The following is a 55092-nucleotide window of genomic DNA, read 5'->3' on the forward strand; positions in this document are numbered from 1 at the left end:
CCGCGCATCCTCATCTTCGACGAGGCCACATCATCCCTGGACTCCAAGACCGAGCAGGCAATCCAGCACACCCTCAGGGAGGTAGCGCAAAACCACACCACCCTGGTCATAGCCCATCGCCTCTCCACCGTGGTTGATGCCGACCGCATTTTGGTGATGGAGCAGGGCCGCATCATCGAGCAGGGCAGCCACCGCGAACTGCTCGCCCAACAAGGCCAATACAGCCGTATGTGGGCGCTGCAGCAGGAGGAGCGGGATAAGGCATTTTTGTCTGAAGGGCCAGATGAAAGCCTGAGATCCTCAGGCGGGGAGGATCAAAGCCGATGATTTTGCCAAATAAACTGGGCATCACTGATCAGGTTGAATTGGCCAAGACGGAAGAGAAGATCAGCAAGCAAAAGGCCAAGCAACTATTTGACTCGGGTGAGATAGATAACGCAGAGGTTGGCAGCTTTGCTGGGCTGGCCTTTGTCCATGCTCGCCTGTTTGGTGACCTCTATGACTTTGCCGGGAAAATGCGTGAGGTGAATATCGCCAAGGGCGATTTCCGCTTTGCTCCGCTGATGTATCTGGAGGCCTCGCTGAGGCATATTGATGCCATGCCGCAAAGCAGTTTTGACGAAATCATCGAGAAATATGTCGAGATGAATGTTGCCCACCCCTTTCGCGAGGGTAATGGCCGTGCCACGCGCATCTGGCTGGATTTGATGCTCAAAAAGGCAATCAAAAAGGTGGTTGATTGGAATCAGGTCGATAAGGCTGAGTATCTTTCTGCCATGCAGCGCAGTGTGGTGAAAGATATTGAGCTTAAGTCCTTGCTCAAACAGGCGCTCACTGATCGAATTAATGACCGCGTCTTGTTCATGAAAGGGATTGATGTGAGTTATTTTTACGAGGGCTATTACGAATTCAGAACAGAGGATCTTTGAGTGCGGGGATTGGGTTAAGCCAATCAGATAGCTCGGTCCGTGGCAACCTGGTGGGAGGGCAGCTTGCTGCGCGACTTGGCCGCTAGGGCTTTAATCTGCCTGCCTTTCCCGTTATGCTCCCATGAGTGATTTTTGCCTTGAATGTAGAGTTATCCCCATGCACCCCGCTTTCTCAGTCATTTTCCTGACAACCCTCATCGGTGTCGGTCAGGGCCTGTTTCTTGCCTTGTTCACAGCCCAGCTCTATGCCCTGGCCGGTCTTCTGGAGGCGCAACCGAGCTGGGATTTCTATGCCTTGGGCTCGCTGGTGTCGCTGGGTTTTCTCGCCTTGGGTCTGCTGGCCTCCTTCTTCCATCTCGGCCGTCCCGAACGGGCCTGGCGGGCTGCCAGCCAGTGGCGTACCTCCTGGCTATCGCGCGAGGTCATAGCCCTGCCCATCGCCATTGGGCTGATTGCCCTGTATGGCCTGCTGCATTTTCTGGAATGGACCGCGCCATTGTTCACTCTGGGCGAAGGCCTTGCGGTGGACGCCAGCCTGATCATCGGTGTGCTGGCGACCCTGGCGGTGTTTGCCCTGTTTGTCTGCACCGGCATGATCTACGCCGCCCTGCGTTTTCTGCAGGAATGGCACAGCCCGCTGACGGTGATCAACTTCACCTTGTTCGGCATTGCCTCGGGCTTTCTTGCCGCCGCCGTGCTGGCCGCCTGGCAGGGCAGTGATCTGGCAGGCTTTTTCGCCGGCTGGGCCTTGGTGGCCACCACCCTGGCGCTGATCGGCCGGGGTGCCTCTTTGTTGCGCAATCGGCGCATCAAGCACAAGTCCAATGTACAAAGCGCCATCGGGGTGCGCCACACCGTCATCAAGCAAAAGGCCATGGGTTTTCTTGGTGGCTCTTTCAATACCCGCGAGTTCTTTCACGGTAGTTCACGGGCCAAGGTGACCCTGATCCGCAATCTGTTTCTGATCCTTAGCTTCCCACTTCCCAGTCTGTTTGCCGCCATTCTCCTGTTCGGCTGGGGCGGCGTGGAGTTGGCCCTGCTTGCCTTCATAAGCCAATATCTGGGCCTGATGGCCGAGCGTTGGTATTTTTTTGCCGATACCAGCCATCCGCAGAATATCTACTATCAATCCATGGCCTGATGGCCCTGGGAGCTAAGTGCCTGGGAGCTCCGAGCGCTGGCTCGGAGGCGTTCTGCATGGGCCGGTGTCTAGCCAGTTGTAGACCAGCCATGTCCTGAGCCTGTCGAAGGCCACGCCCGCTTGTCCGATCTCGATCAGCAAGCGGCTGGAATCACGGGCAAGCTTCCTCCCAGCGGACAGCCCAAGGGTAGGAGCGGCCTTGGCCGCGAAGGGCGCTTAACCCTAAAAAGAGCATTTGGCCACAGAGCCACAGAGCGCACAGAGAAAAATCAATGTGTTGGAAAGCGAACATTCAAAACCTTCTAAGTGAGCCCAGTCTGATAGGTAACTCATTGAAACAACTCTGTGATCTCGGCTCTGGCTCCAGGCTTCGCTCTACCTCCTCCGTCCCTGGAGTCGTCGGCTCTGGCTCCAGGCTTCGCTCTACCTCCTCCGTCGGGCCTACAGGGAGGTAGGTCATGCCAAACCGATGACTGGATCATCGGTGGCCCTGGAGTCGTCTGTGGCTCTGTGGCCAAATGCTCTTTTTAGGTTCATCCGAACATTAGGCTTGGCCGCATCAGGATAAAAACCCCATGTACCCTCGTTTGAGTCTGCTGCATCTGGATGAATTGGGCGAGAAACGGTTGGCCCGGTTGCGCGATCTGCTGGACCCGGCCGAGCGTGAGCAGGCGGCACGTTTTGTGTTTGAGGCCAATCGGCTGGAGTACATCGCCGCCCACGGCCTGCTGCGCAGCCTGCTGGCGGAGGAGACCCGGCGGGATGGGGCCAGGCTGCGCTTTATTCGAGCGGGGCAGGGGGCCAAGCCCCGGTTGGATGGAGCGGAAGGGCAGGGGTTGGATTTCAACATCAGCCATACCAGCGGGCTGGTGGTCTGCGCCCTGCTGCGCGATGGTCAGCTGGGGGTGGATGCCGAATACTTGGGGCGCAATCTGGACCTGTCGCTTGCCCGCCGCTTCTTTGCCGCCGATGAGGCCGATTGGCTGGAGGAACAGGCGGAACCGGCGCAGGCCTTTGTGCAGCTGTGGACCCTGAAAGAGGCCCTGGTCAAGGCTGTGGGGCAGGGCATTGCCATGGGGCTTGGGAGTTTTTCCGTGCGCCCCGATCCGCCGCGCCTGTTGCGCGTTGATACACCTTTGCTGGGCAAGCCGGAGCGGTGGCGGCTGTGGCAGACCCGTCCCGGTGACAGCTACAGCCTGGCCCTGGCCTGGTGTGGTGCAGATGCCACAACTGAACCCCAGATCATCAGCCCCTGGGCCCTGTTGCCCTGATCGTGCATGACGGATAGAGCAAAACAGACCGATCAGAAAATCCAGCTGATCATCAGCCAAATAATGAAGAAAAAGAGGAAGAATCCGCCCAGTATGAACTGTATTTCACCCAGCAGGCCATCGCCCGAGGCCAGGGCAAACACCAGCATCAGCCCCAGGGTAATGAAAAAGGAGATGATGGCGGCATCCTTCAGCCCCAGCCCCGGAGCAAGGTGCAGGACAATCAGGTCAGATAGCGGCGGCAGCATGAGCAGTGCGGCAGCGACCAAGACGGCCACCAGTGCGATGAGGATGATGGCGATTCTCCGAGATTCGTTCTTGTCCTGATTGTCGAGCTGTCCGGTCATTGCCTCAGTCGTCGTTTTGCCCTAGTTTGATCAATTCCCGTACCCGGTTCGGCTCAGGCATGCCGGTAGCGACGATCTCTGGGCTGTCGCCAGCAGTAAAGATCTCCAGGGTACCCACCCCGAATATGCGGTTAAAGAAGGATTGCTTGACCCTGATGGTGCGCACACTGTTGATGCTGATCTCTGCGCGCTCCTTGCTCAGCAGGCCCTTCTCAAACAGAATTTCGCTATCATTCATCGAAAGCCGGGATGACTTGGTTTGCAGATACCACCAGAGCAGAATCAGCAGGCCCAAGCCAAATGCCGGGATCAACACCAGGCAGAGAATGAACCCCAAAGGGTTGTTCTTGAACATTGCGGGGTGTTCATCGTAGAGCGCTCCCTGCTGCTCGATAGTGTCTTTACTCATTGCATGGATCCTGTATGAAGGTTCTCGGAAAGGAGGGATTGTAACTTGGTGCTTAAGAAAAAACAGGAAAACAATTGGGGCCTGGCCCTAAGTACTCTGTGGAGCCAAGGCTTATAACTCGGTGATCAGGCTAGTATTTACCAAGGGATTTGTTTTTCTGAATCAAGAACCACTGGCGATAGGCTGTCCTCGGTTTCAGCCTCCTGTTCGGCAAGAATCTCCCACATACCGTTTTGGTGGAGCCAGATGGGATCGGCATCCTGCGTAATCCACTCATCCTCTGGGATACCATCGATGGTAGCCGGGCGTTTCACCCTGACCTGGTTGCCATTCATGAATACCGTCATATAGTTGCGCCGACGCTCCTGCTTGGCCTTCTTGTGCGCTTTCTTTTGCTGGGGAGTGAGTTGATTTTTGTTTTTTTCATCCTGGGGCACTCATGCCTGAAGGATGCCATTAATGCCGCAACATTTCTTGAATTTACTGCCACTACCACAGGGGCAGGGGTCGTTTCTGCCGACCTTCTGCCGGGGTTGTGTTTGACAAACTGACACGGCCGCCTTGACGGCCTTGTAATCATTTTTCATTTTTTCAATCCAGAAATCATTAAGCAACCGCTGGAATAACACCAGAATAGCATCGGGGTTGAGCAGGTTCGGGCTGGTAAGATCAATGCTTGCACCGTCCATGGGCGGAAATACACCATCATCACTGGTGCCCATCCATTGTCTGTAATAATCCGCCGACTCCCAACCAAAGTTGATGATGGCAACCGGCTTGCCGTTGTGCTGCACCTGAATCATGGTCTTGCGGCAGTCGCAATCGGGTTCATCACAGTACATATCGATAAAGCTGTATTCGCCGTCGGGTAACTCCTGGCTGTCCACAAGCGTCACCGTGCGAACGCGATGCGCCTGGCCAATGAATTCACCTGCAGGTATAAAAGTCATTAACTACTCCTTACTCGTTTTGCATTGGAAAAGAAAAAACCGATTATCCTGAAAAGAGCAGTTGAACCGCAGATTTCTCAGATTCTAAACGAATGCGAATATGGCTTTGATCATCAAATGGACGATTGAACGCGAAATTATCAAGATAGATTCTCATGATACTTTACTTTCTTGATCGTGAGTTATTTTTATTGTTATTCATCTGTCTCGCTTTTCATTTGCTAACGTCGCAAATCAGCCGACCGAAAAGCGCGTAGCGGTTTTTGGGTCGGCTGGATTTGCCTTGTTAGGCGACTTAGCGTCTGATTCCACCACCATACCGACCGAGACCTTGATCCAGTTCACGCCTTGGATCTACACTGAGTTCATCTCGCATTTGAGCACGAACATCTGTTTCGTAGCGTATCTGGTCACTTGGCCTACTAAGGTCATATTGATATTGGGTGCCTCCAGAACCTTGGTATCGATAGTTGGGGTTGCCTGAGCTATCATATGGGTCATTACTGTAATCCCATGCAATTGCGGGCAACGACACCGTTGTTGCGATAAGCCCTACAGCCATCATGATATTTCTTTTCATAATATTCTCCATTTGTAGTAACGTCGTTCTTGCCTACATTGCTAGGCGCCCGACGTTGTTATACGCCTACCAGTTGAATAGACTGAGATCTGCCAATATTGTGCTAGACAGGCGTCAGTCTAACGCAATATTGCTAGATGGTGCTCGAAGGTTAATAAACCTCCCTTCAACCTACCTGAGCCCAATCCGGCCCCCTAACCCATAACACCCCAAATCTTACTCCCCATCCCGCATCAATTCTATCAAGTCATCGGTTGAGGGCAGGGCGGTGCTTTCTTCGCTGGAGGTACGTCTTCGGCCTTGAAGTCGCGCTGGCAGCCGAGAGTTTCCTTGCCGATGCGGCCGATCAGCTGCTTGCGACCCTGGCCCGGCGGCAGGTGCGGGCCATCCGGGTCCAGGGGGCGAGTATCTTACTACAGCGTGGTCTTGGGCTGAGTCTCCCAGGCCAGCGCCATGACCAGGGCCAGGTGGCCGGCCTCAGGGCTGAGTTTGGACAGGATGTCTTCTGCTGAGGGAGCTTCATCTTCGGGGGGGCTCCATCGGCTCACAGGTAGTCATCGTCATTTTGTTTTTGCAACAGGATCTTGAGTGGATAGCGATCCTTGCTGTTTGGCGTCTTGCAGAAATAGAAACTGGCACGGACAGCGCGGCTGAAGCCGGCGAGGGAGAACCGCTCTATCTTGGTGTCCTTGTCCCGCCGCAGGCGCAGCCATTTGCCCTCCAGCATCTCCGCCACCAGGGCCTGTGCCTGGGGTTGATCCAGGTCGAAATAACCGCTGGTAAACTTGACCCCCTGCCGGGTGCGGCCGTTCTGTTCATCCTTGAAGCGTAGTCGGCGCTTGCTGTCCTGGTCCACCCGGGCCTGGATGCTGTGCCCCTTGAGGCCGGTGGCGTAGGGGCCATAGAGGCTGTAGGCCAATTGCACCCGGCAAGGCCCCTGTTTTTGCGGAGAGGCGGTCAATTGCAGGCGGGATTTGCCATAATGGCCGCTGGCCGAGAGGCTGAAGGCGGAATAGCTGCCGTTCATGGAGCGGGTCTCAAAGTGCCAGTCCCCCACCCGCTCCTGATCGGCCAGGGCGGCAGAGGGTAAAAGGCTCAGCAGCAGCAGGGATAAAGTCCAGCGCATGGGTGTCTCCTCCGGGGTGGGGGTTACACTTTAGACAATTGCGCAGGGTGAGAAAAGCCGCGCCTTCTGTCGGGTCCTTCTGCGCTGTTCAGCGCGGGTTCATCTTGCCTGGCTATGCTGTGCTGGTGGTCGATAATCAATGCAGGATCGAGGAGTTCCATGATGCCCAGACCCTTGTTGCAACCCCTTTTGCCGATACTGCTGCTCGGCCTTGTCGCAAGCGCCAGCGGCATGGGCCTGGATCAGGCCGTGGCCAAGGTGCGTGAGCAGACCGGTGGCCGGGTGCTCTCGGCGCAAACCCTGAACCGTGTGCATCAAATCCGTGTGCTGACCCCCTCCGGTCAGGTGCGCCTGATCCGCATTCCGGCCGATGGCAAGGCCTCTAACCCGAAGCAAGGCCGCTGATGCGGGTGCTCCTGATCGAAGATGAACGCGCCCTGAGCCAGCAGCTACAGGCTCAGCTGCAGGCACGGGGGCATGTGGTGGACTGCGCCTATGATGGCGAGGAAGGCCTCTACATGGGGCGGGATTACCCGCTGGATATCGCCGTGATCGACCTGGGCCTGCCGGGGATAAATGGCATCTCCCTGATCCGGCAGCTGCGCGCCGCCGGCAAGACCTTTCCCATCCTTATCCTTACCGCAAGGGACAGCTGGCGCGACAAGGTTGAAGGCCTGGAAGCCGGGGCCGATGACTACCTGGTCAAGCCTTTCAATCTACAGGAGCTGCTGGCCCGTCTGGCGGCCCTGCTGCGCCGCTCCAGCGGCTGGACCTCGCCGCTGATCCGTTGCGGCCCGCTGTGCCTGAACCATACCGAGCAGAGCGTCAGTCTGCACGACCGGCCGGTGGAGCTGACCGCCTACGAATACCGTCTGCTGGCCTATCTGATGCTTAATGCCGGTAAGGTGGTGTCCAAGCTGGAGCTGACCGAACACATTTACGAGCAGGACTTTGACCGCGACAGTAACGTGCTGGAGGTGCTGATTGGCCGGCTGCGGCGCAAGCTGGACGCCGACGGAAGCCTCAAGCCCATCGAAACCCTGCGCGGCCGTGGCTATCGCCTGACCCTGAAGCGGGAGAGCGAATGAGGCGGGCAGGTACGCTGGGGTATTGTAAGGATATGGATCCGAATCGGCAGATATTATGTCTTCCCTGCATCGTCGTCTGAGCCTGGCCACCCTGGCCCTGCTGCTGCTGTTTCTCGGCCTCACCGGTTGGCTGTTGAGCAGCGCCCAGCAGCGCAGCCTGGAGGTGGAGATCCGCAACCGCCTGCTCGGCCATGTCTATGCCCTGTTGGGCGAGGCGCGGGAGGACGGCCAGGGCGGCCTGGGCCTGCCCGATCAACCGGCCGATCCCCGCCTGAGCCAGACCGATTCCGGTCTGCAAGCTGAACTGGCTGATGACAACGGGCAGATCCTCTGGCGCTCCGGCTCCCTGCTGGGCCTGGAAACCCCACCCATGCCCCGTCTGGCGGCGGGGGAGCAGCGCTTCGGCCGTGATGCCGATGGCTATCGGCTGCTGTTTGGCCTGGAGTGGGAGACACAGCAGGGGGCGCTGCGCCCCTATGTGCTGCGCATCGGCCTGCAGGCGCAGCAGGTGGATCAGCAATTACGCCAGTTTCGCGTCTGGCTCTGGCTCGGGCTGTTGCTGCTCGGGCTCGTTCTGCTGGTATTGCAGGGCCTGCTGTTGCGCTGGGGGCTGGCCCCGTTGCGGCGCATCGCCAGGGCGGTCAGTGAGATCGAGGCGGGCCGGGCCGGACGCATAGGCGGCGACTATCCGGCGGAACTTCAACCCCTGGCAGACAATCTCAACTCACTGATGGCCCACAATCGGGCCCAGCAGGAACGCTATCGCACCAGCCTGGATGACCTGGCGCACAGCATAAAAACCCCCCTGGCGCTGCTTCAGAGCGGCCTGGACAGCGCCCAGCCCGAGACCTTGCGGCAGGCGGCGCAACAGGCCCTGCCGCATATCGATGCCCTGGTGCGGGGCCGGTTGCGGCAGGCGGCGGCCAGCGGCTTTGCCGGCCTGGGCCAGCGGGTGGCCCTGCGGCCCCTGGCCCAACGCCTGCTCGCCACCCTGGCCAAGGTCTATGCCGAGCGCGGGCTTGAGTTGGAAAACCGCATCGCCGCCGAGTTGAGGGTGCCGGTGAGCGAGAACGACCTGCTGGAGATGCTCGGCAACCTGCTGGACAACGCCTGCAAGCATGCCCGCAGCCGGTTGTTTATCGCCGCCGAGGCGCTGCCCCAGGGCTGGCGGCTGTGGATCGAGGACGATGGGCCGGGCATAGCCGTCGATCAAAGCGAGCAGGCGCTCAGCCGTGGCGGTCGATTGGATGAACAGTATCCGGGCCAAGGCATAGGCCTGGCGGCGGTGAACAATCTGGCCGGTCTGTATCAGGGGCGGCTGGAGATCGGCCGCAGCCAGGCCTTGGGCGGGGCCAGCGTCGGTGTGATTCTGGGGGATAACGCGGTCAGGAAAAAAACTTGACTGTTTTTCTCGGGATCTGCTAGCCTTATTCCCGAGTCAATTACTAAGTTTTTAGCTTTTCGAGCAAAGAGGTTACCATCATGAGACTATCCACCAAGGGGCGTTACGCCATCACAAGCATGCTGGATCTGGCCCTGAAAGGTGCCGATGAGCCGGTTACCCTGTCGGAAATCGCCCACAACCAGGGCATCTCCCTTTCCTATCTGGAGCAGCTGTTCTCCAGCCTGCGCAGCAAGGGTCTGGTCAAGGGCGTGCGCGGTCCGGGCGGTGGCTATTATCTGGGGCGGGATCTGAATGACATCAGCATCGCCGACATCATCTGCGCCGTGGACGAATGGGTGGACATGACCCAAAAGCGACGCAAGGGCAGTACCCCGCTGCACGCCTTTCATTCCCCCTCCCAGGGTCTGTGGGAGCGTTTGAGCACGGATATCTATGACTTCCTCGACCAGATCACCCTGGCCGACCTGACCCGTGATCAGAACCACTTCCTGCTGGATACCCGCAAGGCGGCATGATCCTGATCATCCTGTGAAGGGGTAGCCTGGATGCAGCGAAGCGGAATCCGGGGTGCCCCTGCCTAGCGCCAACCCCGGATTCCGTTGCGCTTCATCCGGGCTACAGGCTCCTAGAAGCAGCCAAGAGATATTTCATGCTCCAGGCTGTCACTGGCCGTTGCATGAGCCTTAGTTGAGCAACTCCTGTACCGCGCGGATCTCCTTCTGCGACTGCTCCAATACCACCAGCGACAGCTTGGGGCTGAGCTTGCCCAGGGCCAGCTTGTGGAAGGCGGGCACCAGGTCCAGGCGGGGTAGGGTGGGGTCCCGCGAGCCGACCTGGGCGTGCAGCTTGGCAACCATCACCAGATCCACATAGTTGGGCCGGTCGGCGTCATCGCGCATCCAGTCGCGGCAATGCCTGACCACTTGCAGCAGGTCATCGCCGAAATTCCATTGCTCCATGATGATGGCACCCACCTCGGCAGAGACATGATCCACCGCCTGCCACAGGTATTCTTCGTTATCCATCAACTCGGGATGGCGCTTGCTGTCGTTGATCACGGCAATGGCACCAATATTGTGTACCAGGCCGGCCAGCATGGCCCGTCCTGGGTCCAGTCTGGGGGTCATCTTGGCCAGCACGCTGCTGATGGCCGCCACCCGGGTGGTGTCGCGCCACATGCGGTCCATGGCCCGCTGTAATACCCGTGAGGGGTTGTGGAACAGATTCTTCAGCAGGAAGCTGATCACCAGGTTGCGGGTGGTGCTCAGGCCCAGGCGCGTGACCGCCATTTCACAGTTGCTGATCTTGCCCAGGCCGCTGTACAGCGGGCTGTTGGCCACCTGGATCATGCGTGCGGTCAGGGCCGGGTCGAGCTGGATGATGCGGGCGATATTGGCCGAATCGGCCTCGGGCTTATCGATGGCGCGGCCGATGCGTACCCCTAAATCCGGCGGGCTGGGCAGCTCCAGCATGCCACTGCGTGCCTCTTCGATGAGTTCGGCGAACAGGGATGGCTCGACCATGCCGGACTTGGCCTGTTCACCATAAAACCGGCCATCGGCGGAGACCTTCTCCGCCCCGCGGATCAGGTCCAGAGGGAAATGCGCCAGCAGGCTGCGTTGCCTGGCCGTCACCAGGCCGCTGTTGGGGCCCAGGGGCAGGGGAAAGGTGGCCTGGCCGGTGGTGGCCTTGATCTTGTTCAGCGAACCGTTTTGCTCGAACTCCAACTCGCCCTGAATCAGATACACGGCGCTCTTCTCCACGCTGGGGCCAGAGCTGGGGATGGTGCTGCCGGCCGGGTGGGAACTCAGGCTGGCCTGTTGGGCCAGGTAGGCGATGACCCGCCGCGGCAGCAGGCGAATGGGCAGGAAGTGGCGGATTTGCTCGGGGCCGATCTCGCCCTGGGTGCCCGCCGCCGGGCCGACCTCTGGATTGGTGCTTGGTGTCGGGTCTGGCGTTGCTGTCCTGGCTGCCGCCGGATTGGATTTAGCAGACTCTGCAGCGGGTGCGGTTTTGCTGGCCGAGGTGCTGCCCTGGCTGGTCTTTGCCGCCCTGGATTTGTTGAAAAGCCCGAAAAATCCCATGCTTTTTGGTTCCCCATGAAAGAGTGCGTACAGCGATCTTGGCCGGAAGTGCAGGTCAAGTTTCTCAAAATCCCCAGCCAAACCCGGTTAGACTAGGAGCCTGAGTCGCCTGATCCTGGATCGGCCCGGCCAGCTTAGCGAAAATCCATGCAATTCAAGTTGGTATTGAGTTCCGAGCGGCCAGTTTACAACAGGGCCGGGCAGGAACATAGAATAACGGCTTGTGCCGCAACAACCGAGTATCCTGAATAGTGCCAAAAAAAAGACCCGAACGATGCGCCCTGACCCTCGACCCCTACCACAGTCGTGAGGCGCGCAACTACGAAAACCCCATCCCCAGCCGTGAATTTATCATGCAGACCCTGGAGGATGTGGGCAAACCCCTGCAATTCGATGAAATTGCCGAGGCCCTGGACCTCAGCCTGGAGGACCAGCTGGAGGGCCTGCGCCGCCGCCTGGGTGCCATGCAGCGCGACGGCCAGCTATTGTGCAACCGCCGTGGCGGTTATTGCCGGGTCAACCGCAAGGACCTGATCGCCGGCCGGGTGCTGGCCCACCGCGATGGCTTTGGCTTTTTGCAGCCGGAGGAGGGCGGTAATGATCTCTTCATCTCTGCCCGCGAGATGCGCTCCCTGTTCCACTACGATCGTATCCTGGCGCGGGTGGCAGGGGTGGATCGCAGTGGCCGACGCGAGGCGGCGGTGGTGGAGATCCTGGAGCGCAACACCCACAAACTGGTGGGACGCATCCATATCGAGGCCGGCGTCGGCGTGGTAACGCCGGACAACAAGCGCCTGCATCAAGACGTACTGGTGCCGCCGGAGCAGTTCAACGGGGCCGCCAACGGCCAGATGGTGGCCGTGGCCATAGTCGAGCAGCCGACCAAATACAGCAAGGCCATAGGCCGGGTCACCGAGGTACTGGGCGACCACATGGCACCGGGCATGGAGATCGATGTGGCGATGCGTTCTTACGGCATCCCCGACGAGTGGCCGGATGAGGTGCTGGAGGAGATCAAGGCCTTCTCCGAACAGGTGCCGGAGGCGGCCAAGCAGGGCAGGGAGGACCTGCGCGGGCTCAATCTGGTGACTATCGATGGCGAGGACGCCCGCGATTTCGACGACGCCGTCTATTGCGAAAAGACCGAAAAGGGCTGGCGCATGCTGGTCTGCATCGCCGATGTCTCCGCCTATGTGCAGCCCAACAGCGCCCTGGACCAGGAGGCAACCAAGCGCGGCAACTCGGTGTACTTCCCCGACCGCGTCATCCCCATGCTGCCGGAGGTACTGTCCAACGGCCTGTGCTCCCTCAATCCCCAGGTGGATCGGCTGTGCATGGCCTGCGAGATGCAGTTCAATGCCGAGGGCAAGATCATCCGCTCGCGCTTCTTCGAGGCGGTGATGCACTCCCAGGCCCGGCTGACCTACACCCAGGTGGCGGCCATGCTGGAGGAGAACGACGCCAAGCTGCGCCAGCAATATGCCCAGGTACTGCCCCATCTGCATGACCTCTACGACCTGTTCCGGGTGCTGGAATGGGCGCGGCGGGTACGCGGTGCCATCGATTTCGACACCCTGGAGACCCGCTTCCTGTTCAATGCCGAGCAAAAGGTCGAGCAGGTGGTGCCGGTACAGCGCAATGTCGCCCACCGTATCATCGAGGAGTGCATGCTCGCCGCCAACGTGGCCGCAGCACGCCTGTTCCAGCGCAAGAAGCTGCCCATGCTGTATCGGGTACATGACCTGCCCAAGGAGGAGAAGGTCGAAGGCCTGCGTGAATTCCTCGGCGAACTGGGCCTGAGCCTGCCGGGCAAGAAAAAGCCTCGCGCCGCCGATTACGCCGCCCTGCTGGAGCAGGTCAAGGGTCGGCCGGACTTCCATTTGATCCAGACCGTGATGCTGCGCTCGCTGAATCAGGCGGTGTACAGCGCGGACAACAAGGGCCACTTCGGCCTCTCCTATCCCGCCTATACCCATTTTACCTCGCCGATCCGGCGCTACCCGGACCTGCTGGTGCATCGCGGCATCAAGCACCTGCTGGACGGCGGCAGCACCGAGGACTTCCGTTATCCCCTGAGTGCCCTGCAGCATCTGGGCGAGCAGTGTTCCATGACCGAGCGCCGCGCCGATGACGCCACCCGTGATGTGGTCGATTGGCTCAAGTGCGAGTACATGCTGGATAAGGTAGGCAACAGCTACAGCGGCATTATCACCGGGGTCAACTCCTTTGGCCTGTTCATCGATCTGGACGAGATCCACGTCACCGGTCTGTTGCACGTCACCGCCCTGGATCGTGACTACTACCACTTCGACCCCATCGGTCATCGTCTAACCGGCGAGCGCAGCGGCGAGGTGTTCCGCCTGGGTGATCCCATCGACATTCAGGTGGCGGCGGTGAATCTGGACGATCGCAAGATCGACTTCGTCCTGCCCGGTGGCGAGGCCAAGCGCAAGTCCCAACCTCAATCCAAATCAAGAAAATCCAAAGGCGAACAACCCGCCAGCCCGGCAGCGGAGGACAAACCCAAGGGCAGAAAGCGCAGCAGGAAGCGTAAATGAGTCCAAGCCCGAGCCGCATCGGCGGCCTGCACAGCGTCAAGGCGGCCCTCAAGCACCAGGGCAAGGTGCTGAGCCTCTGGCTGGATGCCGGTCGGCGTGACCGGCGCGTTCAGGAGATCATGGAGCTGGCCCGCCAGGCCGGTGTCCGCCCCCAGCTCCTGAGCAAGGACGAGCTGGATCGGCTGCTGCCGGACAGCAATCACCAGGGCGTGATCGCCGAGGTGCAGGGCGCGGCGGCGCGCAACGAGCAGGGTCTGGAGGAAATTCTGGCGGGCCTGGCTGAGCCGCCCTTTCTGCTGGTGCTGGATGGGGTGACCGACCCGCACAATCTGGGTGCCTGCCTAAGGTCTGCCGATGCCGCTGGGGTGCATGCGGTGATCGCGCCTAAGGATAAATCCGTCGGCCTCACCCCGGTGGCGGTCAAGGTTGCCAGCGGCGCGGCGGAGAGTCTGGCTTTCATCCAGGTCACCAACCTGGCGCGCACCCTCGATTGGCTGGCCGATGAACACCGGGTCTGGATCGTCGGCCTGGCCGGTGAGGCCGAGCAATCGCTGTATCAGGTCGATCTCAAGGGCCCGCTGGCCCTGGTGCTGGGCAGCGAAGGCGAGGGCATGCGCCGCCTGACCCGCGAACACTGCGCCTTGCTGGCCAAACTACCCATGCGCGGTCAGGTGGAAAGCCTCAACGTCTCAGTGGCCAGCGGCGTGGCCTTGTTCGAGGCCGTGCGGCAGCGGACGGGTGGCTGATTGAGCGGTGCGCCCGTTAAAGCACGGCCACGCCTTCCGTCTCCAACATGGCCACCAGCCGGATCAGGGGCAAGCCGATGAGGCTGTTGGGGTCGTCGCCGATCAGGCGTGAGAACAGGGCAATGCCCAGCCCTTCGGACTTGAAGCTGCCGGCGCAATTGTAGGGCTGCTCGCGGAGCAGGTAGGCCTCGATCTGCCCCTGGCTCAGTGGCCGGAACTGCACCCGAAAGGGCTCGCAAGCCCGCTGGCAGCGGCCACTGGCGCTGTTCAACAGGCACAGCCCGGTGACAAATTCTACCTCACGCCCGGCGGCCTGGCGCAACTGCTCGCGGGCACGCTCGTGGTTGCCGGGCTTGCCCAGGACCTGTCCATCCAGGCAGGCCACCTGATCCGAGCCGATGATCAGGCAATCGGGGAATGCCTCGGCCACCGCTTGTGCCTTGCCTTCGGCCAGGCGCAATACCAGCTGCTGCGGCGTCTCCCCTGGCAGGGAGGATTCATCGATATCCGGCGCGGCGGTGGCAAAGGGCAGCCCCAGCCGACCCAGCAATTGCTGGCGAAAGGGCGAGGTGGAGGCAAGGACCAGGGTTGGGCGCATGACGGGTTTCCTCTGCTGGGGTGGAGACGGGGTGCCATTCTAGCCCGAATGGACGGTAAGACATCGCGCCTTGCGGGCCAGGACGGAGAAACCTGGGGGAGACAGGGAAGCCTGGGTTTTGACAGGGCAGGCCAGGCGTTTTATTATTGTCCGCTTATGTCGTCTCCACTGCCTGATTTGATCAACCCCTGGCGCCTGATTCAGCTGCACAAGGGCTTTGCCGGCAAGGCGGGCGCGGAGGCCTTGCCCCGCCTGAGCGCTGCCGTGCAGGCGATCCTCGGCGAGGTGGAATACCATCTGCTGTTTGGCCGCAATGAACAAAGGCAGGCACGCATCAACGGCGAGGTGCGGGCGCAAGTTCAGATGGAATGCCGCCGCTGCCTGAGTCCGGTGCAGCTGGCCTTGCATTCGACCCTTGAGCTGGCACCGGTGGCCACTGAGGCAGAGGCCGAGCGCCTGCCGGAGGGGCTGGATCTGGTGGTGTTGCAGGATACGCCCATGCGCCCCCTGGATCTGATCGAGGACGAGCTGCTGCTATCCCTGCCGGCCTATCCCTGTCACCCGGAAGAAAGCTGCATTGAGCAGTTGGTTCCAGAAGAACAGCTGGCCAGCCTGAGGCCGCCTGAGGCCGAAGAGGTCGAGCCTCCAAGCCCCTTTGCCGTACTGGCAGGCCTGAAGAAATCATTCTAACTACTGCAAATCAATACATCATTCAACTTAGCTAACGGAGACCCCCATGGCTGTTCAACAGAATCGCAAGACCCCATCCAAGCGCGGTATGCGTCGTTCCCACGATGCCCTCAAGGGCCCGACCCTGTCCACCGACTCCACCTCAGGTGAGCTGCACCTGCGCCATCACGTCACCGCCGACCACTTCTACCGGGGCAAAAAGGTACTGCAAGGCAAAGAAGCGGAATAGGCCGCTACGGCCACGCCCCCTTTCTGATGACCCGCCCGGTCACCATTTCCCTCGATGCCATGGGTGGCGATCACGGCCCGAACGTGATCGTCCCGGCGGCACTGGACTTTATCCGTCGCGACAGCCATACCCGGCTGATCCTGGTGGGCCGTGAAGAGGCCATCCGGGAACAGCTGGGCGGACGCCCGCTGCCCGAACGGATCGGCATCCATCACGCCTCCGAGGTGGTGGAGATGACCGATCTGCCGTCGCGGGCCATGCGCAACAAGAAGGACTCATCCATGCGCCTGGCCATCAATCTGGTCAAGGAGGGCGCTGCCGATGCCTGCGTCAGCGCCGGCAACACCGGTGCACTGATGGCCACTGCGCGCTTTGTGCTGAAGACCATCCGCGGCGTGGATCGCCCGGCCATCATGACCGCCCTGCCATCCATGACCGGCGAGACCTGGATGCTGGATCTGGGGGCCAATGTGGATTGCAGCGCCGATCACCTGTTGCAGTTTGCCTACATGGGCAGTGAGCTGGTGCTGGCGATCAAGTCGGTGGACCGGCCCAAGGTGGGGCTGCTCAACATCGGCGAGGAAGAGATCAAGGGCAACGAACAGGTGAAAAAGGCCCACGAGCTGCTGAGCAAGTCGGCCCTGAACTACATCGGCTATGTCGAGGGCGATGATGTCTATAAGGGTGGGGTGGACGTGGTGGTCTGTGATGGATTTATCGGCAACGTCGCCCTGAAAAGCAGCGAGGGCGTGGCGAAGATGATCAGTCAGTTCATGAAAGACGAATTCAAGCGCAACCCCCTGACCCAACTGGCCGGCCTGATTGCCCTGCCGGTGCTGCGCTCCCTGCGCCGCCGGGTGGACCCAGGCAACTACAACGGAGCCAGCCTGCTCGGCCTCAAGGGCATAGTGATCAAGAGCCACGGCGGGGCCGATGCCCATTCCTTCAGCAATGCCATCCGCATCGCCCGGCAGGAGGTGGACGCCGATGTGCCCAACCGCATCGCCGCTCGGCTTGAGGCGCACCTGAACCCAGGTCTGGCGGCATGAACCTGGCCCGTATCACCGGCACCGGCAGCTGTCTGCCCCAGCGGGCCGTGACCAACCAGGATCTCGAAGACCTGGTGGATACCTCGGACGACTGGATCTGGGAGCGTACCGGCATCCGCAAGCGGCATATCGTCTCCGCTGGCGAGACCACCGCCAGTCTGGCCGAGCAGGCCGCCTGCCAGGCCATGCAGATGGCCGGCAAACGGCCGCAGGATATCGATCTGATCATCCTGGCCACCACTACCCCGGACCAGGTCTTTCCCAGCACCGCCTGCTTGCTGCAACAGCGCCTGGGTATTCACGGTTGTGCCGCGTTTGACATCCAGGCGGTCTGCACCGGCTTCATCTATGCCCTGAGCACGGCGGAGAAATTCATCCGTACCGGCAGCGCCCGCTGCGCCCTGGTGGTGGGGGCGGAGACCCTGTCCAAAATCGTCGATTGGACCGATCGCACCACCTGCGTCCTGTTTGGTGATGGTGCCGGTGCCCTGGTGCTGGAGGCCAGCGAGGAGAGCGGCATTCTCTCTACCCATCTGCATGCCGATGGGGCCTATGAGAACCTGCTGCGGGTGCCCGGCGGCATCAGCAACCGCGAGGCCTCGGGCTACATCGAGATGCGCGGCAATGAGGTGTTCCGCATGGCGGTGACCACCCTGGGGCGCATCGTCGATGAGACCCTGGAGGCGAACCAGCTGCACAAGTCAGACATCGACTGGCTGATCCCCCATCAAGCCAATATTCGCATCATCCAGGCCACGGCGAAGAAGCTGGGCATGGGCATGGAGCGGGTGGTGGTGACCGTGGATCAGCACGGCAATACCTCTGCCGCCTCCATCCCCCTGGCGCTGGACGTGGCGGTGCGCGACGGCCGCATCCAACGCGGCGAGACCCTGCTGATGGAGGCCTTCGGCGGCGGCTTCACCTGGGGCTCGGTGCTGGCGAAGTTTTAAAGGACAGAAGGGACGCAGAGGACGCAAAGAAGCGCAAAGGACGCAGAGAAGAAAGAGGAAGAAGTAGCCCGGATGGAGTGTAACGGAATCCGGGGTTGTCGCTGGCAAAGCTCTAAGAATGGACGCAGAGGACGCAAAGAAGCGCAAAGGACGCAGAGAAGAATGAGGAAGAAGTAGCCCGGATGGAGTGCAACGGAATCCGGGGTTATCGTTGGCAAAGCTCTAAGAATGGACGCAGAGGACGCAAAGGAGCGCAAAGGACGCGGAGAAGAATGAGGAAGAAGTAGCCCGGATGGAGTGCAACGGAATCCGGGGTTGTCGCTGGCAAAGCTCTAAGAATGGACGCAGAGGGCGCAAAGAAGCGCAAAGGACGCAGAGAAGAATGAGGAAGAAGTAGCCCGGATGGAGTGTAACGGAATCCGGGGTTATCGCTGGCAAAGCTCTAAGAATGGACGCAGAGGACGCAAAGGAGCGCAAAGGACGCAGAGAAGAATGAGGAAGAAGTAGCCCGGATGGAGTGCAACGGAAACCGGGGTTATCGCTGGCAAAGCTCTAAGAATGGACGCAGAGGGCGCAAAGAAGCGCAAAGGACGCAGAGAAGAATGAGGAAGAAGTAGCCCGGATGGAGTGTAACGGAATCCGGGGTTGTCGCTGGCAAAGCGCTAAGAATGGACGCAGAGGGCGCAAAGGAGCGCAAAGGACGCAAAGAAGAATGAGGAAGAAGTAGCCCGGATGGAGTGTAACGGAATCCGGGGTTGTCGCTGGCAAAGCTCTAAGAATGGACGCAGAGGACGCAAAGAAGCGCAAAGGACGCAGAGAAGAATGAGGAAGAAGTAGCCCGGATGGAGTGCAACGGAATCCGGGGTTATCGTTGGCAAAGCTCTAAGAATGGACGCAGAGGACGCAAAGGAGCGCAAAGGACGCAAAGAAGAATAAATGGGACTCGACACCTACAGCTAAGAAAATGGGCGCAGAGTTTTAAAGAGAGTTGTAACTCAGCAAACACAAACTCCGTGCGCTCCGCGCTTCTTCGCGCCCTCTGCGTCCTGTTTATAAATACTAAACTTCACGGCTAATCTGCGGTTCATCGAATGAAAGATTTTGGCGTCATTTTCCCCGGCCAGGGCTCGCAATCCCTGGGCATGCTGGCTGAGCTGGGTCAGGCCCATCCCATTGTTTTGGATGTCTTTGCCGAGGCCTCCGAGGCCCTGGGCTTTGATCTCTGGGCGCTGTGCCAGCAAGGCCCGGAGAGCGAACTGAATCAGACACAAAACACCCAGCCGGCCATGCTCGCGGCGGGCATTGCCGTGTGGCGCCTGTGGCAGCAGCACAACGGCCCCGCGCCCAAGCTGCTGGCCGGTCACAGTCTGGGCGAGTACAGCGCCCTGGTGGCGGCGGGCAGTCTGAGCTTTGCCGACGGCATTCGTCTGGTGGCCGAGCGCGGTCGCTTGATGCAGCAGGCGGTGCCCGAGGGGGTTGGTGCCATGGCGGCGATTCTGGGTCTGGAGGATGATCAGGTACGGGCCGCCTGTGCCGCTGCGGCGCAGGATCAGGTATGCGAGGCGGTCAATTTCAATGCCCCCGGTCAGGTGGTGGCCGCAGGCAACAAGGAGGCGATCGAGCGCCTGCTGCCCCTGGCCAAGCAGGCGGGGGCCAAGCGTGCCCTGCCATTGGCGGTGAGCGTGCCCTCCCACTGCGCCCTGATGCGTCCCGCCGCCGAGGCCCTGCAAGCGGTACTGGCGGAGGTGGAGATCAAGCCGCCGAGCATCCCGGTGATCCACAACGTCAGTGTGGCTAGCGAGGCCGATCCCGCCGCCATTCGCCAACTGCTGGCCGAGCAGCTGTACCGGCCGGTGCGCTGGGTAGAGACGGCGCGGCTGATGCAGGCCCAGGGCCTCAATCCCCTGCTGGAGATGGGCCCTGGTAAGGTGCTGACCGGTCTGGTAAAGCGCATCGACAAACAACTCACTGGCCTGGCGGTGCTGGATGACGCCAGCCTGGCCGCAGCCCTGGAGGAGGTCTCTCATGCTGGATAAACAACTCGCCCTGGTCACCGGTGCCAGTCGCGGCATAGGTCAGGCCATAGCCCTGGGTCTGGGCAGGCAGGGTGCCATTGTCATCGGCACCGCCACCTCGGAGCAGGGTGCGGCGGCTATCAGTGAGGCCTTCAAGGTCGCCGGCATCGAGGGCCGCGGCATGGTGCTGGACGTGGCCGATCAGGCCTCGATCGACGGGCTGATGGAGGCGCTGGCGAAAGATTACGGCACCCCGTCCATCCTGGTGAACAACGCCGGCATCACCAAGGACAACCTGCTGATGCGGATGAAGGACGAGGAGTGGCAGGCGGTCATCAATACCAATCTCGGCTCCATCTTCCGCCTCTCCCGCGCCGTGCTGCGCGGCATGATGAAGGCCAAGCGCGGGCGTATCATCAATATTGGCTCGGTGGTGGGCTCCAGCGGCAATGCCGGCCAGACCAATTACGCCGCGGCCAAGGCCGGCCTGCTCGGCTTCACCAAATCCCTGGCCCGCGAGGTGGGTTCACGCGGCATTACGGTGAATGCCGTAGCCCCCGGATTCATCGATACCGACATGACCCGCGCCCTGTCCGACGAGCAGCGCAATGGCCTGCTTGGCAACATCCCGCTGGGGCGCTTGGGGGCAGCTGAGGATATAGCCCATGCGGTGGTTTTTCTCGCCTCGGATGCGGCGGCCTATATCACCGGCGAGACATTGCATGTAAACGGCGGTATGCAAATGTCTTGATCGATTCTTGGAAAGTTATTCAATCAATTGAATTGTAAGTATTAAGAGTGTATTTGTAGCCCTGTAATTGTGGCTTTCCCTGGCTCGGGATAATGTCTACAATAGCCCTGCCGTACGCCACCTGGCGCTACGCTACCCGATTAGAATGCGGAGGATAAAATAAGCATGAGTACCGTTGAAGAGCGTGTTCGCAAGATTGTTGTTGAGCAACTGGGGGTCAAAGAAGAAGAGGTCACCACAGAGGCGTCCTTCGTTGATGATCTGGGGGCCGATTCCCTGGATACCGTTGAACTGGTCATGGCCCTGGAGGAGGAATTCGATACCGAAATCCCCGATGAGGAGGCCGAAAAAATCACCACCGTCCAGCAGGCGGTTGATTACATCAACGCCCACTCCTGAGGGTTCGCCCAGCTCCCGATATCACGGGGGCGTCCGGCCGTTTTTGTTTGAGGGGATTTTGCATCATGAGTGGTAGAAGAAGAGTTGTCGTCACCGGTATGGGGATAGTCTCCCCTGTAGGTCAGGATATCCAATCCGCCTGGGACAACATTCTGGCCGGCAAGAGCGGCATTCAGGCCATCACTCATTTCGATGTGGAGCCCTATTCCACCCGCTTCGGCGGGCCCATCTATGGCTTTGATCTGGAAAGATACCTGACCAAGAAGGAGGCCCGCAAGATGGACCCCTTCATCCACTACGGTCTGGCCGCCGGGGCCCAGGCCTGGGAGGATTCAGGCCTGGTGGTCACGGAGCAAAACGCCAAACGCATCGGCGTGGCGGTGGGTTCGGGTATCGGCGGTATCGGTGGCATAGAATCTGGCTACGGGGCCTACCTCAGGGGCGGTCCGCGCAAGATCTCACCCTTCTTTGTACCGGCCAATATCGTCAACATGGTGGCCGGTCACCTGTCCATCATCTACGGCCTCAGGGGGCCGAACATCTCCATCGTCTCGGCCTGCAGCACAGGTACCCACAACATCGGTGAGGCCATGCGCATGATCGAGCGGGGTGATGTGGACGTAATGATGGCCGGCGGTGCCGAGATGGCCACCACCCCCACCGGTCTGGGCGGCTTTGCCGCCGCGCGGGCGCTGTCCACCCGCAACGATGACCCCCAGGGGGCCAGCCGCCCCTGGGACAAGGAACGCGATGGCTTCGTCCTCAGCGACGGTGCCGGGGTCATGGTGCTGGAGGAACTGGAACACGCCAAGGCTCGGGGGGCGCGCATCTACGCTGAATTGGCCGGCTTTGGCATGAATTCCGATGCCTATCACATGACCTCACCCTCGGAAAACGGTCAGGGGGCCTGTGACTGCATGTTGCTGGCCATGGCCGATGCCGGCATCAACCCCGAGCAGGTGGCCTACATCAATGCCCATGGCACCTCCACCCCGGCCGGGGATCTGGCCGAGACCCAGGGAGTCAAGGGTGCCTTTGGTGCCTATGCCAAGCAGGTAGCGGTCAGCTCCACCAAATCCATGACCGGGCACATGCTCGGCGCGGCCGGCGCGGCCGAGGCCATCTTCACCGTGCTGGCGATCCGCGATCAGGTAGCCCCACCGACGATCAACTACCAAACCCCAGACCCGGCCTGTGACCTCGACTACGTGCCCAACATCGCTCGGCAGATGCCGATTGAACACGCCATCTCCAACTCCTTTGGCTTTGGCGGCACCAATGGCTCATTGCTGATCTCGCGGTTTGGTTGAGTCTGTTAGGACGCAGAGATCGCCAAGAATCGCTTCTTGGCGTTCTCGCTTTTTGGCGTTCTCTGCGTCCCTTTCATTTGCGGACCCTGATTCCTAAATGCAACCCAGCCGCAGCCTAGTCAATGGTGTGGCGACCGATCGGATCGATATTCGTGATCGGGGCCTGGCCTATGGAGATGGCCTGTTTGAAACCCTGCCCCTGCTGGACGGTCGGCCCTGCCTCTGGGCTGGGCATCTGGCCCGTTTGCAATTGGGCTGCCAGCGTTTGGGCATCCCCTTTGCTGATTTTGACCTGCTCGCCGCTGAACTGGGCCAGCTGGCCGGGGGGGAGAGCGGCATCGGCAAGATCGTGATCACCCGAGGCAGCTCCGCTCGGGGCTATGGGGTGTCGGCCGGGCTCAGGCCCAATCGCCTGATTCAGTTCAGCCCGGGCTGGTCGCCACCGGCGTCCATCGATGCGATTCCACGGATTCAGGTGCATCTGTGTCAGACGCGGCTCTCCATCAACCCCCAGCTGGCCGGTATCAAGCACCTGAACCGATTGGAGCAGGTGCTGGCGCGGCAGGAATGGACCGATTCGGAGATTGCCGAAGGTCTGCTCTGTGACAGCCAGGGCCATCTGATCGAGGGTATCTCCAGCAACCTCTTCATCCAGCAGGGCGAGCGCCTGATCACCCCCCTGCTGGATGGTTGCGGCGTTACCGGCATCATGCGCTCCTGTGTCATGCAGGCGGCGGCGGAATTGGCCATCCCACTGGATGAGGCAGGCTTTGGTGTGGATCGCCTGCTGCAAGCCGATGCCGCCTTTGTCACCAACTCACTGACCGGGATCCGCCTGATCTCCGCCCTGCCTGGCCGGGTACTCAAACCTCATCGGGTTTCGAGAAAACTGATAAAACACACCTTGAATAAAATGCTTGAAAGCTGAATCTCATGCGATTTCTGGTTTATTTCTTTGCCCTCACCCTGCTTACCCTGATGCTCGCCACCGGCACCTTGCTGTATCAGGCCGACCGTTTTCTGCAAACCCCACTGCAACTGCCCGAGCAGGGCGAGATCATCCTGGTGCCCGCAGGTGCCTCCCTCAGGGCCATGAGCAGGGCGCTGGAGCGCCAGGGCCTACTCAGCAACGAGCTGTTTCTCTATGCCTACGCCCGCATCAGCGGCCGCGCCCGGCACATCCAGGCTGGAGAATTTCACATCCCCCAGGGTACCCGGCCACAGGGGCTGCTGGATATCCTGGAGAAGGGCAGCCCGGTGCAATACCAACTGGCCCTGATCGAGGGCTGGAATTTCCAGCAGGTGCTGGCGGCGGTGCGCGCCGACCCGGTGCTGGAGCAGACCCTGCAGGGGTTAGATGCAGAACAGATCATGGCCCGCCTGGGCCACCCCGGCGAGCACCCCGAGGGACGCTTCTTTCCGGATACTTACAGCTTTTCCCGAGGCACCAGCGACCTGGAATTTCTGCGCCGCAGCTACCAGCGCATGGAGCAGGAACTGGAGCGGCTCTGGCCCCAGCGCAACCCCGATGTCCCGTTGAAAGACCCCTATCAGGCCCTGATTCTGGCCTCGATCATCGAAAAGGAAACCGGCGCTGCTGAAGAACGGCCGGAGATCGCCGGGGTATTCAGCCGTCGCCTGGACAAGGGCATGCGCCTGCAGACCGACCCCACGGTGATCTACGGCATGGGCGAGGCCTACCAGGGCAACATCCGCCGCCAGGACCTGAAGACGGACACCCCCTACAACACCTACACCCGCAACGGCCTGCCGCCCACGCCCATTTGCATGCCCGGCCAGGCGGCGCTGGAGGCGGCGCTCAACCCCAAGCCCGGCGATAGCCTGTACTTCGTCGCCCGCGGCGATGGTAGCGGCACCCATGTGTTCTCCAGCAACCTCAAGGACCACAACAAGGCAGTACGCAAGCACCAGTTGGGAAAGTAGTGGAGCAACCCCCGGAGCACGGCTCACAGCCCCGCCCACAGGCATTCCCAAAAGCGTAAAATACTATCTATAAAAACTAATTATTTATACTAAGCAGAAAGGAAAAATTGCTTGACGCCATGTTATTTGCTGCTAGAATGTCCGCCTGCTGATTCAGGGTGCCACTAAAGCCATAATGGCTTACTGTGAAACTCGCAAAGCGCACGATTGCCCCTCTCCCACCGGGAGCGTCAGCAAAAAAACCAAAAGCGCCCGTAGCTCAGTTGGATAGAGTACCTGGCTACGAACCAGGTGGTCGGAGGTTCGAATCCTTCCGGGCGCGCCAATTAAAACGAGTACTTATACAAACCGCCGAGAGGCGGTTTTGTCGTTTCAGGGATTTAGGCCTGTTTTGGGGTGGCTTTGCCCGTCAATCTGGACGACTGCGCTTTCCAACCGGTATCATCCGTGCGGCCCATCCTCCATCCAGGTAACTTATTCGCGGCAAATCTGGCCAATTTCTCAGCAAGCTGGAAACGGCGGTGCGGGTTCTCGACCCAGCGATTCAGGCCCTCAAACAACCGCGCCAGCGCATTCTCATCGCCGATGCCGTTGGCCTGGGCAAAACCCTGGCGGCGGTCATTCTGGTATCCGAGCTGATCCGTCGCAGTCGCGGCAAGCGCATCCTGGTGCTGGCGGTATGACCCTCAGCCAGGAGCCCAAGGCACGCGGTGATCAGCGCGTGCTGCAGGTACTCACGGAAAAGGACCAGCAGGCCGGGCGTAATAACGGTGACCCCTCCGAGTTCATGGGGGTGTACAGCATCGACGAGGAAGAGGCCAAGGCCAATGACAGCCTTTGCGTGCTTTCGCTGCTCCCAGATTCAACTCATAAGTGCATAGCTTGATCCAGTGGAAGAAGCGGTCAGCTGCAAGTAGGCCGACCGTTTTTTCAGGCTGGATGACGAACGCCCTCCGGCTGGGTAAGATGGCCGCTCAATAACGATAACGGGGGAGAAGCCAATGGCGGAGAATCGCTGGAACGAGGCCCAGGCTGCGGCCTGTGCCGATGAACTGGACCTGCGTGTGTACAGCTCGCGTCTGCTTGGGGCCGACCCGGCGCTGGTGCTGCACGGCGGTGGTAATACCTCGGTGAAGCTGCGCGAGCGCAACAAGGTAGGCGAGGAGGAGGACATCCTCTACGTCAAGGGCAGCGGCTGGGACCTGGCGCGGATCGAGCGGCCCGGCTTCACCCCCATTCGCATGAATCATCTGCTCAAGCTGGCGCGGCTGGAGCAGCTGTCTGACCTGGACATGGTCAACGAGCTGAAAACCCAGCAGACCTTGGCCTCGGCCCCGACCGGCTCGGTGGAGGCCATACTCCACGCCCTGCTGCCGTTCAAATACGTCGATCACACCCATGCCGATGCCCTGGTCACCGTCAGCAATAGTCCAGGTGGCGAGGCGCGCATGCGCGAGATCTACGGCAACTCGGTGGTGATCATCCCCTATGTGATGCCCGGTTTCGACCTGGCGCGGCTGGTGGCGGAGCGCTTTGCGCGCGAGGCGACCGGCTCCACCATCGGCATGGTGCTGATGGGCCATGGCATCTTCGCCTTTGCCGATGACGCCCGCAGCAGCTATGAGCGCATGATCGGCCTGGTCAATCAGGCCGAGGCCTACCTCAAGACCCATGACGCCTGGCTGCTGCCAAGCAGCAGCACCGAGCCGCCGCTGAAAAAAGAGGACTGCCGCTGGGAGCTGGCCGAGCTGCGCCGACGCCTCTCCCAGGTGGCGGGCTTTCCCCTATTGATGCGGGTCTGTCAGGCCGCGCAGACGGTGGCCTTTGTCAATCACCCGCAGCTGGCGCGGATCAGCCAGCAGGGCCCGGCCACGCCGGATCACGTCATCCGCACCAAGCGCCTGCCCCTGCTCGGTCAGGACGTCAGCGCCTATGTCTCCGCCTACTGTGATTACTTTGAGCGCCATGCGCCCAAGGCGCGAACCCAGGTGGAGATGCTCGACCCGGCCCCCAGGGTGATTCTGGACGCCCCCTGCGGCATGCTCAGTCTGGGCAAGACCGCCGCCGAATGCGACAGCGTGGCGGACATCTACCGGCATACCATGCAGATCATCCAGCGCGCCGAGGCCCTGGGCGGCTGGCAGGCCCTGCCGGAGAAAGACATCTTTGATGTGGAATACTGGGAGCTGGAGCAGGCCAAGCTGAAGCGGCCTGGCAAGCGGCCGCTGTTTCAGGGCGAGGTGGCCCTGGTTACCGGCGCGGCCTCCGGTATCGGCAAGGCCTGCGTCGATTCCCTGCTGGCCCGTGGCGCGGCGGTGGTCGGGCTGGATATCAACGAACAGATCAAGGGGCTCTACGCCGGGCCGGACTTTCTTGGCCTGCAATGCGACATTACCGATCTGAACTGCGTGCGCACCAGCCTGGAGCAGGCCACGCGCCGCTATGGCGGCCTGGATATGCTGATTCTCAACGCCGGCATGTTCCACGGCGGGCAGCGCATCAGCGAGCTGACCGATGAGCTGTGGCGTCGGGTAATGACGGTGAATCTGGATGCCAACCTGGCCCTGCTGCGCGAGTGCCACAGCCTGCTGCGCCTGGCGGCGACTCAGGGCCGGGTGGTGGTGATCGGCTCCAAGAACGTGCCGGCGCCTGGCCCTGGGGCGGCGGCCTACTCGGCCTCCAAGGCGGCCCTGACCCAGCTGATGCGGGTAGCTGCGCTGGAGTGGTCGGGGGAAAATATCCGTATCAACGAGCTGCACCCGGATGCGGTATTCGACACCGGCCTATGGACCGAGGAGGTGCTGCAATCCCGCGCTGAGCATTACGGCATGAGCGTGCAGGAGTACAAGACCAAGAACCTGTTGCGCACCGAGGTACACGCCAGCGATGTGGCGGAACTCGCCGCCGAGATGTGCGGCCCGCTGTTCGCCAAGACCACCGCCGCCCAGGTGCCGGTGGACGGCGGCAACGATCGGGTGGTGTAGGGGATCGCGCCGCTGACGTCTGACCGTTGACCGCTGGCCCTAAAGCTGAACATCCTTCAGCGGGGCCGGCTTGCCGAACAGGTAGCCCTGAGCGTAGTCGCAGCCCTGTTGCGCCAGCAGGGCCAGGTGCTGTTCGGTCTCCACCCCTTCACCCACCACCTTGAGGCCCAGCGCCTGGGCCATGGCGATGGTGGCATTGACCAGTTCCCGGTCGGCCTCGTCCTCGATCATATCGAACACGAACTCGCGGTCGATCTTCAGGGTATGGAAGGGGTAGCGGCGCAGGTAGCTCAGTGATGAGTAGCCGGTGCCGAAATCGTCCATGGCGATGCGCACGCCGGAGCGGCTCAGCGCCTCCAGGGCCTGCCCCACCTGCTTGTGGCCGCTCATCAATACCCCCTCGGTGATCTCCAGCTCCACCTGCTCCCTGTTCACCCCCGCCGTGGCTATGGCCTGTTCGATCTTGTCCAGCAACAGGGGGTCGCGGAACTGGCGCGGCGAGAGGTTGATGGCCATGCCCAGGGGGTGGTCAGCGGCAATCTGCATCTGTTTCAGGTCGAGCAGGGCCTGGTTGAGGACGAATTCGCCAATCGGCAGGATCAGCCCGGTCTGCTCGGCGATGGGGATGAACTCGTCGGGAAAGACATCGCCCAGCAAGGGGTTGTGCCAGCGCAGCAGGGCCTCGAAGCCGACCACCTGGCGACTGACCACGTCTATCTGGGCCTGGTAGTTGACGCAAAACTCGCCACGGGGCAGGGCACCGTGCATCTGCTCTTCCAGTTGCAGGCGGCGGGCCACGCCCCGGTTCATCTCCTCGGTGTAGTAGGCGTAGCTGTTGTGGCCCTGTTGCTTGGCGTGATACATGGCCGTCTCGGCGTTGCGCAGCAGCTCCAGCGGGACATCGCCATCCTGTGGATAGAGAGCGATGCCGATGCAGGTGGTGAGGACAAATTCCCGCTCATCCAGCAGAAAGGACTCGCGCAGGCTGGCCAGGATGCCTTCACTGATGACGCTGACGTGGTCGTCGTCGATGATGCGGCCAAGCAGGATGATGAATTCATCACCGCCCAGGCGGCCCACGCTGTCGCCCCGGCGTACCGCCTGACGCAGACGCTGGGCGGACTCCACCAGTACCCGGTCGCCGAGGTGGTGGCCCAGGCTGTCGTTGATCTTCTTGAAGTCGTCCAGGTCAAGAAACAGCACCGCCACCTTGGCCGCCTCGCGCTGGGCCTCGCTGAGCATGTGCTGGAGGCGGTCCAGGCTGAGGAAGCGGTTGGGCAGGTCGGTCAGGGCATCGTAATGGGCCTGGTGAAAGACCTGCTCCTCGGCCACCTGGCGCTCGGCCAGCTCCTGTTGCAGCTGGGCGGTACGCTGGCGCACCTTGACCCTGAGGGCGTGGTTCCAGTACAGGATGAGGCCGATCAGCAGGCCGATACCGGCCAGCAAATAGAGCGCAAGGCGCATGTCCAGCGGCGGTTCCGCCTGCAGGCTGATCCAGCGCTTGAGGATGGCGTTGCGCTCCTCCTCGCTGATGGAGTCCAGCCCCTTTTGCAGTATGGGCACCAACTCCGGCCAGTCGCTGCGTACCCCCAGGGCCAGCTCGAAGCGGTAGGGCAGCTGCCCGGAGACCTTGAGATTGGTGATGCCATGGCGGCGCAGGGCATGGCTGGCGGCGGCCAGGTTGGCCACATAGGCGTCGGCGCGGCCCTCCAGCACGGCCATCAGGGCGCTGTGGGTGTCGGCATGGGGCTGTAGTTGCAGCTCCCGGTGGTCGCGCAGCAGGTCATGGGTGGCGTAGCCACGCTCCACCGCCACCCTCAGTCCCCGCAGGCCGATCAGGCCATCGATGTAGCCGCTCCCCTCACGGGTAATGATCACCGTCGGGGTGGAGATGTAGGGCTGGGTAAAGCGGGCATAGGCGCGCCTGGGCTCGGTGGCCATGGCGGCGCTGAACAGGTCCAGCTGGCGCTGTTGCAGCAGCCGGGTGATCTGCTCCCAGGGGCGCTTGGGCGAGCTGATAAAACGTACCCCCAGGCGCTGCTCCAGCAGGCGCATGAAGTCGGCGGCGATGCCGATGTGCCTGCCCTTGGCGTCGATCGCCTCGAACGGCAGCCAGTCGGCGTCCGAGGCCAGGCGGATGACCGGGTGATTGGCCAGCCAGAGGCGCTCCTTGGCGGTCAATTGCAGCTCTCGCTGGTGGCTGTCGAGCATCCATTTCTCGCGCAGGGCCAGGCGGGTCTCGTTGTCCAGTTGATCCAGGGCCCGATTCAGCAGCAGGTGCAGGCGCGGCAGGCGGCTGGACACGCCGAGGCTGAATTGCAGATCCTGTAACTGCTCACTGGGCAGGGCACCGGCGATCTTCAGATCGGTGATCAGGTTGGCGCGCAGGAAGTAGCCGGCGTGGATGGCGTTGTCGATGTAATAGTCGGCCTGACCGGCACGCAGGGCACGGTAACCGGCCTCGATGTCGGCCAGTTGCAGCAGTTGCAGGTCGGGGTACTGACTCTGCAACAGATGGGTCTGGCGAAAGCCCTTGACCACCGCCAGACGCTTGCCCTTGAGATCGTCCAGCCCGGTCACGGCAGGGCTGTCGGCACGGCCCACGGCGACAAAGGCGCTGCTCAGGGTGGGCTGGGTGGGCAGGACGAAGTCGCGTTGTTCGACATGGGTGTAGTCGCTGATCAGGTCCAGCTCGTCCTGTTGCAGGGCGTGCAGGGCCTGGGCGTAACCCAGCCCCTGCACCCATTGGACCTTCAGGCCGAGCATCTGCGCCAGGTGCTGCATCAGATCGACGCTGTAACCCCGGGGTCGGCTGTTTTCGATGAAGCTGATCGGCGGCTGGTCGTGGCGCAGGGGGATGCGCAGCGGCGGTAGCCCGGCCAGGTAGGCCCTGTCCCCGGCGCTGAGCCAGGCATCGTTCAGATAGTGCGTGTAGAACATGGCCGGGTCGATGTCGAGCCTCGGGGTCAGGCCGGCCTGGGCGTAGGACTGGGCGATCTTGATGAAGCGGCTCGGCTCGTAATGGCCCAGCTGCACGTGCTCGGGCAGGATCATGCGGGCGGTCTGCCGGGCCTCGTTCTGCAGCTGCGGCCGGGTCAGGCCCTGGCTGTTGTACTTGGCCAGGATCAGGTCGATGATCTCCTTCGGGTGCTGCAGGGCATAGCGCCAGCCCCTGAGGCTGGCGCGGCGGACCTTGGCCACCCGCTGCGGGTGGTTGCGGATCTCCGCCTCGGTGGTGAACAGGTTATCGCCGTAGTGGTCGATGCCGTAGTCCCTGGGGTCGAGGATGCGGATCGGTATATCGCGCTGGGCGTACCAGAAGGGCTGGTCGGTGAGATAGGCGGCCATGGCGTCCACCCCCTGATCCAGCAGGGCGTCGTTACGGAAGTTGGTGGGCAGCTGGGTGAAGGCATCCAAACTGCCCAGAGTAGAGTGCAGCATGACCTGCAAGGGGGCGTCCTCGAAGCCCTGGGCCTCGAACATGACGCGCTTGCCACGCAGATCGAAGGGGGTCTGAATGCCGGACTCCTGCAGGGTCAGCAGCACCAACGGCGAATGCTGGAAGATCTGCGCCAGCAGCACCACGGGTTTGCCCTGCTGGCGGGCCAGCAACAGGCCGATGTTGGAGGTACCGTACTCGGCCTCGCCCCGGGTCACGCTGTCGGCGGCGTTGTACTCGGGATGGCGCTCCAGTAGGCGTACCTGCAGGCCTTCCTCGGCATAGAAGCCCTTCTCCAGGGCAGCGTAGTAACCGGCAAACTGGAACTGATGGCGCCATTTCAGCTGGATGCTGACCGGCTCCAGCCCCCGAGCCAGCCCCTCGGCCAGTACCAGACCGGGCCAGAGCGTCAGGCTCAGCAGGGCCAGGCCGATAAGCCGCAGTGACTGCCAAAGGAGCCATTGGACCCCGCGCAGTTGCCGATATGCAACATAAGGCTTCATGTGCGAGGTCAATAGCCGTCCAGCCGCCGGTTGTTGGCGATCATGCGCTCGGCCAGTACCTCGGCGATGTTACGCATGATCAGATAGCTTACCCTGGGCGCACGCGCCAGCAGGTTATTCAAGTCCTCGCGGGAGATAGCCAGCAGCACGCTCTCTTCGATCACCACGGCATTGGCGCTGCGCTTGGGCAGGGACATGACCAGGGCCACCTCACCAAGGACCTCGCCCGGCCCCAGGGTGAAGTTGATCATGCCCTTGGGGGTGCGCACCTCCACCTTGCCGCTGAGGATGAGAAACATCTGATGCCCAGGCTCCCCGGCGTAAAACAGGGGCGTGCCGGCCACCTGGGGCAGGATGCGGCAGATGTTCAGCAGGGCCTTGTATTCAAAGTCCTGCAGGCCGGCGAAGAAGGGGATCTTCTTCAGGATGCGGATCAGGGTAAGCGGGTCGGGTTGACGTTGTTCCAGTTGCGACATGCCGGGGTTCTCGGTGGCCCTTGGGTAAGGCTTTATGTTGGATCAAAAATTTTGGACGAAATTCGGGACGTCCCTCTTCCTTCACAGCCGTTGCTGCAGCAATTCACTCAATTCACTGTCTTCCAGGTAGATGGGGTTGGTCTGCATGCTGGAGCCGCGGGCCCGGGCCACTACCCAGGGGATGTCCTCGGCCAGCAGGCCGAACTGGCCCAGGCGCGGTATCTGCCACTGCTCGCTCCATTGCTCCAGCTGTTCCACCAGGGCCTGACGGGCCTGCACCGGATCGGGCAGGTCGCGACCGCTGAGCAGGCGGCCGAGCTGGGCCAGGTCGTTCAGGTTGGGGCTGTCGGGCGCGCGCTCGCTCAGGGCCTGGCAGTTCAGCGCCACGGTGGCGGCCAGCAGGCTGCCGCAGGCCACGCCGTGGGGGATGGGGCGGATCGCCCCCAGGGGCGCGGCCAGGCCATGCACCGCGCCCAGTCCGGTGTTGGCCAGACAGAGTCCGGACAGCAGCGAGGCCAGGGCGGTGGCGCTACGCGCCTCGGTATCCTCCCCGGCGCTGTCCCACAGCCGGGGAAAGCCCTGGCGGAAGTGCTCCATGCCGCTCCAGGCCAGGGCGCGGGAGAGGGGGTTGGCGCGGCTGGAGATATAGGACTCCAGCAGTTGGGTGAGGGCATCCATGCCGTTGGCCGCCAGCTGGGGCAGGGGGCAGCCCAGGAGCAGGTCGGGATCCACCAGGGCCAGGCGGGCGATGAGCCGCTCATCGCGAAAGGATTTCTTGAAGCCATCCGGGCCATGGCGGGAGATCACCGCGTTGCGCGTGACCTCGCTGCCGGTACCGGCGGTGGTGGGCACGGCAATCCAGGGCAGGGCAGGGCCCGCGTAGGCCTTGTCGCTGCCGACGCCCTCCAGATAGTCCTGCACCGAATCAGTCAAGGGCAATAGCCCGGCGAGGGCCTTGGCCGCGTCCAGGGCGCTGCCGCCGCCGATGCCGACGATCAGCTCCAGGCCCTGGCCACGATATTCAGCCAGGGCCTGGTCGATCATCTCCACCGTCGGCTCGCCAGGGATACTCAGCCGCTGCCAGCCCAGCCCGGCCTGGGCGAAGGCCTGCTCCAGCCGCTGCAGCCGACCGGATTGCTCCAGGGAGCGGCTACCGCTGACCAGCAGCAGGCGTCGGCCCAGGGCGGCGGCCTCCTCGGCCAGCCGCTCCAGGCTGCCTGCGCCAAACAGGATGCGCGGGGCCAGGCCCCAGGCAAAGGGGGCGATCGGGCTCAATCGACGATCTCCAGGGGGAAGTCGCTACGCGCCTTGTCGGCATGTTCCACCTGGCGGATGTGCTGCTCGCTCTCCTCGGCCATGCGTCCCATCTCCATGATATTGGCGGCCATCTTGGGCAGGGCCTCCTGGCGGTAGCGGGTCAGGTCGTCGAGGGCACCGTGGATGTCGGCGAAGGCCTCACGCAGCTTGCCTATGTCCAGCTGGGTGCTGGCGGCCTGCTTCTGGATTTCCGCGCCCTGGGTCTTGAGGCGCTTGGCAGTGCCGGTGATCAGGTTCTCGGTAGTGCTGTTGATCGCCTGCACCTTTTCCAGCACGATGCGCTGGTTGGCCAGGGCCAGGGCCAGGGTGACGGCGACCTGCAGGGCGCTGACCGTGGTGTTGAGCGCCCGGTTAACGCCGCGCATCAGCTCCTTGTTGTTGCGGATCACCATCTCTATGGTCAGATAGCCCTGTTGGTTGACCAGCAGCTGCTGCTGCAGGTCCTGAATACGCTGGCGCAGGGGGAACAGCAGTTCTTCAGAGATGAATTTGTGCTGCGGGTCGTCCTGCAGGATCTGGTTGTCCAGGGCGTTTTGCAGGCGGGCATCGATCAGTCGGGCCAGCTGGATGGACTTTTCCAGCTTGTGGGTCAGGGCGCGCATGGCGGCCTGGTCGTCGGCCAGGGTGATGTTGTCGCGCTTGAGTTGTTCGCGCCCGGCCTCCAAGGACTTGATGATGGCGTCTATGGTGGTGGAGGCGCTTTCGTAACGGGAGAAATAGCGCTTGAGCGGGGTGCCGACGCCGGGGATATAGCCCAGCAGACGGCTGAACCAACCGGCCTCCAGGTCCAGGTGGGTGGGGTCCAGCTCCTCCACCTCGGTTTTGAGGTCGATCAGGGAGGTGGCCACCTGTCCGCCCTCCTCGCTGTCTTGCATCAGCTTGCTCAGGGGCTGCTTGAGCATGGCGCTGCGCCGGGCCGCCTCGCGCTGCAGGTCCATGCCCATGGCCTCGATAGCGGCCTTGGCACCCTCCTGCTGCTGGCTGTCATTGAGGTCGATCTGGGTGATGCGGGCGACCACATCCTCGGCCTGCTCCTCCAGCTTGGGGTCGGCCCCGGAGGCCACGCCGATCTCCAGGGGATCGGCCAGTTTGAGGTCTTTTTTCAGCGCTTCTTTATCGACAAATACCAGTTGGGACGCGGTTTCTTCAGCCATGGGTAACTCCTATGGGCGCATGGAAATGATGGGGGTTGCCTGATTTGTCTTTGACTTAAATTGCTCAGTTAAGCCACAGAGACACGGAGATCACAAAGTTTTTCAATAAGCTAGGAGCCTGTCGGGTTTAGGTGCCCGTAGCGAGCAAGGTGGGAGAGCGAGAACAAATTTTCACGATTTTGAGGCGCATAGTGGACTTACGCAACGAAAAATCGGGGCCAATGTTCAAAACAATTCTGGGCCGTTCTTCCCACCGGCGCAGTAGGAGCATCCTAAATCCGACAGGCTCCTAGGCTCTGGCTCCATGCTTCGCTCTACCTCCTCTCTCCCTGGAGTCGTCCGTGGCTCCGTGGCTAATTGCCTTTAATTAGGTTCAATCTAGCCGAGTTCACGGCCAATCTTAGCATGAGCCGCCCCAAGGCATTACTGTGAAGGTTGCGCAGCGCTCGTTTGCCACCCCGGCACGCCAGTATCTCGACAGTCCCAACCCCGAGCGGCGACTCAAATACGCCGACTTTATCGACATCTACACCGCCTTGGACGACAATGAACTCAAGCGCTACCAGCAAGACTACTCCGAGAAGAGCTTTGCTATGACCGCATTTATGAACAAAAAGTTCTAAACTTGGTATCCAACGAAATAATGGGGGAGAATAGATGAGGCTAATCGGCAAACGTATTCAGAAAAGCTTATCAAACAGTGCCGACGAAGCAAGCATAAAGTCAGCAATGTCATTCAATGATGGTTTACAACAACTACCTACTGGAAATACAACCTTTATTAAAAAAGGCGTGTACCATTTCAAAACACATGAAGAAGCCAATACGCATTGGTTTACCTCTGTGGCAAAAGGTATTGCAAACCGTGTCTAAAGAAAAGCAATTCAGTCGCCCTGCGACAAGTGATGATCTGAAGCGAATCATTAAATCTCTGAATGATCAAGGTGCAGAATATTTGTTGATCGGTGGTTATGCGCTTTATACCTATGGTTACCACCGAGCTACGGATGACATTGATTTATTATTGCCGCGCGGGGCCGATAAAGCCAAACCAGTTATTAAGGCGCTTTTGATACTGGAAGATAGACAGTCGGCCAACCTTGATCCCGCATGGTTTGATGAGGGTGACACCATTCGCTTGGCAGACGAAGTAGTCGTTGACTTGATGTTTACTGCATGTGGAGAGACCTTTGAATCACTAAGGTCATGCATGAAACAAATCCATATTGATGGCATACCCGTTAAGACACTGACTCTGGAAGGCCTGCTCAAAACAAAGCAGACCGTCAGGGAAAAGGATCTCATGGATAGGCAGATACTAGAATATGCCATTGATCAGTCTAAACGAAATGAGTAATTGTGGTACGTCCCCTATTATTCCTCCATCGCCACATTTGACTCATCTCTAACTATCAGATTCTACTTTTTCTGTTTGTTTGTGATAAATGTTTAACTAATTGGAATGAAGTGCGTTTTTTATGAATATTAACGAAGGTTTTGGTATAGATGAGATTGAAAAATATCTCTCTCTGCCTGATTATCAGCGCACATCAGCAAATTATCGTGAGTCGCTGTTAAACCCAGAATCCACATTCACTAAAGACGAGTCTGAAAGACTAATAGAGATATCGCAACTAGATCAAAATGGATATTCGACTTTTGCGGTTAACAAGTTGTTGATTGATTTGTCTTGGGCATCCTCTTATCTGGAAGGCAATACCTATACACAACTAGAAACCAAAACACTGATTGAATATGGTGAGAAAATTCTTGGCAAGCCAGACGAAGACGCCATTATGATTTTAAATCACAAAAGAGCCATTGAGCATTCTTTGGCGCATCAGGAACTCACGTCTGACAATATATTGAGTATACATAGACTGTTAGCGATTGCTGATTTCAAGGAGCAGTCCAAGCACTTTTTGCCTCAAGATAAATGTGGCGTTATTCGGTCATACACAAATGATGGATTGTACATTGGAGGCTCTACTTATATACCACCGCAAGCAGAAGAGAGAGGAATAAAATATATTCCTGAACAATTTAATAGAATCATTGATGCATCAACCTCAATAGCTGACCCAATTAACAGATCATTTTACCTTTTTACTAGAATTCCCTATTTACAGCCATTTTATGACGCAAATAAAAGGACATCCAGAATTGCGTGTAATATTCCACTCTTCTCTTGCAACTTGGCTCCACTGTCATTTGTTGATTTTCAAAAGCATAGATACATGGGTGGTCTGATCGCTTTCTATGAGCTAGGTGATGAGAGATTGTTAAAATCCGCTTATGTAGAAGCCTATATTTCATCCACATTTAGGTTCAAGAATTTTGGAGAGCATAACAAGATGTCGCTTTCGGTCGAGAGGGGCAAGCATATTAAGTTAGCGGTGGATTATGTTTTGAACGGGACGGATGAAAATAATTTAATTTGGAAAATGCAGTCCAGGTCAAAGTCAGGAGTTACTGGAGGCAGTAACTCTTCAATGTAGGAGTCCAAAACAAGTGCCAAACTTCCAATAACTTAGCGGTCTGTTGTGTGGCTTTGAGGTGCGAATCTGGGAATAATCGTGGTACGTCCCCTATTATTCACGTCCCCTATTATTCACAGTAGGTCGTCGAGTTGGCTATTCAGATCGGTGAGCGCTATCAGTGCAACCACTGGGACTCGACACCTACAGAAACCAGGAACCTGCTCTCTACTCTACCTATTATTCTATAAACTGGTCTACACGAATGTACGGGAGTGAATCATGAATATTGAAGTCGGCTCCTACGAAGCCAAGACAAAATTGCCTGAGTTGTTGCGAGGCATTCAGGCCGGCAACCGTTACACCATCACCTTGAGAGGCGCGGCTGTGGCTGATCTTGTACCAGCAGAAGCCGACAAGCATTCGGATGCCGTGGCCGCTGTCGATGAAATGCTGTCTTTCATGCGGGTTCACAAGTCAGTAGGGGGTATCGACCTCAAGGCACTTATCAACGAGGGTCGGGCGTGAGTTTTGTTATGGATGCCTCGGTGGCACTGCTCTGGCTTGCACCAGCAACCAATCCGGCAGGTGGAGATTACGCCGCCAATACGCTCGCAGCGCTCAAACAGGCAAAAGCCGTTGTTCCATCGTTGTTTGCACTCGAAATCGCCAATGTGATCAGAAAATCGAATCCAAGGGCATTGTGACCGAAGCAGACTCGCAACGTTACATTGGCCTGCTTGAGCGACTCAATATCATCACCGATCAGGCAACAGCTGCACATGCCTTGAGCGAAACGTTGAATCTCGCTCGTCGCTACAATTTATCGGCCTACGATGCGTCCTATTTGGAACTGGCACTGCGCACCTGTCGAGTACCGCCTGATCCTTTGTATTCGGCTCTAGAATCAAATCCTGTACATCAAGGCGGTGCTCACCTACCGGAATTACGCAATATCTATGAATCTTCGCAAATAAATGAGGTATTGATATGCAAAGCTATGAATCAGATGTAGTGGCTTGGGCCAACGAACAGGCAAGACTGATCCGGGCAGGTCGCTTCGATCAATTAGACATCGAACATATCGCGGAGGAGATCGAGGACGTGGGCAAGAGCGAACAGTGGGAATTGGCAAGCCGCATGGCGGTTCTGCTTGCGCATCTGCTGAAGTGGGAATATCAGCCGGCGCGGCGCGGGGCAAGCTGGGAAATAACAATCCGGAGCCACCGAAAAGAGGTGGCCTATATACTTTATGAGTCGCCTAGCCTGAAAGGAAAGCTGGTTGAGCCGCGTTGGCTTGAAATGGTATGGGCAAAAGCAATCAACCAGGCAAATGCAGAAACAGGATTAACAAATTTTCCTGATGAATGTCCTTGGTCAATCAATGATGAGGTTTTGAAAGAAGCATGGTTGCCGGATTGACAAAATAAACTCAAACTGCGCAGAAGGGCCTTGCAGGAGACAGATCCCATGGACCACGACCATAACTACAAAAACCTCATTCTCGACTACCCACGCGAAGCCCTCGTCTTCTTCGCCGCCGCCGAGGCCCAGGCCATTGATGCGGGTGCCCGCATCGTCCCGGTGCGAGAAGAGCAAATCAAAGAACGCCTGGGTGAGCGCTTTCGCGAACTGGACGTGCCCCTGCTGGTGGAATGGAGCGATGGCCGGCGCAGCGCCATCCTCTTCGTGCTGGAAGAAGAAACCGACCCCAAGCGCTTTTCCATCCACCGCCTGGCCCATTACTGCCTGGATCTAGCCGAACTCTTCGATACCGAACGCCTGGTGCCCGTGGTCATCTTCCTGCACCCCGGCAGCTACCCCGAACAACTGCGGCTGGGCAGTGAACACCGCGACTACCTCCACTTCAGCTACCTCAGCACCGCCCTGTTCGCCACCCCGGCAAACCAGTATCTCGACAGCCCCAACATAGTCGCCCGGCTCAGGCTACCCTGCATGGCCTATGCCCCAGAGGACAAGCTTGCCATCTACGCCGCTGCCACCCGTGGCCTGATGGAACTGGAGCCCAACCCCGAGCGGCGGCTCAAATACGCCGACTTTATCGACATCTACACAGCCTTGGACGACAATGAACTCAAGCAGCTACCAGCAAGACTACGCCGAGGAGAACCTTGCTATGACCGCATTATCCGTTCGTATGAGAGAAGAAGGTTTCCAAAAAGGCATACATCAAGGTATGCAGCTAGGAAGGCAAGAAGGCCAACAAGAAGGCCGGCAACAAGGCGAAGCCGAATTACTGCTGCGCCTAATAAGCCGAAAATTCGGCCCCCACGTGGCCCAGCAGCATGAAGCGCGGATCAGGCAGGCCGACCTGAGCAGCTTGGAACACTGGGCCGATACCATCCTCAGTGCCGAAAGCCCAGATGAGCTGTTTGGGTGATAGCACGGCACATGATCTGGCTTCGAGGATCGCAGAGCTGTGAAGGGGAAAAACCTACAGACCAGTGCAGCAGGCAGAGGGTTAATCGTGGTACGTCCCCTATTATTCGGGTAAGCCCGTTCCAGCAGGCCAACCCGAGGGTGTAGGAGCGGCCTTGGCCGCGAAGAGCGCAGAAATCGCGGGCAAGCCCGCTCCCACTGGGCCTGCCCTATTGATACGGTGAAAAATGACCGGTGCTTGTTCGTGGTACGTCCCCTATTATCCCGTCCCCTATTATCCCTATTTCAAATTGAAGAGAAAGAAAATGAAAGCTGAAGTTACTGCAATCATAGAAAGCGCGTCAGAAGGAGGCTATTGGGCGGTATCTCCAGAATTTCCTGGGGCAAATGGTCAAGGTGACACTATAGACGAAGCCCGTAATAGCTTAAAGGCTGCAATAAACCTATTAATAGAAGATCGATTGGAAGATGCACTCAGAGGATTGCCTGAAGACGCTATACGAGAAACGCTAAGCATCACATGAAACGCCGCCAATTGGAAAAATTGCTTCGCCAAGGAGGGTGTTATTTAAAGCGTGAAGGGGCAGAGCATTCACTCTGGATAAATCCCAATACAGGTAAAATTGAAGCCATACCCCGCCATAATGAAATAAAAGAAGGGCTGGCGCTGAAAATATTGAGAAACCTGGTGCAAAGATGAGGCTGCTAATGTGATGCGCAACAGTGTGTTTACACCAAAAATCTGGATTGATATTACAGATGGTTAATCGTGGTACGTCCCTTATTATTCATTCTCGACTACCCACGAGAATAGCTCGCCTTCTTCGCGGCTTCTGAGGCAAAGGCCGGTGCGGGAAGAGCAGCTCAAATAACGCCTTGGCCTAGCTACTTACTCCCTCTCCCCTTCAAGGGGAGACGACTACACGGAGGCAGGAGGTAGGGCGAAGCAGGATGCCCGAGCCGAGGGTTGGGGTGAGGGGTAAGTTGTACCGTCACTTTCCCCTGCTAGTGGAATGGAGCGATGGCTGCCGCAGCGCCATCCTGTTCGTGCTGGAAGAAGAAACCGACCCCAAGCGCTTCTCCATCCATCGCCTGGTCCACTACTGCCTCGACCTGGCTGAACTCTTCGACACCGAACGCCTGGTGCCCGTGGTCATCTTCCTGCACCCCGGCAGCTACCCCGAACAACTGCGGCTGGGCAGCGAAAACCGGGATTACCTCCACTTCAGCTACCTCAGCACCGCCCTATTCGCCACCCCGGCACGTCAGTATCTCAACAGCCCCAACATCGTTGCCCGGCTCAGGCTACCCTGCATGGACTACGCCCCAGAAGACAAGCTGGCCATCTACGCCGCCACCACCCGCGGCCTGATGGAACTGGAACCCGACCCCGAGCGGCGAAGTAAATACGCCGACTTTATCGACATCTACACCGCATTGGACGACAATGAACTCAAGCGCTACCAGCAAGACTACGCCGAGGAGAACCTTGCTATGACTGCATTATCCGTTCGCATGAGAGAAGAAGGTTTCCAAAAAGGCATACATCAAGGCATGCAACAAGGTATGCAATAAGGCGAAGCCGAAATACTGCTGCGCCTGATAAGCCGAAAATTCGGCCCCCAGGTCGCCCAGCAGCAGGAGGCGCGGATCAGGCAGGCCGATCTGAATAGCCTGGAACACTAGGCTGATGCCATCCTCAGTGCCGAAAGCCCGGATGAGCTGTTTGAGTGATGGCGCTGCATGGGGCCTTGAGGACAATGGCGTCAACTTAAGACATTTACGGGCTGCTTAGGCCGTTCGCTGAGCGAAGTCGAAGCGAGCGGCGGCTGGCTTCGGCCTTCGGCTAGGCTCAGGATGTCGCTCCGCTCAGCCAGCGCTTCCTCGCTAAGTTGACGACATTGGCTGTGAGGGAAAACAGACAGGCCGGTGCAGTGGGCAGAAGGTTAATCGTGGTACGCCCCTATTATTCACGTCCCCTATTATTCAAAGTGAGTGTCCTTTTGTTTACTTTTGTTTAGTAGGAGTTTATGCCCTCTGTGTCTAGAAGAATAGAATGAAGAGGAAGAGGATTAATCGTGGGTACGACCCCTGTTATTTATTGCTTAATTATTTGAATTAAGTGTGGCCCATTTAATTGGTGAGTGCAATGCAAATAGCGATTGAATTACCCAGTGATTTTGTAAATTTTCAAGGTGCCGACGAAACCCGACAAGAAATCACAGCCTCCTACGCCCTGTGGCTAGTCAAGCAAGGCCGAGTGACATTGTCTAAGGCGGCAGAGTTGGCGGGCGTCGATCTTTACGACTTCATGATGATCTGCAAAAGCAATAAGGTACCAGTAATCGACATTAGCCGTGACGAGCTGATCGCGGAACTATCGGGGTTTGACCCACGATGATCCTTGTTACCGACTCATCCGCACTGGTCGCGCTGGCTGCCTGTGACAGCGTGGCTTTGCTGCAGGCCAAGCGAATGGGCCTTGTCAGCCACATTGCCCCCCGTATGCGTCAAATTACCGAAAGCCCAATTTTCATCAGTGAAGGTCTGGTAGCAACGGTGCTTGAACTTGCTGGCGAACTCGACCAGTTGCCCTGAATGCTGTTATGAACCTCATCCCCGCCTTCATCCGCCGCCGCATCGCCCACCGGCCCAACCTGGTCAAGATCGTGGACAACATCGGCTGGCTGTTCTTCGACAAGATCCTGCGTATGGGCGTGGGGTTGCTTGTGGGCTGTGGATTGTCTGCTACCTGGGGCCGGAACGGGAGAAAAAGAATGTATTTAGTAAACTGTCACCGTAATTCTATACCGGCGCAACCTACCGACTAGATGGTGACCATGTGACAAAAACAGGAGCATGAAGCGTGCAGATTGAAGCGATCTACCGCGAAGGGCGAGTCCAGTTCACCAAGCCAATACAGCTAAAGAACCACCCGATCCGTGTTCGCATCGACATCCCCGACGATGAAATTGATTCGGCCGAATCGCACCAAGAATTTGACCTAGCGCTTTTCAGCACGCAGGTCCAGAAAGAGGTTGAACGGCTCAAGGCCCTGCAGGTGTCATCTGCGGCAGATGAGCTCGGGCTCGAAGAGGGGCCCGCGAATGAGGAAGATGCAGCCCGCTGGGCCGGTATCCTCATCCGCAATGAATCCAGCAACGAGCAAGGGCGGTAGCCATGCGCGACCTGCTTCTGGACATCAACATCATCGTCGACCTATGCGTTGAACGAGCAGGTTCGGCCAACAGCCGGATTGCGCTAGCGGTGGCAAAAGAACGTGATGTGCGTCTGTGGACCTACGCCGGTTCGGTGCAAACCATGGAGTATGTCGTCGCCGCCGAACTCCACGAACGCGCCCGAGGGAACGACCGTGCAATCAGCGCATCGGCAGCTCGCCGCCAGGCGCGGGTTCTACTGGGCAAGCTCACCACAGGCATGCAATGGCTAGCCGCACTTGCCAGCGAATGCGACGTCTTTGCCGAAGACGACCCGGAAGACGCCCAGCTCATCCGCTCCCTGGAGCGTATGCCCGGCACCTCGCGGCTGCTGACACGGGACAAACGGCTTCTTGCCCAACATCCCGAAAAAACAACAACACCCGAGTCGCTCATCCAACAGGCCCTCAAAAACCCTGCTGAGCCAGCCATCGACTTCATCGACCTGAAGGCCCAACAGGCCAGCATACGCCCCCAGCTCGAGCGCAACATCCATCGCGTCCTCCACCACGGCCAATACATCATGGGCCCTGAAATCCAGGAACTGGAGGAGCGCCTGGCCGATTACGTAGAAGTGGAACACTGCATCACCTGCGCCAGCGGCACAGACAGCCTGCTCATCGCCATGCTAGCCCTTGGCATAGGCCCCGGTGACGAAATCATCACCACCCCGTTCACCTTCATCGCCACTGGTGAAATGATCGCCCTGCTCGGCGCCAGGCCCGTCTTCGTCGATATCGATCCGCCCACCTACAACATCGACCCGACGAAGATTGAAGCAGCCATCACCCCCAACACCCGCGCCATCATACCGGTCAGCCTCTACGGTCAACCGGCCGACTTTGATGAAATCAACGCCATCGCTCAGCGCCACGGGCTGCCGGTGATCGAGGACGGTGCCCAATCCTTCGGCGCTACCTACAAGGCGCGCAAATCCGGCGCGCTTTCCGCCATCGGCTCCACCAGCTTCTTCCCCAGCAAGCCCCTGGGCGGCTATGGCGACGGCGGCGCCCTGTTCACCAACGACGACGCCCTAGCCAAGGCCATGCGCGAGATCCGCGTCCACGGCCAAGACCGGCGCTATAATCACCCGCGCATCGGCATCAACGGCCGGCTCGACACCCTTCAGGCCGCCGTGATTCTAGCCAAGCTGGACCGGTTCGATGACGAAATCGCCGCCCGCCAGCAAGTCGCCGCTCGCTACAACCAATGGTTAGCCGGAAGCGAAATCCTCACCACACCCTACAAGGCACCTGACCGAACCCACGTCTATGCCCAGTACAGCATCGAGGTGGACAACCGCGAAGCACTCCAGGCCGTGCTCAAGGCGCAGAATATACCCACCGCCGTCCACTATCCCCTCGGCCTGCACAGGCAGCCGGCATTCAATGCACTGGGGCAAGCAGAAGCCAGGTTCCCTCATACCAACTCCGCGGCCCAGCGGATAATGAGTTTGCCAATGCATCCATACCTGACCGCACGGCAACAACAGCAGGTAGTAGATGCCTTAGTCAACCCCAACATGGCAAACTGCGCCCCATGAAAGAGCACATCAGATCAAAGAACCCCTCCACCAGCACTTTCGAGAACTTCCCCTATTATTATCCGGCAAATATCGATGCATTACAGACTTGAACATGCAACGCAACAACTCAGTTTCTCTACATATCTGGCGCTTAAAATATTGAGAAACCTGAGGCGTAGATGAGGCCCCTAAAGTGTTGCGCAACAGTGTGTTTGTACCAAACATCTGGTTTAAATTACAGATGGTTAATCGTGGTACGTCCCCTATTATTACGTCCCCTATTATTATGATTTCTGAAAGCCTTGCAATCCGCTCAACCGGCATCCGAGATGCTTTTTGCTGTCATCGCCAAGATCAACAACGAAATGATGCAACGCAGCGTCCCGGGACACCCAGGAGTCATCGCCGATGAGCGATAACCTCCTTGTGCCAATTAATGGGATCGGCAACCAAACATGCCGCCGCCAAAAACAGACCCTGCGCCATGCCTAGCGCCCCAAACAAACCCAGCAACCGTAACCCCCTGCGTGACATCCCGCACTACTTGGGCGTGTTCCAAATCTACCTGGGGCCGCGCATGTACCTGGTCTTTGCCCTGACCCTGGTCGCCGCCCTCGCCGAAGGGGTGGGCATCCTCATGCTGTTGCCCTTGCTGCAGGGGCTGGGAGAAAACGGCCTGGGGCAGACCAGCCACACCGCAATGGCTCAAAACGCCAACAGCAGCAGTGGCATCAGCAGCTGGCTCAATGAACTGCTCGCCAGCCTGGGCCTGGCGGATTCAACCCTGGCGGTACTGCTCATCATCACTGCGGCCTTCATCGTCAAAGGCCTCATCACCTTTCTCGCCCTGGGCTATAACGCCTACCTGCGCGGCAAGTTGCTGCGCGAACTCAAGAGCCAACTGTTCGACCACTACAGCCATATGAGCTATAGCTACTACGCCAGCCGCGACACCGGCCACTTCATCAACCTCATCAACGCCCAGATCAACCTCATGCTGGCAGCCTTTGAGGCCCTGGGGCATTTGAGCGCCAGGTTGATCAACACCCTGATCTATCTATCTCGCCCTGGCCTTTCTCGTCGCCTGGCGCTTCGGCCTCATGGCGCTGCTGCTGGGCCTGGTCCTGCTCATGCTGTTCCGCTGGCTCAATCACTACGTGCGTCAACTCTCGCGCCAAACTGCACAAGAAAGCGGCCGCCTGGCCAAGTACCTCATCCAAACCCTGCACGCCTTCAAGTACCTCAGAGCCACCGGGCAAATACCCAAGCTCAAGCACGGCATCACCGCCTCCATCAGCCGCCTCACCGGCTACGAAATGCGCCGTGGCATCGCCGATGCCTTCACCCGCGCCATCAGCGAGCCCATCGCCGTGGTCTTCATCATGCTCATCGTCATGGCGCAACTGCTCTATTTCGAGCAACCCCTGGTGCCCATACTGGTCTCCATTGTCTTGTTCTACCGGGCCATCAACAGCATCCTCGGCATACAGCACAGCTGGCAGAGCACCCTGGACCACATCGGCAGTCTCGAACTGCTGCATACCGAATTCACCCAACTCAAACAGCACCAGGAAGCCGACGGTGGACACCAGCTAGGCCCCTTCAGCCAAGCCATCCGGCTACAAAACCTGCACTTTGGCTACAGCCCGGAGCTGGGGCCTGTGCTCAAAGACATCAGCCTGGATATCCCCGCCCAAAGCAGCATCGCCTTGGTAGGTGAATCGGGCGCGGGCAAATCCACCCTGGTGGACCTGCTCAGCCTCACCCTGCAACCCAGCAGCGGCGAGCTACTCATTGATGGCGTCAACGCCGCGCAACTCAACCGCACCAGCTGGCGCCAGCAGATCGGCTATGTCTCCCAGGAAACCGTCGTGTTCGACGACAGCATCGCCAACAACATCTGCCTCTGGCAGGGCGACCCCCAGCAAGACCCCCAGCTCATGGCGCAGATAGAGCAAGCCGCCCGCCAGGCCCATATTGCCCACTTCATCCAAACACTGCCCGAGGGCTACCACAGCCTGGTGGGCGACCGAGGTCTGCGCCTCTCCGGCGGCCAGCGCCAGCGCCTGTTCATCGCCAGAGAACTCTTCCGCCAACCCCGGCTGCTGATCCTGGACGAAGCCACCAGTGCCCTGGACTCGGAATCCGAACAGGCCATCCAGCAAAGCATCGACGCCCTCAAGGGCAAAACCACCCTGGTCATCATCGCCCACCGCCTCTCCACCATCCGCGATGTGGATCGCGTCTATGTCTTCGACCAAGGTCGGCTGGTAGAGCAGGGCGGCTATGCAGAACTCTGCGCCCGACCTAACTCGAGGTTTGCTAAGCTTGTTGCTTTGCAAAAACTCTAAATGCTCAGGTAGATACCCGCAGGAAAGAAGCCCATGGACCACGACCAGAACTACAAAAACCTCATCCTCGACTACCCACGCGAAGCGCTCGCCTTCTTCGCCGCCTCTGAGGCCCAGGCCATAGATGCGGGAGCGCGCATCGTCCCGGTACGGGAAGAGCAACTCAAAGAACGCCTGGGTGAGCGCTTTCGCGAACTGGACGTGCCCCTGCTGGTGGAATGGAGCGATGGCCGGCGCAGCGCCATCCTGTTCGTGCTGGAAGAAGAAACCGACCCCAAGCGCTTCTCCATCCACCGCCTGGCCCATTACTGCTTGGACCTGGCCGAACTCTTCGATACCGAACGCCTGGTGCCGGTGGTCATCTTCCTGCATCCTGGCAGCTACCCCGAACAACTGCGGCTAGGCAGCGAAAATCGTGATTATCTCCACTTCAGCTACCTCAGCACCGCCCTATTCGCCACCCCGGCAAACCAGTATCTCGACAGCCCCAACATCGTCGCTCGGCTCAGGCTGCCCTGCATGGACTACGCCCCAGAAGACAAGCTGGCCATCTACGCTGCCGCCACCCGCGGCCTGATGGAACTGGAACCCGACCCCGAGCGGCGGCTTAAATACGCCGACTTTATCGACATTTACACAGCCTTGGACGACAATGAACTCAAGCGCTACCAGCAAGAATATGCAGAGGAGAACCTTGCTATGACCGCATTATCCGTTCGTATGAGAGAAGAAGGCTTTCAAAAAGGCATACATCAAGGCATGCAGCAGGGTGAAGCCGAATTACTGCTCCGCCAGATAAGTCGAAAATTCGGCCCCCAGGTCGCCCAGCAGCATGAGGCGCGGATCAGGCAAGCCGACCTGGACAGCCTGGAACATTGGGCCGATGCCATCCTCAGTGCCGAAAGCCCGGATGAGCTGTTTGAGTGATGGCACGGCATCTGACCTGGCTTCGAGTATCGCGGAGGGGTGCGGGAGTAAATGAACAGACCGTTGCAGGAGGCAGAGGCTAATCGTGGTACGGCTCCTATTATCTCTGCAACATTCACACTAACGAGAAATCCATCAAAATGACTGATCGAATCACCATTGACCCAGCAATATGCCATGGCAAGCCCTGCATTCGTGGCTTGCGCTATCCTGTTGAAACGATTCTTGAGTGGCTTGCTGGCGGCATGAGCATAGAGGAAATCTTGTATGACTATGAAGACCTAGAGCGGGAGGACATACTGGCCGCATTGTCTTATGCCGCACGCCTAACCCATATCAAACGATTGGAGCCTATGGCTGCATGAAGCTCCTGATTGATGCGCAATTACCGCGACGTTTTGCGGGATGGTTGGCAGAAGCTGGACATGATGCATTGCATACACTAGACCTACCGCACAAAAACCGAACGCCTGATGCCGAGATAGTTGCCCTTGCCAATCAAGATGGGCGCATTGTGGTAACAAAAGACGATGACTTTGTGCAGACGTACATTCTTAACGGTGAACCATCACTGTTGTTAATTTCCACAGGCAATATATCCAATGCTGAACTCGAGAAACTTGTGCGCGCCAATCTGGTGGCGATAGAAAATGCACTCAGCGCTCATCGATTTGTTGAGATTACTCGTAATACACTTGTAATTCACGAATGAGTATAAAAAGGCTACTTGGCCACTCAACAACATACTGGTTATCACTCCACACAGATTGCGCAGTGGTCAATCGTGGTTCGTCCCCTATTATTTAAAGCAGGATGCCAGAGCCGAGGGATAGGGTGAGGGGGGGGTGAAACGCCTATTTTTCCACCTCACCCCAGCCCTCTCCTTGAAGGAGAGGTGGGCTAAACGCTTAATTTAATGGCAATGGCTGTTTGGGTGATAGCACGAAACCTGACCTGGCTTCGAGGATCGCTGAGCTGTGAAGAAGAAAAACCGACAGACCGGTGCAGCAGGCAGAGTGTTAATCGTGGTATGTCCCCTATTATTCGGGTAAGCCCGTTCCAGCAGGCCAACCCGAGGGTGTAGGAGCGGCCTTGGCCGCGAAGGGCGCAGAAATCGCGGGCAAGCCCGCTCCCACTGGGCCTGCCCTATTGATACGGTGAAAAATGACCGGTGTTTAATCGTGGTACGTCCCCTATTATCCCTGGTCGGGTGACTACTGCAGGCAGGCTGAGATGAGCACACCTCAAGAACTCGGATACTGTTTGCCAGAGGTTAGCATATCCGCTAACATTGCCCTGATGAGCTGGTCTATCAACTTCTTCAACGAACGCGTTCATCGTGAGATCACCGAGTGGCCAGTGGGCATTTACGCCGACTTCCTCCGTTTGGCTGGTCTCATCGAGGAAGACGGTTCCGATCTGCGATTGCCGCACTCCCGAGCCATGGGCGAGGGCTTGTTTGAGCTTCGTTGCAGGGGCGAGGAGGGAATTAGCCGGGCTTTTTACTGCACGATGGTTGGCCAGCAGATCATTATCCTGCACAGCTTCATAAAGAAGACGCAAGAAACGCCAGCCCGAGAACTCAAAACCGCTCGCAAACGGCTGAAAGAGGTGAAACATGGATAACGAAGGCTACAACCCGATTCGCTTAGACACTCAAGCAGAACTTGCCAGTGCAATGCAGCGCCCCGGCTTCAAAGCGGCATGGGATGGTTTGGAAGAGGAGTACGCTGCGATCAGCGAACTGCTGCAGGCACGCAAGCAAGCCGGACTGACCCAAGCTGAAGTCGCCACGCGTATGGGCACGACCAAAAGCGCCATCTCACGGTTGGAGGGATCGATCCGCAGTGACAGTCATTCGCCTTCGTTCGCTACGCTGCGTAAATATGCGCATGCCTGTGGCAAGCGACTGATCATCAAGATGGTGTGACACATCACGCCACCAGCGCCTCCTTCATTCCGACCAGTCCTACCTACGGCACCCTAACCACCTCGACCACCTACGCATCCCGGTCACCGGTGTAGGCAGGTGCCGCCATATCCACCGACCTGGCTCACCTACTCCACGCGAAGCCATCGGGGGTCTCCACGGCATGACGATGTCGGAATAGCGCCGCTCTACCCGCTCGGACTCGGTGCGCAGCTCCTTGATGACCTTCAGCTCCAGCCCCAGGATGTAGTGCGCCATGACCCGCACCAGCTGGCGGATCAGTTGCTTGGAGATGATGTCAGTGTGGCCCATGGGGAGAGTGTGGCATGGGTTCGGGGTGGCTGGCTAGAGGCGCAACGGTTGGTCAGGCGGCATTGGGGATAGTCATTCACACATCACCCCGGCAACACCCGCCCCGCCAGGTTCCGGATCGCCTCCTCCGCCATCGGCCCTTTGGTGGCCAGCACCCAGAGGTCCCAGCCCTGAGCGCGGCGCTTGCCTGCACTGGTGCTGAAGCCTGCCTGGTGTAGGGCCTGGGTCAGGCTTTTGAGGGTGAAGCCGGTCTTGTGGGCCATGTAGTAGTGGCCTAGGGCCAAGGCTTCTGTGTGACCGCTGGGCAGCGAACACCGCGACTACCTCCACTTCAGCTATCTCAGCGCCGCCCTGTTCGCTACCCCGGCAAACCAGTATCTCGACAGCCCCAACATCGTCGCCCGGCTCAGGCTGCCCTGCATGGCCTATGCGCCGGCAGAAGAACTAGAAATCTACGCCGCAGCTAGCCGCGGTCTGATGGAACTGGAACCCAACCCGGAGCGGCGGCTCAAATACGCCGACTTTATCGACATCTACACCGCATTGGACGACAATGAACTCAAGCGCTACCAGCAAGACTACGCCGAGGAGAACCTTGCTATGACCGCATTATTCGTTCGCATGAGAGAAGAAGGCTTCCAAAAAGGCATGCAACAAGGTATGCAACAAGGCGAAGCCGAATTACTGCTGCGCCTAATAAGCCGAAAATTCGGCCCCCAGGTCGCCCAGCAGCATGAAGCGCAGATCAGGCAGGCCGCCCTGGACAGCCTGGAACACTGGGCCGATGCCATCCTCAGTGCCGAAAGCCCGGATGAGCTGTTTGAGTGATGGCGCTGCGTGGGGCCTTGAGGGCAATGGAGTCAACTTAAGGCTTTCCCTGGCTGCTTAAGCCGTTCGCTGAGCGGAGTCGAAGCGAGCGGCGGCTGGCTTCGGCCTTCGGCTAGGCTCAGGATGCCGCTCCGCTCAGCCAGCGCTTTCTCGCTAAGTTGACGACATTTGCCGTGAGGGAGAAAAACAGACAGGCCGGTGCAGTGGGCAGAGGGTTAATCGTGGTACGTCCCCTATTATTCTATCGGGGTACGTCCCCTATTATTATCATTATTCAGTAACTTCCAGAAGGCGCCCAGCAATGCAAAACACCATTGAAATAACCTGTCCGCAAGAAATTTTGCTGGGCTTGCGCCTGGATGCTGATCAATTTGCCGATCTTGTCAAGGAAGAAGCTGCTGTGGCTCTATTTCGTGAGGGGCGCCTATCGTCGGGCATGGCCGCAAGCTGGCTTGGCGTTCCGCGGGCCCATTTTCTCCTGAAGGCCATGGGGGAAGGCGCAAATCTGCTGGAAAACAACGAGGATGATTTTCTTAGGGAGACTTCCTTGCTGTGATCGTTTTTTCTAACACCACACCTTTCATCGCGCTTTCTAGCATTGGCCAGTTAGAACTTCTGCCAGCGTTATTTGGCAAGGTGCATGTTGCCGAGTCTGTTGCCAGAGAATGCGCTGAGGGTGGACGAATCCTCGTTCCGGATCTTTGGACACTGTCTTGGGTTGTTCAGGTTTCAGATGAAGAAACATCGACATTACCCATTCTGTTCGAACTTGATCGTGGTGAACAACAAACCATCGGGCTCGCCAGAAAATGCAATGCAGACAGAGTAATCATCGACGAGCGTCTTGGTCGCCGCGTGGCTGAATATCTACAGTTGAACGTGACAGGCACCTTGGGTGTGCTGGCAAAGGCCAAGGACATTGGTCTGATACCATCATTCAGTGAAGCCGCGCAAACCATGAGGGAACAAGGTATCCATTACAACGTCGGCTTGGTGGCGCGGATTGCACAACGCCTAGGCGAAATATCACCATGAAATGGTTAATCGTGGTACGTCCTTATTATTATGGAGAAAGTTCATGATAACTGCTGAGAAGATTCTTGAAGAAGCGCGTGGCTTGCCTGAGTTTGAATTGCGCGAGGTGCTTGAGTTTGTCAGCTACCTGAAATCCCGCAGAAGCCAACTCGCTGCCCATGAAACTGCAGTCGAAGCAAATGCTGACTGGGCTGAATTTGAGAAGGGTGCTGGCTTTTGGTCTGGTAAGTTTGATCGTGCAGAGTGCTATGACCGCAAGATTCTTCGCTGATACCAATATCGCTGTTTATGCGCTGGACGCCGATCAGCAACGGCGGAAGCAGGCGCTCGCCATCATGCGGGCGCACCCAGTCATCAGTACTCAGGTAGTTAATGAGTTTCTGAGTGTTCTAATCGGTACCTGATTACCCACGTATCTCAGCCCTCATCTGGCGTTGGCTTGGCGCGGGGCATAGGGCGGGCCGCGCCCGCCGCCAAGCCACTTGCAATGAGGTTGCACTTTGCGAGGGCGCGGCGGCCACGGGCCGCCCTATGTGCTGTCAGATGCAGGTAAAGGCGAATCTCTCCGATAGGCTGAGGTTTGTGGGTAATCAGGCAATTCTTTGAATTAAGTGTGGCCCATTTAATTGGTGAGTGCAATGCAAATAGCGATTGAATTACCCAGTGATTTTGTAAATTTTCAAGGCGCCGACGAAACCCGACAAGAAATCACAGCCTCCTACGCCCTGTGGCTAGTCAAGCAAGGCCGAGTGACGTTGTCTAAGGCGGCAGAGTTGGCGGGCGTCGATCTTTACGACTTCATGATGATCTGCAAAAGCAATAAGGTACCAGTAATCGACATTAGCCGTGACGAGCTGATCGCGGAACTATCGGGGTTTGACCCACGATGATCCTTGTTGCCGACTCATCCGCACTGGTCGCGCTGGCTGCCTGTGACAGCCTGGCTTTGCTGGATGAAATTTTTGGTCAAGTTATCGTGCCAGAGGCGGTGTTTAATGAAGTTGTTCGCGCAGATAAATTCCAATCCAACCGCTTGAAGGATTACCTGCATAATAAGATTTGTACAGTAGAAATGCAGCGGTTTGTCTATCTCGATGCATTCGCCGATGCAGGCGAAACTGAGGCCATGCTGCTCTACAAAGAAGTCGCTGCAGACTACCTACTCATCGATGACAAACGTGGACGCAAGATTGCAAGCATCAACCAGATCAGAACCATCGGATCACTCGGCGTATTGCTGCAGGCCAAGCGAATGGGCCTTGTCAGCCACATTGCCCCCCGTATGCGGCAAATTACCGAAAGGCCAATTTTCATCAGTGAAGGTCTGGTAGCAACGGTGCTTGAACTTGCTGGCGAACTCGGCCAGTTGCCCTGAATGCTGTCATGAACCTCATCCCCGCCTTCATCCGCCGCCGCATCGCCCACCGGCCCAACCTGGTCAAGATTGTCGATAACATCGGCTGGCTGTTCTTCGACAAGATCCTGCGTATGGGCGTGGGGTTGCTTGTGGGCTGTGGATTGTCTGCTACCTGGGGCCGGAACGGGAGAAAAAGAATGTATTTAGTAAACTGTCACCGTAATTCTACCTCCACTTCAGCTACCTCAGCACCGCCCTATTCGCCACCCCGGCACGTCAGTATCTCGACAGCCCCAACATCGTCGCCCGGCTCACGCTACCCTGCATGGACTATGCACCAGAAGACAAGCTGGCCATCTACGCCGCAGCCACCCGTGGCCTGATGGAACTGGAACCCGACCCCGAGCGGCGGCTCAAATACGCCGACTTTATCGACATCTACACCGCCATGGACGACAATGAACTCAAGCACTACCAGCAAGACTACGCCGAGGAGAACCAAGCCATGACCGCGTTATCTGTACGCATGAGAGAAGAAGGCTTCCAAAAAGGCATGCAGCAAGGCATGCAGCAAGGCCGGCAAGAGGGAGAAGGCGAAGCCGAAATACTGCTGCGCCAGTTAAGTCGAAAATTCGGTCCCCAGGTCGCCCAGCAGCATGAGGCGCGGATCAGGCAGGCCGACCTGGGCAGCCTGGAACACTGGGCCGATGCCATCCTCAGCGCCGAAAGCCCGGATGAGCTGTTTGAGTGATCGCGCAGTACCTGGCCTCGGGGCAATGGAGTCAACTTAAGATATTTACAGGCTGCTTAAGCCGTTCGCTGAGCGGAGTCGAAGCGAGCGGCGGCAGGCTTCGGCCCTTCGGCTAGGCTCAGGACGCCGCTTCGCTCAGCCAGCGCTTTCGCGCTAAGTTGACGACATTTGTCGTGAGGGAGAAAAACAGATAGGCCGGTGCAGCAGGCAGAGTGTTAATCGGGATACGTCCTCTTATTAGGGGCAGGAATGGGACGAATAGGATAGTTTTTACCGATACGGGGTTAACTTGGCGCTTAGTTTGGGCAATAGTGTGAGACCCTCGCCAACACAGTGAATTGGTACGGGAACAGAAAGGAAAGCAGATAGGCCGTTGAGTTGGCAGAGGGATAATCGTGGTACGTCCCCTATTATTTCTATTATTTCATCGGTAAGCAACGCGTGCCTCGGGAGTTGGCTAATCGTTATGCGCGTATCCTGTTGCGTCGCTGCGAAGTTGTCGCATTAACCCAGCAGGTAGTCGAGTTGGCTATTCAGATCGGTGAGCGCTATCAGTGCAACCATTGGGACTCACTGGTGCTTAATCCTGGTACGTCCCCTATTATCCCTATTTCAAATTGAAGAGAAAGCAAATGAAAGCTGAAGTTACTGCAATCATAGAAAGCGCGTCAGAAGGAGGCTATTGGGCGGTATCTCCAGAATTTCCTGGGGCAAATGGTCAAGGTGAAACTATAGACGAAGCCCGTAATAGCTTAAAGGCTGCAATAAACCTATTAATAGAGGATCGATTGGAAGATGCACTCAGAGGATTGCCCGAAGACGCTATACGAGAAACGCTAAGCATCACATGAAACGCCGCAAACTGGAGAAATTGCTGCGCCAAGAAGGGTGTTATTTAAAGCGTGAAGGGGCAGAGCATTCACCCTGGATAAATCCCAATACAGGTAAAATTGAAGCCATACCCCGCCACAATGAAATAAAAGAAGGACTAGCGCTGAAAATATTGAGAAATCTGGTGCAAAAATGATGCCCATAAAGTGATATGCAACAGTGTGTTTATACCAAACATCTGGCTTGATTTTTAGATGGTTAATCGTGGTGCGTCTCCTATTATTATCCCCAGAGATCTGCGAAGAACCATAATTTGTAACTTTAGGAGTATTCATGATTAAAATTTTGTAACTATTCAGGGGCGCTTCAATAAAGTGCCCGTCAGAGCCAAGCCATAACTCTCCGAACCAAAAAATCACCTACATTTGCCCTTGACAGCATAGGAAGGCCCATCTATGCTGTGTTCCATCCTCTGTTTGAGAATGGGCTGTTCTCATGAGCAACTACTTTGGTTCCAAAGCGACTTCAGGTCTGTGTCAACCGATCATTGCCCTGATGCCGCCCCACGACACCTATATCGAGACCCATCTTGGCGGTGGCACCATCATGCAGCGCAAGCCACCGGCGCTGCGCAATATTGCCATTGATCTCGATCCGGCTGCACTGGCCCACTTTGAGTGTGACTATCCGATCGAGAAGGTCTGTGGC

The 55092-nt window shown here is 58.6% G+C and carries 64 protein-coding genes, 1 tRNA gene and 4 pseudogenes (2 of these 69 only partly in view); 56 read left to right on the forward strand and 13 right to left on the reverse strand.

Translation table 11 applies throughout. From position 1 onward, the window contains the following. The 4 genes from D5125_14470 to D5125_14485 all read left to right on the forward strand — a co-directional run. A protein-coding gene (locus D5125_14470; GenBank protein QFY90581.1) for an ABC transporter ATP-binding protein/permease crosses the window boundary here: on the forward strand, positions 1-327 show its 3' portion. The gene continues 1524 nt to the left of window position 1, outside the view; 327 of the gene's 1851 nt are visible here — the last part of the coding sequence; its start codon lies off the left edge, out of view; it ends in the stop codon at positions 325-327. After that, on the forward strand, positions 324-929 hold the full coding sequence (locus D5125_14475; GenBank protein ID QFY90582.1) for a Fic family protein: 606 nt from the start codon (positions 324-326) through the stop codon (positions 927-929). The genes D5125_14470 and D5125_14475 overlap by 4 nt, the downstream gene beginning before the upstream one ends. Before the next feature lie 157 nt (positions 930-1086). After that, positions 1087-2070: a dimethyl sulfoxide reductase anchor subunit gene (locus tag D5125_14480; GenBank protein QFY90583.1), complete on the forward strand. Its 984-nt coding sequence runs from the start codon at positions 1087-1089 to the stop codon at positions 2068-2070. Positions 2071-2645: 575 nt separating this feature from the next. Continuing rightward, positions 2646-3341: a 4'-phosphopantetheinyl transferase superfamily protein gene (locus D5125_14485; GenBank protein ID QFY90584.1), complete on the forward strand. Its 696-nt coding sequence runs from the start codon at positions 2646-2648 to the stop codon at positions 3339-3341. Positions 3342-3373: 32 nt separating this feature from the next. Here the strand turns inward: D5125_14485 and D5125_14490 are convergent, their stop codons facing one another. The 6 genes and pseudogenes from D5125_14490 to D5125_14525 form a co-directional block, all read right to left on the reverse strand. Then, positions 3374-3688, reverse strand: a complete 315-nt coding sequence (locus tag D5125_14490) for a hypothetical protein (GenBank protein QFY91180.2) — start codon at positions 3686-3688, stop codon at positions 3374-3376. Between the two features lie 4 nt (positions 3689-3692). Further along, positions 3693-4043, reverse strand: a complete 351-nt coding sequence (locus D5125_14495; GenBank protein QFY90585.1) for a PH domain-containing protein — start codon at positions 4041-4043, stop codon at positions 3693-3695. A gap of 191 nt (positions 4044-4234) precedes the next feature. Then, positions 4235-4534 carry a hypothetical protein gene (locus D5125_14500; GenBank protein QFY90586.1) on the reverse strand — a complete coding sequence of 100 codons (300 nt, stop codon included), beginning with the start codon at positions 4532-4534 and terminating at the stop codon, positions 4235-4237. Continuing rightward, positions 4535-4624, reverse strand: a pseudogene (locus tag D5125_14505) (SEC-C domain-containing protein). A gap of 718 nt (positions 4625-5342) precedes the next feature. After that, positions 5343-5567 (reverse strand): hypothetical protein, encoded by a 225-nt coding sequence (locus tag D5125_14515; protein QFY91181.1) that lies wholly within the window; start codon positions 5565-5567, stop codon positions 5343-5345. Positions 5568-6171: 604 nt separating this feature from the next. Beyond that, positions 6172-6753 (reverse strand): hypothetical protein, encoded by a 582-nt coding sequence (locus D5125_14525; GenBank protein ID QFY90588.1) that lies wholly within the window; start codon positions 6751-6753, stop codon positions 6172-6174. Positions 6754-6915: 162 nt separating this feature from the next. Between D5125_14525 and D5125_14530 the strand changes: the two genes are divergently transcribed. The 4 genes from D5125_14530 (at position 6916) to D5125_14545 (ending at position 9761) form a co-directional block, all read left to right on the forward strand. Beyond that, positions 6916-7158, forward strand: coding sequence for a ribosome biogenesis GTPase RsgA (locus D5125_14530; protein QFY91182.1), 243 nt, complete (start codon positions 6916-6918; stop codon positions 7156-7158). Beyond that, on the forward strand, positions 7158-7841 hold the full coding sequence (locus D5125_14535) for a response regulator transcription factor (protein QFY90589.1): 684 nt from the start codon (positions 7158-7160) through the stop codon (positions 7839-7841). Before D5125_14530 ends, D5125_14535 begins: the two co-directional genes overlap by 1 nt. 55 nt (positions 7842-7896) lie before the next feature. Next, a complete protein-coding gene (locus D5125_14540) occupies positions 7897-9243 on the forward strand; it encodes a HAMP domain-containing protein (protein QFY90590.1) in 1347 nt (448 codons plus the stop codon). A gap of 80 nt (positions 9244-9323) precedes the next feature. Further along, positions 9324-9761, forward strand: a complete 438-nt coding sequence (locus D5125_14545; protein ID QFY90591.1) for an Rrf2 family transcriptional regulator — start codon at positions 9324-9326, stop codon at positions 9759-9761. A gap of 168 nt (positions 9762-9929) precedes the next feature. On the opposite strand, the gene D5125_14550 is transcribed toward D5125_14545, so the two are convergent. Beyond that, complete coding sequence (locus D5125_14550; GenBank protein ID QFY90592.1) at positions 9930-11330, reverse strand: HDOD domain-containing protein; 1401 nt, start codon at positions 11328-11330, stop codon at positions 9930-9932. Positions 11331-11581: 251 nt separating this feature from the next. Between D5125_14550 and rnr the strand changes: the two genes are divergently transcribed. Further along, the gene (gene rnr / locus D5125_14555) at positions 11582-13888 is read left to right on the forward strand and encodes a ribonuclease R (protein QFY90593.1); all 2307 of its coding nucleotides are present in this window, start codon (positions 11582-11584) and stop codon (positions 13886-13888) included. Beyond that, the gene (rlmB, locus tag D5125_14560; GenBank protein ID QFY90594.1) at positions 13885-14634 is read left to right on the forward strand and encodes a 23S rRNA (guanosine(2251)-2'-O)-methyltransferase RlmB; all 750 of its coding nucleotides are present in this window, start codon (positions 13885-13887) and stop codon (positions 14632-14634) included. Before rnr ends, rlmB begins: the two co-directional genes overlap by 4 nt. Positions 14635-14650: 16 nt before the next feature. On the opposite strand, the gene maf is transcribed toward rlmB, so the two are convergent. Further along, positions 14651-15232, reverse strand: coding sequence for a septum formation inhibitor Maf (gene maf / locus D5125_14565; protein QFY90595.1), 582 nt, complete (start codon positions 15230-15232; stop codon positions 14651-14653). 156 nt (positions 15233-15388) lie between these two features. On the opposite strand from maf, the gene D5125_14570 reads away from it, so the two are divergent. The 14 genes from D5125_14570 to D5125_14630 all read left to right on the forward strand — a co-directional run bounded on the left by D5125_14570 (position 15389) and on the right by D5125_14630 (position 27553). After that, a complete protein-coding gene (locus D5125_14570) occupies positions 15389-15922 on the forward strand; it encodes a DUF177 domain-containing protein (protein ID QFY90596.2) in 534 nt (177 codons plus the stop codon). Between the two features lie 46 nt (positions 15923-15968). After that, positions 15969-16151 carry a 50S ribosomal protein L32 gene (rpmF, locus tag D5125_14575; GenBank protein QFY90597.1) on the forward strand — a complete coding sequence of 61 codons (183 nt, stop codon included), beginning with the start codon at positions 15969-15971 and terminating at the stop codon, positions 16149-16151. A gap of 26 nt (positions 16152-16177) precedes the next feature. Continuing rightward, a complete protein-coding gene (gene plsX, locus D5125_14580; GenBank protein QFY90598.1) occupies positions 16178-17200 on the forward strand; it encodes a phosphate acyltransferase PlsX in 1023 nt (340 codons plus the stop codon). Then, positions 17197-18150 carry a ketoacyl-ACP synthase III gene (locus D5125_14585; GenBank protein ID QFY90599.1) on the forward strand — a complete coding sequence of 318 codons (954 nt, stop codon included), beginning with the start codon at positions 17197-17199 and terminating at the stop codon, positions 18148-18150. Before plsX ends, D5125_14585 begins: the two co-directional genes overlap by 4 nt. Before the next feature lie 1091 nt (positions 18151-19241). Then, complete coding sequence (fabD, locus tag D5125_14590; protein ID QFY90600.1) at positions 19242-20186, forward strand: ACP S-malonyltransferase; 945 nt, start codon at positions 19242-19244, stop codon at positions 20184-20186. Then, on the forward strand, positions 20176-20916 hold the full coding sequence (fabG, locus tag D5125_14595) for a 3-oxoacyl-ACP reductase FabG (protein QFY90601.1): 741 nt from the start codon (positions 20176-20178) through the stop codon (positions 20914-20916). The genes fabD and fabG overlap by 11 nt, the downstream gene beginning before the upstream one ends. 165 nt (positions 20917-21081) lie before the next feature. Further along, positions 21082-21315, forward strand: a complete 234-nt coding sequence (gene acpP / locus D5125_14600) for an acyl carrier protein (GenBank protein QFY90602.1) — start codon at positions 21082-21084, stop codon at positions 21313-21315. Between the two features lie 65 nt (positions 21316-21380). After that, the gene (gene fabF / locus D5125_14605) at positions 21381-22625 is read left to right on the forward strand and encodes a beta-ketoacyl-ACP synthase II (protein ID QFY90603.1); all 1245 of its coding nucleotides are present in this window, start codon (positions 21381-21383) and stop codon (positions 22623-22625) included. A 97-nt stretch (positions 22626-22722) separates the two neighbouring features. Continuing rightward, positions 22723-23553: an aminodeoxychorismate lyase gene (pabC, locus tag D5125_14610; GenBank protein ID QFY90604.1), complete on the forward strand. Its 831-nt coding sequence runs from the start codon at positions 22723-22725 to the stop codon at positions 23551-23553. Positions 23554-23558: 5 nt separating this feature from the next. Beyond that, positions 23559-24569, forward strand: a complete 1011-nt coding sequence (mltG, locus tag D5125_14615) for an endolytic transglycosylase MltG (GenBank protein QFY90605.1) — start codon at positions 23559-23561, stop codon at positions 24567-24569. A 248-nt stretch (positions 24570-24817) separates the two neighbouring features. Further along, a tRNA-Arg gene (locus tag D5125_14620) sits at positions 24818-24894 on the forward strand. 196 nt (positions 24895-25090) lie between these two features. Continuing rightward, positions 25091-25252, forward strand: a complete 162-nt coding sequence (locus D5125_17160; protein QPB72263.1) for a DEAD/DEAH box helicase family protein — start codon at positions 25091-25093, stop codon at positions 25250-25252. Beyond that, on the forward strand, positions 25249-25455 hold the full coding sequence (locus D5125_14625) for a hypothetical protein (protein QFY90606.1): 207 nt from the start codon (positions 25249-25251) through the stop codon (positions 25453-25455). Before D5125_17160 ends, D5125_14625 begins: the two co-directional genes overlap by 4 nt. Before the next feature lie 115 nt (positions 25456-25570). Then, on the forward strand, positions 25571-27553 hold the full coding sequence (locus D5125_14630; GenBank protein QFY90607.1) for a bifunctional aldolase/short-chain dehydrogenase: 1983 nt from the start codon (positions 25571-25573) through the stop codon (positions 27551-27553). 39 nt (positions 27554-27592) lie between these two features. Here the strand turns inward: D5125_14630 and D5125_14635 are convergent, their stop codons facing one another. From D5125_14635 to D5125_14650, 4 genes are all read right to left on the reverse strand, one after another. Beyond that, on the reverse strand, positions 27593-31495 hold the full coding sequence (locus tag D5125_14635) for a transporter substrate-binding domain-containing protein (GenBank protein QFY90608.1): 3903 nt from the start codon (positions 31493-31495) through the stop codon (positions 27593-27595). A gap of 8 nt (positions 31496-31503) precedes the next feature. After that, positions 31504-31971, reverse strand: a complete 468-nt coding sequence (locus tag D5125_14640) for a cyclic nucleotide-binding domain-containing protein (protein QFY90609.1) — start codon at positions 31969-31971, stop codon at positions 31504-31506. An 81-nt stretch (positions 31972-32052) separates the two neighbouring features. Then, on the reverse strand, positions 32053-33246 hold the full coding sequence (locus D5125_14645) for an iron-containing alcohol dehydrogenase (GenBank protein ID QFY90610.1): 1194 nt from the start codon (positions 33244-33246) through the stop codon (positions 32053-32055). Further along, a complete protein-coding gene (locus tag D5125_14650) occupies positions 33243-34442 on the reverse strand; it encodes a toxic anion resistance protein (GenBank protein QFY90611.1) in 1200 nt (399 codons plus the stop codon). The genes D5125_14645 and D5125_14650 overlap by 4 nt, the downstream gene beginning before the upstream one ends. A 428-nt stretch (positions 34443-34870) precedes the next feature. Here D5125_14650 and D5125_14655 point away from each other — a divergent pair, with 428 nt between their 5' ends. The 22 genes and pseudogenes from D5125_14655 (at position 34871) to D5125_14755 (ending at position 49270) form a co-directional block, all read left to right on the forward strand. Beyond that, entirely contained in the window at positions 34871-35065 is a 195-nt protein-coding gene (locus D5125_14655; protein ID QFY90612.1) for a hypothetical protein, read from the forward strand. A 116-nt stretch (positions 35066-35181) separates the two neighbouring features. Further along, complete coding sequence (locus D5125_14660; protein QFY90613.1) at positions 35182-35799, forward strand: hypothetical protein; 618 nt, start codon at positions 35182-35184, stop codon at positions 35797-35799. Between the two features lie 121 nt (positions 35800-35920). After that, the gene (locus tag D5125_14665; GenBank protein QFY90614.1) at positions 35921-36940 is read left to right on the forward strand and encodes a Fic family protein; all 1020 of its coding nucleotides are present in this window, start codon (positions 35921-35923) and stop codon (positions 36938-36940) included. Positions 36941-37201: 261 nt separating this feature from the next. Then, positions 37202-37447 (forward strand): prevent-host-death protein, encoded by a 246-nt coding sequence (locus tag D5125_14670; protein QFY90615.1) that lies wholly within the window; start codon positions 37202-37204, stop codon positions 37445-37447. Beyond that, a complete protein-coding gene (locus D5125_17165) occupies positions 37444-37626 on the forward strand; it encodes a hypothetical protein (protein ID QPB72172.1) in 183 nt (60 codons plus the stop codon). Before D5125_14670 ends, D5125_17165 begins: the two co-directional genes overlap by 4 nt. Further along, the gene (locus D5125_17170; protein ID QPB72173.1) at positions 37623-37934 is read left to right on the forward strand and encodes a type II toxin-antitoxin system VapC family toxin; all 312 of its coding nucleotides are present in this window, start codon (positions 37623-37625) and stop codon (positions 37932-37934) included. Before D5125_17165 ends, D5125_17170 begins: the two co-directional genes overlap by 4 nt. After that, positions 37910-38341, forward strand: a complete 432-nt coding sequence (locus tag D5125_14680) for a DUF29 domain-containing protein (protein QFY90616.1) — start codon at positions 37910-37912, stop codon at positions 38339-38341. The genes D5125_17170 and D5125_14680 overlap by 25 nt, the downstream gene beginning before the upstream one ends. Before the next feature lie 48 nt (positions 38342-38389). Further along, a pseudogene (locus D5125_14685) lies at positions 38390-39320 on the forward strand (DUF4351 domain-containing protein). Between the two features lie 304 nt (positions 39321-39624). Then, positions 39625-39843 carry a type II toxin-antitoxin system HicB family antitoxin gene (locus D5125_14690; GenBank protein ID QFY90617.1) on the forward strand — a complete coding sequence of 73 codons (219 nt, stop codon included), beginning with the start codon at positions 39625-39627 and terminating at the stop codon, positions 39841-39843. Further along, positions 39840-40019 carry a type II toxin-antitoxin system HicA family toxin gene (locus D5125_14695; GenBank protein QFY90618.1) on the forward strand — a complete coding sequence of 60 codons (180 nt, stop codon included), beginning with the start codon at positions 39840-39842 and terminating at the stop codon, positions 40017-40019. The genes D5125_14690 and D5125_14695 overlap by 4 nt, the downstream gene beginning before the upstream one ends. Positions 40020-40303: 284 nt before the next feature. Beyond that, positions 40304-40894 carry a hypothetical protein gene (locus tag D5125_14700; GenBank protein ID QFY90619.1) on the forward strand — a complete coding sequence of 197 codons (591 nt, stop codon included), beginning with the start codon at positions 40304-40306 and terminating at the stop codon, positions 40892-40894. Between the two features lie 574 nt (positions 40895-41468). Next, positions 41469-41720 carry a UPF0175 family protein gene (locus D5125_14705; protein ID QFY90620.1) on the forward strand — a complete coding sequence of 84 codons (252 nt, stop codon included), beginning with the start codon at positions 41469-41471 and terminating at the stop codon, positions 41718-41720. Next, a complete protein-coding gene (locus D5125_14710; protein QFY90621.1) occupies positions 41717-41917 on the forward strand; it encodes a hypothetical protein in 201 nt (66 codons plus the stop codon). The genes D5125_14705 and D5125_14710 overlap by 4 nt, the downstream gene beginning before the upstream one ends. 8 nt (positions 41918-41925) lie before the next feature. Continuing rightward, positions 41926-42086, forward strand: a pseudogene (locus D5125_14715) (flippase). Positions 42087-42185: 99 nt separating this feature from the next. Beyond that, a complete protein-coding gene (locus tag D5125_14720; GenBank protein ID QFY90622.1) occupies positions 42186-42497 on the forward strand; it encodes a hypothetical protein in 312 nt (103 codons plus the stop codon). 2 nt (positions 42498-42499) lie between these two features. Next, a complete protein-coding gene (locus D5125_14725; protein ID QFY90623.1) occupies positions 42500-44080 on the forward strand; it encodes an aminotransferase class V-fold PLP-dependent enzyme in 1581 nt (526 codons plus the stop codon). Positions 44081-44546: 466 nt separating this feature from the next. Continuing rightward, positions 44547-46413: pseudogene (locus tag D5125_14730) on the forward strand (ABC transporter ATP-binding protein). Positions 46414-46446: 33 nt separating this feature from the next. Continuing rightward, a complete protein-coding gene (locus D5125_14735; GenBank protein ID QFY90624.1) occupies positions 46447-47340 on the forward strand; it encodes a DUF4351 domain-containing protein in 894 nt (297 codons plus the stop codon). A gap of 140 nt (positions 47341-47480) precedes the next feature. Next, entirely contained in the window at positions 47481-47705 is a 225-nt protein-coding gene (locus D5125_14740) for a DUF433 domain-containing protein (protein ID QFY90625.1), read from the forward strand. After that, positions 47702-48052, forward strand: a complete 351-nt coding sequence (locus tag D5125_14745) for a DUF5615 family PIN-like protein (GenBank protein QFY90626.1) — start codon at positions 47702-47704, stop codon at positions 48050-48052. Before D5125_14740 ends, D5125_14745 begins: the two co-directional genes overlap by 4 nt. A gap of 587 nt (positions 48053-48639) precedes the next feature. Beyond that, entirely contained in the window at positions 48640-48966 is a 327-nt protein-coding gene (locus D5125_14750; GenBank protein QFY91183.1) for a type II toxin-antitoxin system RelE/ParE family toxin, read from the forward strand. Beyond that, complete coding sequence (locus tag D5125_14755) at positions 48959-49270, forward strand: helix-turn-helix transcriptional regulator (protein QFY90627.1); 312 nt, start codon at positions 48959-48961, stop codon at positions 49268-49270. The genes D5125_14750 and D5125_14755 overlap by 8 nt, the downstream gene beginning before the upstream one ends. Positions 49271-49665: 395 nt before the next feature. Here D5125_14755 and D5125_14765 read toward each other — a convergent pair whose 3' ends face one another. Beyond that, positions 49666-49866: a hypothetical protein gene (locus D5125_14765; protein ID QFY90629.2), complete on the reverse strand. Its 201-nt coding sequence runs from the start codon at positions 49864-49866 to the stop codon at positions 49666-49668. A 136-nt stretch (positions 49867-50002) separates the two neighbouring features. Between D5125_14765 and D5125_14770 the strand changes: the two genes are divergently transcribed. The 10 genes from D5125_14770 to D5125_14830 form a co-directional block, all read left to right on the forward strand. Continuing rightward, on the forward strand, positions 50003-50410 hold the full coding sequence (locus tag D5125_14770; protein QFY90630.1) for a DUF4351 domain-containing protein: 408 nt from the start codon (positions 50003-50005) through the stop codon (positions 50408-50410). Positions 50411-50711: 301 nt separating this feature from the next. Continuing rightward, positions 50712-50966, forward strand: a complete 255-nt coding sequence (locus D5125_14775) for a UPF0175 family protein (protein QFY90631.1) — start codon at positions 50712-50714, stop codon at positions 50964-50966. Next, positions 50963-51445, forward strand: coding sequence for a DUF3368 domain-containing protein (locus D5125_14780; protein QFY90632.1), 483 nt, complete (start codon positions 50963-50965; stop codon positions 51443-51445). Before D5125_14775 ends, D5125_14780 begins: the two co-directional genes overlap by 4 nt. Position 51446: 1 nt before the next feature. Then, positions 51447-51716, forward strand: a complete 270-nt coding sequence (locus tag D5125_14785) for a hypothetical protein (protein ID QFY90633.1) — start codon at positions 51447-51449, stop codon at positions 51714-51716. A gap of 367 nt (positions 51717-52083) precedes the next feature. Next, positions 52084-52335 carry a UPF0175 family protein gene (locus tag D5125_14795; protein QFY90634.1) on the forward strand — a complete coding sequence of 84 codons (252 nt, stop codon included), beginning with the start codon at positions 52084-52086 and terminating at the stop codon, positions 52333-52335. Then, positions 52332-52820, forward strand: a complete 489-nt coding sequence (locus tag D5125_14800) for a DUF3368 domain-containing protein (protein QFY90635.1) — start codon at positions 52332-52334, stop codon at positions 52818-52820. The genes D5125_14795 and D5125_14800 overlap by 4 nt, the downstream gene beginning before the upstream one ends. A gap of 307 nt (positions 52821-53127) precedes the next feature. Next, entirely contained in the window at positions 53128-53553 is a 426-nt protein-coding gene (locus D5125_14810; GenBank protein ID QFY90636.1) for a DUF4351 domain-containing protein, read from the forward strand. Between the two features lie 632 nt (positions 53554-54185). Continuing rightward, a complete protein-coding gene (locus D5125_14820) occupies positions 54186-54404 on the forward strand; it encodes a type II toxin-antitoxin system HicB family antitoxin (GenBank protein ID QFY90637.1) in 219 nt (72 codons plus the stop codon). Then, on the forward strand, positions 54401-54580 hold the full coding sequence (locus D5125_14825) for a type II toxin-antitoxin system HicA family toxin (GenBank protein ID QFY90638.1): 180 nt from the start codon (positions 54401-54403) through the stop codon (positions 54578-54580). Before D5125_14820 ends, D5125_14825 begins: the two co-directional genes overlap by 4 nt. A 299-nt stretch (positions 54581-54879) precedes the next feature. Further along, positions 54880-55092, forward strand: partial view of a DNA adenine methylase gene (locus D5125_14830; protein QFY90639.1) — the 5' end (the start) only. Its footprint extends 462 nt past the window's final position; 213 of the gene's 675 nt are visible here — the first part of the coding sequence; it begins with the start codon at positions 54880-54882; the stop codon falls past the right edge of the window.

The sequence above is a fragment of the gamma proteobacterium SS-5 genome (assembly GCA_009497875.2).
GTDB classification, from domain to species: Bacteria; Pseudomonadota; Gammaproteobacteria; order Chromatiales; family Chromatiaceae; genus Magnetovirga; species Magnetovirga frankeli.

What these genes read in the sequence shown, in the direction of transcription:
- D5125_14545 (QFY90591.1), top strand. Translation starts at nt 9,324, where the DNA reads ATGAGACTATCCACCAAGGGGCGTTACGCCATCACAAGCATGCTGGAT.
- D5125_14475 (QFY90582.1), top strand. Translation starts at nt 324, where the DNA reads ATGATTTTGCCAAATAAACTGGGCATCACTGATCAGGTTGAATTGGCC.
- D5125_14585 (QFY90599.1), top strand. Translation starts at nt 17,197, where the DNA reads ATGAACCTGGCCCGTATCACCGGCACCGGCAGCTGTCTGCCCCAGCGG.
- D5125_14825 (QFY90638.1), top strand. Translation starts at nt 54,401, where the DNA reads ATGAAACGCCGCAAACTGGAGAAATTGCTGCGCCAAGAAGGGTGTTAT.
- D5125_14725 (QFY90623.1), top strand. Translation starts at nt 42,500, where the DNA reads ATGCGCGACCTGCTTCTGGACATCAACATCATCGTCGACCTATGCGTT.
- D5125_14690 (QFY90617.1), top strand. Translation starts at nt 39,625, where the DNA reads ATGAAAGCTGAAGTTACTGCAATCATAGAAAGCGCGTCAGAAGGAGGC.
- D5125_14525 (QFY90588.1), bottom strand. Translation starts at nt 6,753, where the DNA reads ATGCGCTGGACTTTATCCCTGCTGCTGCTGAGCCTTTTACCCTCTGCC.
- D5125_14755 (QFY90627.1), top strand. Translation starts at nt 48,959, where the DNA reads ATGGATAACGAAGGCTACAACCCGATTCGCTTAGACACTCAAGCAGAA.
- fabD (QFY90600.1), top strand. Translation starts at nt 19,242, where the DNA reads ATGAAAGATTTTGGCGTCATTTTCCCCGGCCAGGGCTCGCAATCCCTG.
- acpP (QFY90602.1), top strand. Translation starts at nt 21,082, where the DNA reads ATGAGTACCGTTGAAGAGCGTGTTCGCAAGATTGTTGTTGAGCAACTG.
- D5125_14820 (QFY90637.1), top strand. Translation starts at nt 54,186, where the DNA reads ATGAAAGCTGAAGTTACTGCAATCATAGAAAGCGCGTCAGAAGGAGGC.
- D5125_14495 (QFY90585.1), bottom strand. Translation starts at nt 4,043, where the DNA reads ATGTTCAAGAACAACCCTTTGGGGTTCATTCTCTGCCTGGTGTTGATC.
- D5125_14785 (QFY90633.1), top strand. Translation starts at nt 51,447, where the DNA reads ATGGTTAATCGTGGTACGTCCTTATTATTATGGAGAAAGTTCATGATA.
- rlmB (QFY90594.1), top strand. Translation starts at nt 13,885, where the DNA reads ATGAGTCCAAGCCCGAGCCGCATCGGCGGCCTGCACAGCGTCAAGGCG.
- D5125_14550 (QFY90592.1), bottom strand. Translation starts at nt 11,330, where the DNA reads ATGGGATTTTTCGGGCTTTTCAACAAATCCAGGGCGGCAAAGACCAGC.
- D5125_14750 (QFY91183.1), top strand. Translation starts at nt 48,640, where the DNA reads ATGAGCTGGTCTATCAACTTCTTCAACGAACGCGTTCATCGTGAGATC.
- maf (QFY90595.1), bottom strand. Translation starts at nt 15,232, where the DNA reads ATGCGCCCAACCCTGGTCCTTGCCTCCACCTCGCCCTTTCGCCAGCAA.
- D5125_14640 (QFY90609.1), bottom strand. Translation starts at nt 31,971, where the DNA reads ATGTCGCAACTGGAACAACGTCAACCCGACCCGCTTACCCTGATCCGC.
- mltG (QFY90605.1), top strand. Translation starts at nt 23,559, where the DNA reads ATGCGATTTCTGGTTTATTTCTTTGCCCTCACCCTGCTTACCCTGATG.
- D5125_14635 (QFY90608.1), bottom strand. Translation starts at nt 31,495, where the DNA reads ATGAAGCCTTATGTTGCATATCGGCAACTGCGCGGGGTCCAATGGCTC.
- D5125_14745 (QFY90626.1), top strand. Translation starts at nt 47,702, where the DNA reads ATGAAGCTCCTGATTGATGCGCAATTACCGCGACGTTTTGCGGGATGG.
- D5125_14570 (QFY90596.2), top strand. Translation starts at nt 15,389, where the DNA reads ATGTCGTCTCCACTGCCTGATTTGATCAACCCCTGGCGCCTGATTCAG.
- D5125_14625 (QFY90606.1), top strand. Translation starts at nt 25,249, where the DNA reads ATGACCCTCAGCCAGGAGCCCAAGGCACGCGGTGATCAGCGCGTGCTG.
- D5125_14670 (QFY90615.1), top strand. Translation starts at nt 37,202, where the DNA reads ATGAATATTGAAGTCGGCTCCTACGAAGCCAAGACAAAATTGCCTGAG.
- D5125_14710 (QFY90621.1), top strand. Translation starts at nt 41,717, where the DNA reads ATGATCCTTGTTACCGACTCATCCGCACTGGTCGCGCTGGCTGCCTGT.
- rpmF (QFY90597.1), top strand. Translation starts at nt 15,969, where the DNA reads ATGGCTGTTCAACAGAATCGCAAGACCCCATCCAAGCGCGGTATGCGT.
- D5125_14775 (QFY90631.1), top strand. Translation starts at nt 50,712, where the DNA reads ATGCAAAACACCATTGAAATAACCTGTCCGCAAGAAATTTTGCTGGGC.
- D5125_14535 (QFY90589.1), top strand. Translation starts at nt 7,158, where the DNA reads ATGCGGGTGCTCCTGATCGAAGATGAACGCGCCCTGAGCCAGCAGCTA.
- D5125_14740 (QFY90625.1), top strand. Translation starts at nt 47,481, where the DNA reads ATGACTGATCGAATCACCATTGACCCAGCAATATGCCATGGCAAGCCC.
- D5125_14795 (QFY90634.1), top strand. Translation starts at nt 52,084, where the DNA reads ATGCAAATAGCGATTGAATTACCCAGTGATTTTGTAAATTTTCAAGGC.
- D5125_14530 (QFY91182.1), top strand. Translation starts at nt 6,916, where the DNA reads ATGCCCAGACCCTTGTTGCAACCCCTTTTGCCGATACTGCTGCTCGGC.
- fabF (QFY90603.1), top strand. Translation starts at nt 21,381, where the DNA reads ATGAGTGGTAGAAGAAGAGTTGTCGTCACCGGTATGGGGATAGTCTCC.
- D5125_14480 (QFY90583.1), top strand. Translation starts at nt 1,087, where the DNA reads ATGCACCCCGCTTTCTCAGTCATTTTCCTGACAACCCTCATCGGTGTC.
- D5125_14630 (QFY90607.1), top strand. Translation starts at nt 25,571, where the DNA reads ATGGCGGAGAATCGCTGGAACGAGGCCCAGGCTGCGGCCTGTGCCGAT.
- D5125_14695 (QFY90618.1), top strand. Translation starts at nt 39,840, where the DNA reads ATGAAACGCCGCCAATTGGAAAAATTGCTTCGCCAAGGAGGGTGTTAT.
- D5125_14650 (QFY90611.1), bottom strand. Translation starts at nt 34,442, where the DNA reads ATGGCTGAAGAAACCGCGTCCCAACTGGTATTTGTCGATAAAGAAGCG.
- D5125_14770 (QFY90630.1), top strand. Translation starts at nt 50,003, where the DNA reads ATGGCCTATGCGCCGGCAGAAGAACTAGAAATCTACGCCGCAGCTAGC.
- D5125_14485 (QFY90584.1), top strand. Translation starts at nt 2,646, where the DNA reads ATGTACCCTCGTTTGAGTCTGCTGCATCTGGATGAATTGGGCGAGAAA.
- D5125_14665 (QFY90614.1), top strand. Translation starts at nt 35,921, where the DNA reads ATGAATATTAACGAAGGTTTTGGTATAGATGAGATTGAAAAATATCTC.
- D5125_14800 (QFY90635.1), top strand. Translation starts at nt 52,332, where the DNA reads ATGATCCTTGTTGCCGACTCATCCGCACTGGTCGCGCTGGCTGCCTGT.
- fabG (QFY90601.1), top strand. Translation starts at nt 20,176, where the DNA reads ATGCTGGATAAACAACTCGCCCTGGTCACCGGTGCCAGTCGCGGCATA.
- plsX (QFY90598.1), top strand. Translation starts at nt 16,178, where the DNA reads ATGACCCGCCCGGTCACCATTTCCCTCGATGCCATGGGTGGCGATCAC.
- D5125_14660 (QFY90613.1), top strand. Translation starts at nt 35,182, where the DNA reads ATGATGGTTTACAACAACTACCTACTGGAAATACAACCTTTATTAAAA.
- D5125_14810 (QFY90636.1), top strand. Translation starts at nt 53,128, where the DNA reads ATGGACTATGCACCAGAAGACAAGCTGGCCATCTACGCCGCAGCCACC.
- D5125_14735 (QFY90624.1), top strand. Translation starts at nt 46,447, where the DNA reads ATGGACCACGACCAGAACTACAAAAACCTCATCCTCGACTACCCACGC.
- D5125_14680 (QFY90616.1), top strand. Translation starts at nt 37,910, where the DNA reads ATGCAAAGCTATGAATCAGATGTAGTGGCTTGGGCCAACGAACAGGCA.
- D5125_14705 (QFY90620.1), top strand. Translation starts at nt 41,469, where the DNA reads ATGCAAATAGCGATTGAATTACCCAGTGATTTTGTAAATTTTCAAGGT.
- pabC (QFY90604.1), top strand. Translation starts at nt 22,723, where the DNA reads ATGCAACCCAGCCGCAGCCTAGTCAATGGTGTGGCGACCGATCGGATC.
- D5125_14540 (QFY90590.1), top strand. Translation starts at nt 7,897, where the DNA reads ATGTCTTCCCTGCATCGTCGTCTGAGCCTGGCCACCCTGGCCCTGCTG.
- D5125_14490 (QFY91180.2), bottom strand. Translation starts at nt 3,688, where the DNA reads ATGACCGGACAGCTCGACAATCAGGACAAGAACGAATCTCGGAGAATC.